The sequence below is a fragment of the Pradoshia sp. Z6_59 genome (genome assembly GCF_058267515.1).
In genome coordinates this window covers 1-40,599 of record NZ_JBZCPP010000027.1, presented here as the reverse complement: position 1 = coordinate 40,599, position 40,599 = coordinate 1, and the positions used below count along the sequence as shown (strand labels likewise).

Annotated in this window: 43 protein-coding genes, 1 rRNA gene and 2 other annotated features; all 44 genes read right to left on the bottom strand. The window is 40.1% G+C overall.

Annotation, left to right across the window (positions count from 1 at the left end; translation table 11 throughout):
• Positions 1–11: 11 nt before the first annotated feature.
• A complete protein-coding gene (gene rpmC / locus AC4D4B_RS18505) occupies positions 12–212 on the bottom strand; it encodes a 50S ribosomal protein L29 (RefSeq protein WP_066102959.1) in 201 nt (66 codons plus the stop codon).
• Complete coding sequence (rplP, locus tag AC4D4B_RS18500; RefSeq protein WP_066102961.1) at positions 202–636, bottom strand: 50S ribosomal protein L16; 435 nt, start codon at positions 634–636, stop codon at positions 202–204. The genes rpmC and rplP overlap by 11 nt, the downstream gene beginning before the upstream one ends.
• A 1-nt stretch (position 637) precedes the next feature.
• Positions 638–1,294, bottom strand: a complete 657-nt coding sequence (gene rpsC / locus AC4D4B_RS18495; RefSeq protein ID WP_066102964.1) for a 30S ribosomal protein S3 — start codon at positions 1,292–1,294, stop codon at positions 638–640.
• Between the two features lie 3 nt (positions 1,295–1,297).
• The gene (gene rplV / locus AC4D4B_RS18490; protein ID WP_066102967.1) at positions 1,298–1,639 is read right to left on the bottom strand and encodes a 50S ribosomal protein L22; all 342 of its coding nucleotides are present in this window, start codon (positions 1,637–1,639) and stop codon (positions 1,298–1,300) included.
• A gap of 20 nt (positions 1,640–1,659) precedes the next feature.
• A complete protein-coding gene (gene rpsS / locus AC4D4B_RS18485; protein WP_066102971.1) occupies positions 1,660–1,938 on the bottom strand; it encodes a 30S ribosomal protein S19 in 279 nt (92 codons plus the stop codon).
• A gap of 60 nt (positions 1,939–1,998) precedes the next feature.
• A complete protein-coding gene (gene rplB / locus AC4D4B_RS18480; protein ID WP_066102974.1) occupies positions 1,999–2,829 on the bottom strand; it encodes a 50S ribosomal protein L2 in 831 nt (276 codons plus the stop codon).
• A 26-nt stretch (positions 2,830–2,855) separates the two neighbouring features.
• Complete coding sequence (rplW, locus tag AC4D4B_RS18475) at positions 2,856–3,140, bottom strand: 50S ribosomal protein L23 (protein WP_066102977.1); 285 nt, start codon at positions 3,138–3,140, stop codon at positions 2,856–2,858.
• A complete protein-coding gene (gene rplD / locus AC4D4B_RS18470) occupies positions 3,140–3,766 on the bottom strand; it encodes a 50S ribosomal protein L4 (RefSeq protein WP_490997175.1) in 627 nt (208 codons plus the stop codon). Before rplD ends, rplW begins: the two co-directional genes overlap by 1 nt.
• Positions 3,767–3,792: 26 nt before the next feature.
• Positions 3,793–4,422, bottom strand: coding sequence for a 50S ribosomal protein L3 (rplC, locus tag AC4D4B_RS18465; RefSeq protein ID WP_490997174.1), 630 nt, complete (start codon positions 4,420–4,422; stop codon positions 3,793–3,795).
• Positions 4,423–4,465: 43 nt separating this feature from the next.
• Entirely contained in the window at positions 4,466–4,774 is a 309-nt protein-coding gene (rpsJ, locus tag AC4D4B_RS18460; protein WP_066102989.1) for a 30S ribosomal protein S10, read from the bottom strand.
• A 336-nt stretch (positions 4,775–5,110) separates the two neighbouring features.
• The gene (locus AC4D4B_RS18455) at positions 5,111–6,367 is read right to left on the bottom strand and encodes an efflux RND transporter periplasmic adaptor subunit (protein ID WP_491000748.1); all 1,257 of its coding nucleotides are present in this window, start codon (positions 6,365–6,367) and stop codon (positions 5,111–5,113) included.
• Positions 6,364–7,026: a hypothetical protein gene (locus AC4D4B_RS18450; RefSeq protein ID WP_491000747.1), complete on the bottom strand. Its 663-nt coding sequence runs from the start codon at positions 7,024–7,026 to the stop codon at positions 6,364–6,366. Before AC4D4B_RS18450 ends, AC4D4B_RS18455 begins: the two co-directional genes overlap by 4 nt.
• A 283-nt stretch (positions 7,027–7,309) precedes the next feature.
• On the bottom strand, positions 7,310–8,497 hold the full coding sequence (gene tuf / locus AC4D4B_RS18445) for an elongation factor Tu (protein ID WP_490997171.1): 1,188 nt from the start codon (positions 8,495–8,497) through the stop codon (positions 7,310–7,312).
• A 124-nt stretch (positions 8,498–8,621) separates the two neighbouring features.
• On the bottom strand, positions 8,622–10,700 hold the full coding sequence (fusA, locus tag AC4D4B_RS18440; protein WP_491000746.1) for an elongation factor G: 2,079 nt from the start codon (positions 10,698–10,700) through the stop codon (positions 8,622–8,624).
• 48 nt (positions 10,701–10,748) lie between these two features.
• Positions 10,749–11,219, bottom strand: coding sequence for a 30S ribosomal protein S7 (gene rpsG, locus AC4D4B_RS18435; RefSeq protein ID WP_066103004.1), 471 nt, complete (start codon positions 11,217–11,219; stop codon positions 10,749–10,751).
• Positions 11,220–11,263: 44 nt separating this feature from the next.
• Positions 11,264–11,686, bottom strand: a complete 423-nt coding sequence (gene rpsL, locus AC4D4B_RS18430; protein WP_049672552.1) for a 30S ribosomal protein S12 — start codon at positions 11,684–11,686, stop codon at positions 11,264–11,266.
• Positions 11,687–11,789: 103 nt separating this feature from the next.
• Entirely contained in the window at positions 11,790–12,038 is a 249-nt protein-coding gene (locus tag AC4D4B_RS18425; protein ID WP_066103006.1) for a 50S ribosomal protein L7ae-like protein, read from the bottom strand.
• Between the two features lie 177 nt (positions 12,039–12,215).
• Positions 12,216–15,812: a DNA-directed RNA polymerase subunit beta' gene (gene rpoC, locus AC4D4B_RS18420; RefSeq protein ID WP_490997170.1), complete on the bottom strand. Its 3,597-nt coding sequence runs from the start codon at positions 15,810–15,812 to the stop codon at positions 12,216–12,218.
• 39 nt (positions 15,813–15,851) lie between these two features.
• On the bottom strand, positions 15,852–19,415 hold the full coding sequence (gene rpoB / locus AC4D4B_RS18415; protein ID WP_066103012.1) for a DNA-directed RNA polymerase subunit beta: 3,564 nt from the start codon (positions 19,413–19,415) through the stop codon (positions 15,852–15,854).
• 249 nt (positions 19,416–19,664) lie between these two features.
• A complete protein-coding gene (locus AC4D4B_RS18410; protein WP_491000745.1) occupies positions 19,665–20,273 on the bottom strand; it encodes a class I SAM-dependent methyltransferase in 609 nt (202 codons plus the stop codon).
• Positions 20,274–20,400: 127 nt separating this feature from the next.
• Positions 20,401–20,763: a 50S ribosomal protein L7/L12 gene (rplL, locus tag AC4D4B_RS18405; RefSeq protein ID WP_066103019.1), complete on the bottom strand. Its 363-nt coding sequence runs from the start codon at positions 20,761–20,763 to the stop codon at positions 20,401–20,403.
• 60 nt (positions 20,764–20,823) lie between these two features.
• Entirely contained in the window at positions 20,824–21,330 is a 507-nt protein-coding gene (rplJ, locus tag AC4D4B_RS18400) for a 50S ribosomal protein L10 (RefSeq protein WP_066103022.1), read from the bottom strand.
• 30 nt (positions 21,331–21,360) lie between these two features.
• Positions 21,361–21,506 (bottom strand) — a sequence feature (ribosomal protein L10 leader region).
• 61 nt (positions 21,507–21,567) lie between these two features.
• Positions 21,568–22,257 (bottom strand): 50S ribosomal protein L1, encoded by a 690-nt coding sequence (gene rplA, locus AC4D4B_RS18395; protein ID WP_066103025.1) that lies wholly within the window; start codon positions 22,255–22,257, stop codon positions 21,568–21,570.
• 93 nt (positions 22,258–22,350) lie between these two features.
• Positions 22,351–22,776: a 50S ribosomal protein L11 gene (rplK, locus tag AC4D4B_RS18390; protein WP_066103028.1), complete on the bottom strand. Its 426-nt coding sequence runs from the start codon at positions 22,774–22,776 to the stop codon at positions 22,351–22,353.
• Positions 22,777–22,954: 178 nt separating this feature from the next.
• A complete protein-coding gene (nusG, locus tag AC4D4B_RS18385; protein WP_066103031.1) occupies positions 22,955–23,488 on the bottom strand; it encodes a transcription termination/antitermination protein NusG in 534 nt (177 codons plus the stop codon).
• A gap of 219 nt (positions 23,489–23,707) precedes the next feature.
• Positions 23,708–23,890, bottom strand: a complete 183-nt coding sequence (gene secE, locus AC4D4B_RS18380) for a preprotein translocase subunit SecE (protein ID WP_490997168.1) — start codon at positions 23,888–23,890, stop codon at positions 23,708–23,710.
• Positions 23,891–23,933: 43 nt separating this feature from the next.
• Positions 23,934–24,086, bottom strand: coding sequence for a 50S ribosomal protein L33 (gene rpmG, locus AC4D4B_RS18375; RefSeq protein WP_077248002.1), 153 nt, complete (start codon positions 24,084–24,086; stop codon positions 23,934–23,936).
• 104 nt (positions 24,087–24,190) lie between these two features.
• Positions 24,191–24,808: an RNA polymerase sporulation sigma factor SigH gene (gene sigH / locus AC4D4B_RS18370; RefSeq protein WP_066103081.1), complete on the bottom strand. Its 618-nt coding sequence runs from the start codon at positions 24,806–24,808 to the stop codon at positions 24,191–24,193.
• A gap of 90 nt (positions 24,809–24,898) precedes the next feature.
• Complete coding sequence (locus AC4D4B_RS18365; protein WP_066103038.1) at positions 24,899–25,411, bottom strand: NYN domain-containing protein; 513 nt, start codon at positions 25,409–25,411, stop codon at positions 24,899–24,901.
• A 2-nt stretch (positions 25,412–25,413) separates the two neighbouring features.
• Positions 25,414–26,157 carry a 23S rRNA (guanosine(2251)-2'-O)-methyltransferase RlmB gene (gene rlmB / locus AC4D4B_RS18360; protein WP_066103041.1) on the bottom strand — a complete coding sequence of 248 codons (744 nt, stop codon included), beginning with the start codon at positions 26,155–26,157 and terminating at the stop codon, positions 25,414–25,416.
• Complete coding sequence (locus AC4D4B_RS18355; protein ID WP_490997167.1) at positions 26,154–26,573, bottom strand: Mini-ribonuclease 3; 420 nt, start codon at positions 26,571–26,573, stop codon at positions 26,154–26,156. The genes rlmB and AC4D4B_RS18355 overlap by 4 nt, the downstream gene beginning before the upstream one ends.
• A gap of 5 nt (positions 26,574–26,578) precedes the next feature.
• Positions 26,579–27,976, bottom strand: coding sequence for a cysteine--tRNA ligase (gene cysS, locus AC4D4B_RS18350; RefSeq protein ID WP_490997166.1), 1,398 nt, complete (start codon positions 27,974–27,976; stop codon positions 26,579–26,581).
• Positions 27,957–28,622 carry a serine O-acetyltransferase gene (cysE, locus tag AC4D4B_RS18345; RefSeq protein ID WP_490997165.1) on the bottom strand — a complete coding sequence of 222 codons (666 nt, stop codon included), beginning with the start codon at positions 28,620–28,622 and terminating at the stop codon, positions 27,957–27,959. The genes cysS and cysE overlap by 20 nt, the downstream gene beginning before the upstream one ends.
• 166 nt (positions 28,623–28,788) lie before the next feature.
• Positions 28,789–29,029, bottom strand: a binding site (T-box leader).
• 42 nt (positions 29,030–29,071) lie between these two features.
• On the bottom strand, positions 29,072–30,529 hold the full coding sequence (gene gltX, locus AC4D4B_RS18340; RefSeq protein WP_490997164.1) for a glutamate--tRNA ligase: 1,458 nt from the start codon (positions 30,527–30,529) through the stop codon (positions 29,072–29,074).
• 80 nt (positions 30,530–30,609) lie between these two features.
• Positions 30,610–31,086 (bottom strand): 2-C-methyl-D-erythritol 2,4-cyclodiphosphate synthase, encoded by a 477-nt coding sequence (ispF, locus tag AC4D4B_RS18335; RefSeq protein WP_490997163.1) that lies wholly within the window; start codon positions 31,084–31,086, stop codon positions 30,610–30,612.
• Complete coding sequence (gene ispD / locus AC4D4B_RS18330) at positions 31,079–31,780, bottom strand: 2-C-methyl-D-erythritol 4-phosphate cytidylyltransferase (RefSeq protein WP_490997162.1); 702 nt, start codon at positions 31,778–31,780, stop codon at positions 31,079–31,081. The genes ispF and ispD overlap by 8 nt, the downstream gene beginning before the upstream one ends.
• A gap of 32 nt (positions 31,781–31,812) precedes the next feature.
• The gene (locus tag AC4D4B_RS18325) at positions 31,813–32,907 is read right to left on the bottom strand and encodes a PIN/TRAM domain-containing protein (protein WP_490997161.1); all 1,095 of its coding nucleotides are present in this window, start codon (positions 32,905–32,907) and stop codon (positions 31,813–31,815) included.
• 191 nt (positions 32,908–33,098) lie between these two features.
• Positions 33,099–34,169 carry a DNA integrity scanning diadenylate cyclase DisA gene (gene disA / locus AC4D4B_RS18320; protein WP_490997160.1) on the bottom strand — a complete coding sequence of 357 codons (1,071 nt, stop codon included), beginning with the start codon at positions 34,167–34,169 and terminating at the stop codon, positions 33,099–33,101.
• Between the two features lie 4 nt (positions 34,170–34,173).
• The gene (gene radA, locus AC4D4B_RS18315; protein WP_490997159.1) at positions 34,174–35,553 is read right to left on the bottom strand and encodes a DNA repair protein RadA; all 1,380 of its coding nucleotides are present in this window, start codon (positions 35,551–35,553) and stop codon (positions 34,174–34,176) included.
• Positions 35,554–35,722: 169 nt separating this feature from the next.
• Positions 35,723–38,164, bottom strand: a complete 2,442-nt coding sequence (gene clpC / locus AC4D4B_RS18310; RefSeq protein ID WP_491000744.1) for an ATP-dependent protease ATP-binding subunit ClpC — start codon at positions 38,162–38,164, stop codon at positions 35,723–35,725.
• A gap of 12 nt (positions 38,165–38,176) precedes the next feature.
• Positions 38,177–39,256 carry a protein-arginine kinase McsB gene (gene mcsB / locus AC4D4B_RS18305; protein ID WP_491000743.1) on the bottom strand — a complete coding sequence of 360 codons (1,080 nt, stop codon included), beginning with the start codon at positions 39,254–39,256 and terminating at the stop codon, positions 38,177–38,179.
• Positions 39,253–39,786: a protein-arginine kinase activator protein McsA gene (gene mcsA, locus AC4D4B_RS18300; RefSeq protein ID WP_490997311.1), complete on the bottom strand. Its 534-nt coding sequence runs from the start codon at positions 39,784–39,786 to the stop codon at positions 39,253–39,255. The genes mcsB and mcsA overlap by 4 nt, the downstream gene beginning before the upstream one ends.
• A 24-nt stretch (positions 39,787–39,810) precedes the next feature.
• The gene (locus AC4D4B_RS18295) at positions 39,811–40,272 is read right to left on the bottom strand and encodes a CtsR family transcriptional regulator (RefSeq protein ID WP_066103078.1); all 462 of its coding nucleotides are present in this window, start codon (positions 40,270–40,272) and stop codon (positions 39,811–39,813) included.
• 251 nt (positions 40,273–40,523) lie between these two features.
• Positions 40,524–40,599, bottom strand: a 5S ribosomal RNA gene (rrf, locus tag AC4D4B_RS18290); the annotation flags it as partial.

Below are 40,599 nucleotides of genomic sequence, written 5' to 3'. Positions count from 1 at the left end.
TCCTCTCATTATCAATTGTTTACGTTGAGCTCTCTTTCACGCACAACTGTTTTCATACGTGCAATCGCTTTGCGAACTTCACGAATACGTGCAGGGTTTTCTAATTGTCCTGTAGCAAGCTGGAAGCGAAGGTTAAAAAGCTCTTCTTTAAGTGCTTTAAGTTTTTGTTCTATTTCGGCAGTGGTTAAATCACGGATCTCATTAGATTTCATTTGCTTCACCACCAATTTCTTCACGTTTTACAAACTTACATTTTACTGGAAGTTTGTGAGCTGCAAGACGAAGGGCTTCACGTGCTACCTCTTCAGATACTCCAGCGATTTCGAACATAATTTTACCAGGTTTTACTACTGCTACCCAACCTTCAGGTGCCCCTTTACCGGAACCCATACGTACTTCTAAAGGTTTTGCAGTGTATGGTTTGTGAGGGAAAATTTTAATCCAAACTTTACCGCCACGTTTCATATAACGAGTCATTGCGATACGAGCTGCTTCGATTTGACGGTTTGTGATCCAAGAAGCTTCAAGAGCTTGAAGACCGTATTCGCCGAATGCTACTTCAGTACCGCCTTTTGCACGGCCTCTCATCTTTCCGCGGTGTTCACGGCGATGTTTTACGCGTTTAGGCAATAACATATTATTTTCCTCCTTCCACAGACTTCTTCTTGGTAGGAAGGACTTCTCCACGATAGATCCATACTTTTACTCCAAGCTTTCCGTAAGTAGTGTCCGCTTCTGCTGTAGCATAGTCGATGTCAGCGCGAAGAGTATGAAGTGGAACAGTTCCTTCACTGTAGTGTTCAGCACGAGCGATATCAGCTCCACCTAAACGTCCAGATACTTGAGTTTTGATACCTTTTGCACCAGCGCGCATTGCACGTTGGATAGTTTGTTTTTGTGCACGACGGAAAGATACACGGTTTTCTAATTGACGCGCGATATTTTCCGCTACTAATTTAGCGTCCAAATCAGCTCTCTTGATTTCAATGATGTTGATATGAACACGTTTTTCAGTTAATTGATTAAGTGCTTTACGAAGCGCTTCAACTTCTGTACCACCTTTACCGATAACCATTCCAGGTTTTGCAGTGTGGATAGAAATGTTCACGCGGTTTGCAGCACGTTCGATTTCGATTTTAGAAACAGATGCATCGTGAAGACGTTTCATAATGTACTCACGTACTTTAATGTCTTCATGCAAAAGTTTAGCGTAGTCCTTTTCTGCGAACCATTTGGATTCCCAATCACGGATGATCCCGATACGCATACCGACCGGATTTACCTTTTGACCCACGGATTATCCCTCCTTCTTTTCTGATACAACGATTGTGATGTGGCTTGTGCGTTTGTTAATCGCGCTTGCACGACCCATTGCACGTGGACGGAAACGTTTAAGTGTTGGTCCTTCGTTAGCATAGGCTTCAGAAATGACAAGCGAGTTAACGTCCATATCGTAGTTGTGTTCTGCGTTTGCAACAGCAGATTTTAATACTTTTTCGATAACAGGGGAAGCTGCTTTCGGAGTTAAGTTAAGAATAGCAACTGCTTCGCCTACTTGCTTACCTCGGATTAGATCTAATACTAAACGAGCTTTACGAGGAGCAATACGAACTGTTCTAGCAACAGCTTTTGCTTGCATATTTATGCCCTCCTCTCTGATTAACGTCTTGTTTTCTTATCGTCTCCGGCATGACCTTTGTAAGCGCGAGTTGGTGCGAATTCACCGAACTTGTGGCCTACCATGTCTTCCGTTACATAAACTGGTACGTGTTTGCGTCCATCGTATACAGCAACTGTGTGTCCGATGAATTGTGGGAAGATTGTAGAACGTCTTGACCAAGTTTTGATAACTTGTTTCTTGTCAGCTTCATTCAATGCTTCAACCTTCTTGATGAGATGATCGTCAACAAATGGTCCTTTTTTTAGGCTGCGACCCATGTTTGTGCCTCCCTTCGTGATTGCTCTACGGTTCTACACGCGAACCGTAGTACAACCGCGTTATTTTTTACGACGACGAACAATAAATTTGTCTGATTTGTTTTTCTTTTTACGAGTCTTGAATCCAAGAGCTGGTTTGCCCCAAGGAGTCATTGGAGACTTACGTCCGATAGGTGCTCTACCTTCACCACCACCGTGTGGGTGATCTACTGGGTTCATTACAGAACCACGTACAGTAGGGCGTTTACCTAACCAACGAGAACGTCCCGCTTTACCGATGTTGATAAGTTCGTGTTGCTCGTTACCAACTTGACCGATTGTTGCACGGCAAGTAGCAAGAATCATACGAACCTCTCCGGAATTAAGACGTACTAGTACGTAGCGTCCTTCTTTACCTAGTACTTGAGCAGAAGTACCTGCGGAACGAACTAATTGTCCTCCCTTACCAGGTTTCAACTCGATATTGTGGATAACAGTACCCACTGGGATATTAATTAATGGAAGAGCATTACCTACTTTGATATCCGCTTCTGGTCCAGACATGATTTCCATGCCCACCACCAAGTTTTTCGGAGCAAGAATGTAACGTTTTTCTCCATCAACATAATTGATTAGTGCAATGTTAGCAGAACGGTTTGGATCGTACTCGATAGTAGCAACGCGTCCTGGAATGCCATCTTTATCACGTTTGAAATCAATGATACGGTATTGGCGCTTGTGACCGCCACCTTGATGACGAACAGTTAACTTACCTTGGTTGTTACGGCCACCTTTTCTGTGTAAAGGTGCTAATAATGATTTTTCCGGTTGATCCGTTGTAATTTCAGCGAAATCGGAAACAGTCATTCCGCGACGACCATTACTGGTAGGTTTATACTTTTTAATCGCCATGTTGTGTCCCTCCTTTTCTTTAAAAATTATGCTTCAAAGAATTCGATTTCTTTGCTATCAGCAGTTAGTTTAACAATCGCTTTACGGCGTTTGTTTGTATATCCAGCATGTTTACCCATGCGTTTGAATTTACCTTTGTAGTTCATAACGTTAACTTTTTCAACTTTAACTTCAAAGATTTCTTCAACAGCATCTTTGATTTGAGTTTTATTAGCTCTTACGTCAACTTCAAAAGTATATTTTTTATCGGCCATGATGTCAGCTGAGCTTTCAGTAATGACGGGGCGCTTAATAATATCACGTGCTTCCATTATCCAAGCACCTCCTCTATTTTTTCAACAGCTGTTTTAGTCATGATTAACTTCTCATGTCCTACAACATCCAATACGTTAATAGCGTTAGCTTCAACGATTGTTACTCCCGGAATGTTACGGCCGGAAAGCGCAACGTTTTCGTCTACATCCGCAGTTACGATCAACGCTTTTTTGTTTTCAGTATTCAAGCCTTTTAATACAGCTGTGAATTCTTTAGTTTTTGGTGCTTCAAAAGTTAAAGCATCAAGAACGATTACGTTTTCTTCGTTCACTTTAGCGGAAAGTACAGATTTAATAGCTAAACGACGTACTTTCTTAGGAAGTTTGTAAGAGTAGCTTCTTGGTGTTGGTCCGAATACCACACCACCACCACGCCATTGTGGGGAACGGATAGAACCTTGACGAGCACGTCCAGTTCCTTTTTGACGCCATGGTTTACGGCCGCCGCCTCTTACTTCAGAACGATTTTTAACTTTATGATTTCCTTGGCGCAAAGACGCTCTTTGCATAAGGATTGCTTCAGTTACAACACTCTCATTTGGTTCAATACCAAATACTGATTCGTTAAGCTCTATATCGCCTACTTGAGAACCAGCTTGGTTTAAAAGAGCAATTTTCGGCATTGCGATTTTCCTCCTTTCTCGATAGATTAGTTCGCTTTAACCGCACTTTTGATTTTTAGTAAAGCTTTTTTAGGTCCAGGAACGTTACCTTTGATAAGGATTACGTTACGTTCTGCATCAACCTTAACGATTTCAAGGTTTTGTACAGTGATTTGAGTTCCACCCATACGTCCAGCAAGTTTTTTGCCTTTGAATACGCGGTTTGGAGCAACTGGTCCCATTGAACCAGGACGACGATGGTAACGAGATCCGTGAGACATTGGACCACGAGATTGGTTGTGACGTTTAATTGGTCCTTGGAAACCTTTACCTTTTGAGATTCCTGTTACATCAACGATTTCGCCTTCAGCGAAAAGATCTACCTTGACTTCTTGACCTACCTCATAGTTATTGAGGTCTGCATCGCGAATTTCGCGAGCGAAGCGCTTAGGAGCAGTGTTCGCTTTAGCAGCGTGCCCTTGTTGTGGTTTGTTGTAAAGCATTTCACGAAGATCTTCGTAGCCTAGTTGGATAGCTTCGTAGCCATCGTTTTCAGCAGTTTTCTTTTGAAGAACTACGTTTGGTACTGCTTCAACAACTGTTACCGGGATAAGTTCACCGTTCTCAGCAAATACTTGAGTCATACCGATTTTTCTACCTAAGATTCCTTTGGTCATGAGTCACACCTCCTAGTGTTTTCTTTTTATTTTTATGAAACGATTATAATTTGATTTCGATATCTACGCCAGATGGTAAATCTAAACGCATTAGTGAATCTACAGTTTGTGGTGTAGGATTTACAATGTCGATTAGACGTTTGTGCGTGCGCATTTCGAACTGCTCACGAGAATCTTTGTATTTATGAACCGCACGTAGGATCGTGTACACGTTTTTCTCAGTCGGAAGTGGAATCGGACCGGAAACAGCTGCACCAGAACGTTTTGCAGTTTCTACAATTTTCTCAGCAGATTGATCAAGAATTCTGTGATCATATGCTTTTAAACGAATGCGAATCTTTTGTTTTGCCATTATTTTCCCTCCTTTATCGCCTATTTTGTAATAGACATTCTCCGTGGAAATCTCCTTACACACGCGCCATGGCAAAGCGGCCGGGTGTGTCAGCAACCTTCCACATCATCGCAATGAAAAGACCAACATTGTCTATTATACATTATACTTTCTGGGTATGCAACAGTTAAAAATAATTTCTTCTATCACACGAATATTAGTATACAATCTCACTTCTACTTTTTCAAGTTATCGTTCTTCTTTCCATTAATATACTAGCTTTCTCTCTCATACATAACAAAAAGAGGAAAGTATGCACCTTCCCCTCTCTCATCACTTATCATATTTATCTCATAATCATTGTATGATACCTCTTGCTACTAACCATAACTTTTCTTCCACATTAAATTGTTTATACGTCTTCTTATATACATAATCGAAGTCAACGGACTTTATGTACCTAGTATCCCCATTTATGCTAGCATCGGCTAAAGGTAGTATACGTTGTTTTTCTTTGAGCCCCTTAGTCACGGCCACTTTATCACCAAATACTAATCCAGCCTTAATCTTCTTTTGTTTTAGCTCACCCTTTTCAAGAAGTACCACATGATTACCTGCCAGGCTTTTCTTTGGTAAGACAACTACATTGTTAAGCTCCTTCAATGTGATAGCGGCAGCTACATGGGATCCGATTAATAACTGACTCTCTGCAGCCTCTTCTGATGATTCACTTGGATCTTCTGGCTGAACCGATATATTATAGAAGCTTTTATCATTCTTATCATTTTTACTAAACGGAATATCACTTATTTTTATTACTTTGCCTTTAATCAATCCCGAATCCAAATGTTTCGGTTTAATCATAACTTCCTGATCAAATTTTATTCGCTGGATATCATCTTCGCCAACTAATACATTCACCACTATAGAGGCTTGATTCATAATAGTTAGTAACGGATTATCTGCTGTCCTGCTAAAGTCATTTCTTTGCACGATAGTTCCATCAATTTTACTTTCTATTGTAATTTGATCTTCAGCACTGTTGGCCATATCTATCTGTGTTTGATTTTCCTCTATTTGCAGCTCAGTCATCTTAATTTCATATTCTATGTTTTTTATCTCATACTCCAATATACGTGTGTTATCTAAATCTGGTTCCGCCTTCTCATCATCGTTGTCGGCAGTTTGTAAGCTGTTATACTCTTCGACCTCCGACTGAAGCAAGGAAATATCCTCATTCAATTTTTCTATTTTCATAGAAAGGCGTTTGTTAGCTTCTTCTAATCCAGTTATGACATCGCTACTATCAGTATTAGTTAAATAACTTAGCAATGGTGTACCTACTTGGACCTGCTGACCCTCTTCAACCAAGATTTCATCGAGCATCCCCCTTGGTTCTTCATAAAAGACCTTATATATTTCAGATGGCTCAGCCTCCCCTTCAGTTTGAAGTGTTTCTTTTAATGTACCTTTTTTGGTGGTATGAGGATCTGTAATAAGGACTGTCCGATCAATTTTATCTATTTTGTAAATAATAATGCTATTTGTAAGTATAAATAAGAGAACGGCTAATGACACAAGAGACCATTTTTTCTTCCCAAGGCTAGAATTCATATAATCACCTTCATGACTCTAAATAATGTATCCGTTGCCCCATCCAGCACTATAAATAAAATCCAGGATAAAGATACAGTTATAATCACTCTCTTTTTACTATAATCAAGTGACTTGTGGAAAATTCGATATTGAAGATAGCCTGCCAACAGTATAAATATCGTAATGTTTGCAGCTAATTCCACCCAAAAGATCTGTGGTGTAAGCATTTGTGTAATGACTCCTAGACTAAAGGGAGATGAATGTTCAGGAACCCTTAGTAGCAGCATACATATTAGTTCCATTGTCTTCGCTACGAGCATCACCATTAAAGGTATAAGCTGATGTTTCCACACTCTTCGAAAAGAGAGGTCCTCAAAAACGATCCAAAATAGCACTGTAAAATATAATGTGAACAACAACGGATATAAGAGACCAGCAGCTAGTTTACCAATAAAGTATAAAAACTTGGTCGTTTCCCATCTGGCTTCTTTTAGAGTCTCCATATACACAGACAAGTTTTCACTGCCCAAACCTAGATATCCATAGGCACCAAACAAGACCATACTATAGAGAAGTAATCCACCAAACAAAAGTATGTATTGAGTTTTTGTCATTACGCCTCTCAACTCGATGTTTGTTTCTCGAGGGTGAAGCATAGATTTTAACGTTCCTATCATCCTTTGCCCCCCAATAAAAAATTCGCATATATCTATTGTATCTGATTTTTTACATCGTAGGAAGTTTATGGATGTTATTTAGTTTCGATTTTTTGTCAGTAATTAGCAGGATATTGTAAACAAGGGAGTATGAGAGGATGTATTATTTTTTGTTAGCGGAGAGTTGCTGATTATAAAGTTCTAAATGAACGAACGGTGTAGTGTAAACCAATTCTGCAATTTTTGCGGGACATAAACATAAAAAAACAGGCGGTTGTACACCCGCCTGTTTTAATAAGTAAAATTATTCTTGAATGCTAGCAACTACACCTGCGCCTACTGTACGTCCGCCTTCACGAATAGAGAACTTAGTTCCTTCTTCGATCGCAACAGGAGCGATAAGTTCAACAGACATTTCGATGTTGTCTCCAGGCATAACCATTTCAGTTCCTTCTGGAAGGTTTACAACACCAGTTACGTCAGTTGTACGGAAGTAGAATTGTGGACGGTAGTTAGAGAAGAATGGAGTGTGACGTCCGCCTTCTTCTTTAGACAATACGTAAACTTCAGCTTTGAATTTAGTGTGTGGGTTGATAGTACCTGGTTTAGCAAGTACTTGTCCACGTTGGATTTCTTCACGTGCTACACCACGAAGAAGAGCTCCAATGTTGTCACCAGCTTCAGCGTAATCAAGAAGCTTACGGAACATTTCTACACCAGTAACAGTTGTAGATTTTGGTTCTTCAGCAAGACCGATGATTTCAATAACGTCACCAACTTTAACTTGACCACGTTCAACACGGCCAGTTGCAACTGTACCACGACCAGTGATAGAGAATACGTCCTCTACTGGCATCATGAATGGTTTTTCAGTGTCACGAGTTGGAGTTGGGATGTACTCGTCAACTGCAGTCATAAGCTCGTTGATTTTTTCTTCCCACTCAGCTTCGCCTTCAAGAGCTTTAAGAGCAGAACCTTTGATTACTGGGATATCATCGCCAGGGAATTCGTATTCAGAAAGAAGGTCACGAATTTCCATTTCAACTAGTTCAAGAAGTTCTTCATCATCAACCATGTCACATTTGTTCATGAATACAACAAGGTAAGGTACACCTACTTGACGAGAAAGAAGGATGTGCTCACGAGTTTGTGGCATTGGGCCGTCAGCAGCAGATACTACTAAGATACCGCCGTCCATTTGTGCTGCACCAGTGATCATGTTTTTAACATAGTCAGCATGTCCTGGGCAGTCAACGTGTGCATAGTGACGAGTTTCAGTTTCATACTCAACGTGTGCAGTAGAGATTGTGATACCACGTTCTCTTTCTTCTGGAGCACCATCGATTTGGTCGTAAGCGCGAGCTTCAGCTCCACCTACTTTTGCAAGTACAGAAGTGATTGCAGCTGTTAAAGTTGTTTTACCATGGTCAACGTGACCGATTGTTCCGATATTAACGTGTGGTTTAGAACGATCAAATTTAGCTTTTGCCATTTTAGGAATTTCCTCCTTTAATATAAGAAAATTGGTTTTTTTATACTATGTGCCAAGACAGTTGACAATGTCTTCTATCTTGGCTTACATAAGTAGTTATACTTTAATAAAGAATGAAAATCAATTATTCACCTTTATTTTTTTTGATAATCTCTTCAGCGATGCTCTTAGGAACTTCTTCGTAATGATCGAAAGTCATAGAGAATACGCCGCGTCCTTGAGTGTTGGAACGCAATGTTGTTGCGTAACCGAACATTTCAGATAGAGGTACCATAGCACGTACAACTTGTGCGTTACCGCGTGCTTCCATACCTTCTACACGTCCACGACGAGCTGTGATATTACCCATGATGTCACCCATGTACTCTTCAGGGATAACAACTTCAACGCTCATCATTGGCTCAAGGATAACTGGATTACATTTTTTCGCTGCATTTTTAAGAGCTAAAGATGCTGCTACTTTAAATGCCATCTCAGAGGAGTCTACGTCATGGTAAGAACCATCAAATAGTTTTGCTTTAATATCGATTAATGGGTAGCCAGCAAGCACACCGCGGTCAAGAGCGTCTTCTAGACCAGCTTGTACAGCAGGAACGTATTCACGTGGTACTACACCACCAACGATAGCATTTTCGAATTCGAAGCCTTTACCTTCTTCGTTAGGTGAGAATTCGATCCAAACGTGACCGTATTGTCCACGTCCACCGGATTGACGAGCAAATTTACCCTCAACCTGTGCAGGTGTACGGAAAGTCTCACGGTAAGCAACCTGAGGTGCACCAACATTAGCTTCTACTTTGAATTCACGACGCATACGGTCTACAAGAATATCTAAGTGAAGCTCACCCATACCTTCGATAATCGTTTGACCAGTTTCTTGGTCAGTATGAGCGCGGAAAGTTGGATCTTCCTCTTGAAGCTTTTGAAGAGCAGTAGACATTTTGTCTTGGTCTGCTTTAGATTTAGGTTCAATTGAAAGAGAGATAACTGGCTCAGGGAATTCCATGGATTCCAAGATAACCAGGTTCTTTTCTTCACATAGAGTATCTCCAGTTGTAGTATCTTTTAGACCTACAGCAGCGGCGATATCCCCAGCGTATACTTCTGAGATCTCTTGACGGGAATTCGCATGCATTTGCAGGATACGTCCTACACGCTCACGTTTTCCTTTAGTAGAGTTTTGTACGTATGAACCGGAGCTCAAAGTACCAGAGTATACACGGAAGAATGTTAATTTACCAACATAAGGGTCAGTCATAACTTTGAAAGCAAGCGCAGAGAATGGCTCGCTGTCATCAGCATGACGTTCAACTTCTTCATCTGTATCCGGTAGAATACCTTTGATTGCAGGTACGTCTAATGGAGATGGAAGGTAGTCGATTACAGCGTCTAGCATTAACTGAACACCTTTGTTTTTGAATGCAGAACCACAGATAACTGGGTAGAATTCAACGTTTACAGTACCTTTACGGATAGCTGCTTTCAATTCCTCTTTAGTGATTTCTTCACCGCCAAGGTATTTTTCCATTAATTCTTCGTCAAGTTCTGCTACTGCCTCAACTAATTTCTCACGGTATTCTTCTGCTATTGCCATGTGCTCTTCAGGAATTTCACGAACTTCGATATCAGTACCAAGGTCGTTACCATAGAATACTGCGTTCATTTCCACTAGGTCAATGATTGCTTCGAAGTCATCTTCAGCACCGATTGGTATCTGAATTGGGTGTGCATTCGCTTGAAGGCGTTCATGCAAAGTTTTTACGGAGTATAAGAAATCCGCACCGATTTTGTCCATTTTGTTAACAAAAACAACACGTGGTACTCCGTAAGTTGTAGCTTGGCGCCAAACTGTTTCAGTTTGTGGTTCAACACCGGATTGTGCATCTAGTACTGCTACCGCACCATCTAGTACACGAAGGGAACGTTCAACTTCAACTGTGAAGTCTACGTGTCCTGGTGTGTCGATGATATTTACGCGGTGTTCTTTCCATGCTGCTGTTGTTGCAGCAGATGTGATCGTGATTCCACGCTCTTGTTCTTGCTCCATCCAGTCCATTTGTGATGCACCTTCATGAGTTTCTCCAATTTTGTGGATACGACCTGTGTAGTAAAGAACGCGCTCAGTAGTCGTCGTTTTACCAGCATCGATATGAGCCATGATACCAATATTACGAGTTTTTTCTAAGGAGAACTCTCTAGCCATTGGGTCTTTCTCCTTCCTTGTGAATATAGATTTTTAGTATTTTTGATTTTACCAACGATAGTGAGCGAAAGCTTTGTTAGCTTCAGCCATTTTATGTGTATCTTCGCGTTTCTTAACAGAAGCGCCAGTGTTATTAGCTGCATCCATGATTTCGTTAGCTAAACGCTCTTCCATAGTTTTTTCACCACGAAGACGAGCATAGTTTACTAACCAACGAAGTCCTAGAGTAGTACGTCTGTCAGGGCGAACCTCAACTGGTACTTGGTAGTTAGCTCCACCTACACGGCGTGCTCTAACTTCTAGAACTGGCATGATATTTTTTAAAGCTTGATCGAAAACTTCCATTGGATCATTACCAGTACGCTCTCTTACGATATCAAAAGAAGCATAAAGGATTTTTTGGGAAGTCCCTCTTTTTCCATCGATCATCATTTTGTTGATCAATTTTGTTACAAGCTTGGAATTATATATCGGATCAGGTAATACATCTCTTTTTGAAACAGGTCCTTTACGAGGCATATTTTGTTCCTCCTTTCAAAGAAGTAATTATTTTTGGTTGATAATTATTTTTTAGCTGCTTTAGGTTTTTTCGTACCGTATTTAGAACGACCTTGCATACGGTTGTTAACGCCTGCAGTATCAAGTGCGCCACGCACGATGTGGTAACGTACCCCTGGAAGGTCTTTTACACGTCCTCCACGGATTAATACAACACTGTGCTCTTGCAAGTTGTGGCCGATACCAGGAATGTAAGCAGTAACCTCGATTCCATTAGTCAAACGTACACGCGCATATTTACGTAACGCGGAGTTTGGTTTCTTTGGAGTCATTGTACCAACACGAGTACATACCCCACGTTTTTGTGGAGATGATACGTTTGTTTGGGATTTCTTGAAGCTATTGTAACCTTTATTCAAAGCTGGAGACTTTGATTTTTCTTCTTTAGATTTACGTGGCTTACGTACCAATTGGTTAATAGTTGGCATGATGTTTCCTCCCTTCAAAATTGGTTCCCCTAGTCCCACACATCCAGGTGGTTCATAAAAGGGTAAAAACAAAGTTTTTGCATCAACTGCAAAAACAGTTTTTCTATTTCATAATGACAACAGCTGCTGCTCCAACATCTATTTTGCATGCTTTTCCGAGCAACCTCATCGAGTCTACATAATCGATTGGAACGGAATACTCTTTAGCAGCATCAATTACTTTTGATGTGATTGTTGAATCAGCATCAAGAGCAATAATAACTGTTTCGGCATTTCCTGTTCGGAGAGCTTTCACTGTTTGTTTCGTCCCTATTATCAGGTTCTTTGCCTGAGATACTTTTTCATAAGACATCATTAATATCCTCCAAAGTAACAGGTTAATAGGAGCACCTTTGCTATAGTACCATTTATAAAACATAAATGTCAACAATCGCACGAAAAAAATTAATTTGTTACCCTTATTTACTTTATATATATACAGAAGATTAGCCGGATTGATCATCCGGCTACCTCTTCTGATGTAGATTGATTACTCAGCTGGAACCGTTTCTTCTTTCTGTTCAGTTAGAACCGGAACAGCTTTACGGTAACGATGCATACCTGTACCAGCAGGTATTAACTTACCGATAATAACGTTCTCTTTAAGTCCAAGCAATTCATCGCGTTTTCCTTTAATCGCTGCATCTGTAAGAACACGAGTAGTTTCCTGGAAGGATGCGGCGGACAGGAAGGAATCCGTTTCAAGAGATGCTTTTGTAATACCAAGCAATAGCGGGCGTCCAGTAGCTGGATTTTTACCTTGAAGCAACGCATCATGGTTTGCTTTTGTGAACTGATGAATATCCAGTAATGTTCCTGGCAATACATCGGTTTCTCCAGCATCGATAACACGAATTTTCTTAAGCATTTGACGAACCATAACCTCTACGTGTTTATCGCCAATTTCTACCCCTTGCATACGGTATACTTTTTGCACTTCTTTTAACAGGTATTCCTGTACTGTACGTACATTTGTAACTTTAAGAAGTTCTTTTGGATCAATAGATCCTTCTGTAAGCTCCTGACCAGGAACAACAGTGTCATTTACATTCACTTTCAAGCGTGCAGAATACGGAGCTGTATAAGAACGGCTTTCCACTGCACCTTGGATTGTAATTTCCTGTTGTTTGTCACGGACTTCGTTAATCGCTGTAACCGTACCTTCGATTTCAGCAATAACTGCCTGCCCTTTAGGGTTACGTGCTTCAAACAACTCCTGAATACGCGGAAGACCTTGTGTAATATCGTCTCCGGCAACCCCACCTGTATGGAAAGTACGCATTGTCAACTGTGTACCAGGTTCACCGATGGATTGAGCAGCAATGATTCCGACTGCTTCACCAACTTCAACCTCTTGACCAGTTGCAAGGTTACGTCCGTAACATTTCTTACATACACCATGGCGAGTGTTACATGTAAACGCAGAGCGAATTGTAACTTCTTCAATACCAAGTTCTTCAATTTTTTGAGCAAGATCTTCAGTGAAGATTTCGTTCTCATTAATCAGAACTTCGCCTGTTTCAGGGTGTTTAACTTTCTTCCTTGCATAACGTCCTACCAGACGTTCTTCAAGGCTTTCGATCGTTTCTGTACCATCTTTCAAAGCTCTTACTTCTAAGCCGCGGTCTGTTCCACAGTCATCTTCTCTAACGATAACATCCTGTGCAACATCAACCAGACGTCTTGTTAAGTAACCGGAATCGGCTGTTTTCAGTGCTGTATCGGCAAGACCTTTACGCGCACCGTGAGTGGAGATGAAGTACTCCAATACCGTTAAGCCTTCACGGAAACTTGATTTGATTGGGAGCTCAATAATACGACCAGCCGGGTTGGCCATCAATCCACGCATACCCGCAAGCTGCGTAAAGTTAGATGCGTTACCACGGGCTCCGGAATCACTCATCATAAAGATTGGATTCAAGTGATGTAAGGATGCCATTAGCTTACTTTGGATATCATCCTTCGCTTCACTCCAAATTGAGATAACACGGTCATAACGTTCTTCTTCTGTGATTAAACCACGTCTGAATTGTTTCATGACACTGTCTACTTTACCTTGAGCTTTTTCAAGAATTTCTTGTTTTTCAGGTAAAACGACGATATCTGCAACCCCTACAGTAATACCTGCACGAGTCGAATATTTAAATCCTAAATCCTTCATGCGGTCAAGCATTTTGGATGTTTCAGTTATTTTAAAACGTTTAAAGACTTCAGCAATAATGTTACCAAGAATTTTCTTCTTAAATGGTTGGATTCTTTCGCGATTCGCCAAGATCTCCTTCACATTTGCTCCCTTTTCAACAAAATATTTCTCTGGTGTTTTTTCTTCCAGATTGGATCTTGTTGGTTCGTTAATATAAGGGAAAGTTTCAGGAAGAATTTCATTGAATATCAATTTACCAACAGTAGTAAGCAATAATTGCTTATTCTGTTCTTCCGTAAACGTTTCGTTATTTAAAGAACTAGCATGTACAGCTACACGAGTGTGTAAGTGAACATATCCGTTTTGATAGGCAAGTACTGCTTCATTAGTGTCGTTGAAGATCATACCTTCTCCAACTGCACCTGGTCTTTCCATTGTCAGATAATAGTTACCAAGAACCATATCCTGGGATGGAGTTACAACCGGTTTACCATCCTTAGGGTTAAGGATGTTTTGTGCAGCTAGCATCAATAGACGGGCTTCCGCTTGTGCTTCTGCAGATAAAGGTACGTGAACAGCCATTTGGTCACCGTCAAAGTCAGCGTTATAAGCTGTACATACTAACGGGTGAAGTCGAATAGCTCTACCTTCAACTAATGTTGGTTCGAACGCCTGGATTCCTAGACGGTGAAGTGTTGGGGCACGGTTTAATAATACCGGGTGCTCCTTAATTACTTCTTCAAGCACATCCCAAATATCAGGAGAATGTCTTTCGATCTTTCTCTTAGCTGATTTGATGTTATGAGCCAATCCTTTTTCAACAAGTTCTTTCATTACGAAAGGCTTGAATAGTTCGATTGCCATTTCCTTCGGCAAACCACATTGGTACATTTTCAAGTTTGGTCCTACAACGATAACGGAACGACCAGAGTAGTCAACACGTTTACCTAGTAAGTTTTGACGGAAACGTCCTTGTTTACCTTTAAGCATATGAGACAAAGACTTAAGCGGACGGTTACCAGGTCCTGTTACAGGACGGCCACGTCGACCGTTATCAATCAATGCGTCAACTGCTTCCTGAAGCATACGCTTTTCATTTTGAACAATGATGCTTGGAGCACCTAAATCAAGCAGACGTTTCAAACGATTGTTACGGTTGATTACTCTGCGATACAGGTCATTCAAGTCAGATGTTGCAAAACGACCACCATCCAATTGAACCATTGGACGAAGTTCAGGAGGAATAACCGGAAGTACATCCAGAATCATCCAAGAAGGTTCGTTACCTGAATGACGGAATGCTTCCAATACTTCAAGACGTTTAATCGCACGTGTGCGGCGTTGTCCCTGAGCTGTTTTAAGCTCTTCTTTCAAGGATTCTACCTCTTTGTTAAGATCGATATCCTGAAGAAGCTTTTTAATGGATTCTGCACCCATCCCAGCTTGGAACTTGTTGCCGTATTTATCACGGTATGCACGGTATTCTTTCTCAGAAAGAAGCTGCTTTCTCTCTAAAGCAGTATCTCCTGCTTCTGTAACAACGTAAGAAGCAAAATAAATTACTTCTTCCAAGGCACGCGGAGACATGTCAAGTAAAAGACCCATACGGCTTGGAATTCCTTTAAAGTACCAAATATGAGAAACCGGAGCAGCCAATTCAATATGGCCCATACGCTCACGTCTCACTTTAGCTCTAGTTACTTCAACACCACAACGGTCACAAACTACACCTTTGTAGCGTACTCTTTTATATTTACCGCAGTGGCATTCCCAGTCCTTTGTAGGACCGAAAATGCGCTCACAGAACAACCCATCTTTTTCAGGTTTAAGTGTACGGTAGTTTATAGTTTCTGGCTTTTTCACTTCTCCGAAAGACCAAGAGCGAATCTTATCCGGTGAAGCAAGGCCTATTTTCATATATTCAAAATTGTTTACATCCAACAAGGGGCCTACCTCCCTTTCCGTATCCCAATATCACTAAGGTTACTCGATTGTACCAACTGTTTCTGATTCGGGACTTTTCACATCAGGATCTATGGTTAATGTATCTGCTTGGTGAATATCGTCATCATCTTCCAGATCACGCATTTCAATTTCTTTATCATCACCAGAAAGAATCTTAACATCCATACCTAAACTTTGAAGTTCCTTGATTAAAACCTTGAAAGATTCCGGAACGCCCGGTTCAGGTACATTGTCACCTTTTACAATTGCTTCATAAGTTTTCACACGACCAACAACATCATCAGATTTAACTGTAAGGATTTCTTGAAGTGTGTATGCAGCACCATATGCTTCAAGCGCCCATACCTCCATCTCACCAAAACGCTGACCACCGAATTGAGCTTTACCACCCAATGGCTGTTGCGTAACAAGTGAGTAAGGTCCTGTTGAACGGGCATGAAGTTTATCATCAACCATGTGTGCCAGTTTGATCATATACATGACACCAACGGAAACACGGTTATCAAATGGTTCTCCAGTTCTGCCGTCATAAAGAATTGTTTTCGCATCGCGAGACATACCAGCCTCTTCGATTGTATCCCAAACATCTTCTTCACGAGCACCGTCAAATACAGGAGTTGCCACATGGATTCCAAGCTGTCTTGCAGCCATACCTAAGTGCAATTCCAATACCTGACCGATATTCATACGTGATGGTACCCCTAATGGGTTCAACATGATATCGACAGGTGTTCCATCCGGAAGGAAAGGCATATCTTCTTCAGGTAAAATTCGGGAGATAACCCCTTTGTTACCGTGACGACCGGCCATTTTATCTCCTTCATGGATTTTACGTTTCTGAACGATGTATACACGTACCAACTGGTTTACACCTGGTGGCAGTTCATCACCGTCTTCACGTGTAAAGACTTTAACATCATGGACAATACCTCCGCCGCCATGCGGTACACGGAGAGATGTGTCACGAACTTCACGAGCCTTCTCACCAAAGATTGCATGTAACAATCTTTCTTCAGCAGTCAGCTCCGTAACCCCTTTAGGAGTTACCTTACCAACTAGAAGGTCACCGTCTTTAACTTCGGCACCGATGCGAATGATTCCACGGTCATCCAAATTGCGCAGGGCATCTTCCCCAACATTTGGAATGTCACGTGTAATTTCTTCCGGTCCAAGTTTAGTATCACGAGCTTCAGATTCATATTCTTCAATATGAATAGAAGTATATACATCGTCTTTTACAAGACGTTCACTCATAATGATGGCATCCTCATAGTTATAACCATCCCATGTCATGAAGGCAACAAGTACGTTTTGGCCTAATGCCAATTCGCCAAGCTCCATGGATGGACCATCTGCAAGGATTTCTCCTTTAACAACACGGTCACCCGATTTGACGATCGGACGTTGGTTATAACATGTTCCTTGGTTAGAACGGATGAATTTAAGGGTACGGTATTTATCAAGATTACCTTTTACCTCTTCACCATCTACTTCACTAACACGTCTTACCCAGATTTCTCTGGCTTCCACGTGTTCTACGATTCCATCGTGCTTACAAATAACAGCAGCACCGGAATCTTTACCTGATACATATTCCATACCTGTACCAACAATTGGAGCCTGCGGACGAATAAGCGGAACCGCTTGACGTTGCATGTTCGCTCCCATAAGGGCACGGTTGGAGTCATCGTTTTCAAGGAACGGGATACAAGCTGTTGCAGCCGATACAACCTGTTTAGGTGATACGTCCATATAGTCAACGCGATCACGTTTAACAACTGTATTTTCACCACGGAAACGAGCCACAACTTCCTCGTTCATAAATCCACCATCTTCAGTTAGCGGGGCATTTGCCTGTGCCACTACATAAAGATCCTCTTCATCAGCAGTCAAGTAATCCATTCGATCAGTTACTTTGCCTGTCGCAGGGTCTACCCTTCTATATGGCGTTTCAATGAAACCGTATGGGTTTACTTTTGCGAATGTAGATAATGAGTTAATCAAACCAATGTTTGGTCCCTCAGGTGTTTCAATTGGGCACATACGTCCATAGTGGGAATAGTGAACGTCACGAACTTCCATTCCGGCACGTTCCCTTGTTAAACCACCAGGTCCAAGTGCAGACAATCTCCGTTTATGTGTCAATTCAGCAAGTGGATTTGTTTGATCCATAAACTGAGACAACTGGGAGCTTCCAAAGAATTCTTTAATAGAAGCAATAACCGGGCGAATGTTAATAAGCTGCTGCGGTGTAATCGTGTTTGTATCCTGGATGGACATTCTCTCACGAACCACACGCTCCATACGGGATAAACCAATTCTGAATTGGTTTTGCAATAGCTCACCAACTGAACGCAGACGTCGGTTACCTAAATGATCGATATCATCTGTGTCGCCAACACCATGCAGTAAGTTAAAGAAGTAACTGATAGTAGATACAATATCAGCAGGTGTAATGTTTTTAACTTTCTTTTCTACATAAGCATTGCCGATAACGTTAATTACCTTTTCACCTTCAGCATCGCTCGGTGCATAGATTTTAACATTTTGAACCAGTACATCTTCTTCTACGACTCCCCCAACAGGGTTGTACGTTTTGAAGCCAATCCCATTTTCTAAGTAAGGGATGATTTTATCGAGAGTACGGCGATCCAACAAAGTATCTTTTTCAACTAAGATTTCTCCTGTTTCAGGGTCCACCAAAGTTTCAGCTACTTTTTGGTTGAAAAGACGATTTTTTATATGAAGTTTCTTGTTAATTTTATAGCGTCCTACATTTGCCAAATCATATCTCTTCGGATCAAAGAAACGTGAAACAAGCAAACTCTTCGCATTTTCGACCGTAGGCGGTTCACCTGGGCGAAGACGCTCATAGATTTCAAGCAAAGCTTTTTCTGTACTTTCAGTATTATCTTTTTCCAATGTGTTACGGATGTACTCGTTATCACCGATTAGATCGATGATTTCTTGATCAGAGCCGAATCCAAGAGCACGCAAAAGAACCGTTACCGGCAACTTCCTTGTACGATCGATTCTTACGTAAACTACATCTTTCGCGTCAGTTTCATATTCCAACCATGCTCCGCGGTTTGGAATTACGGTAGCCGTGAATCCACGCTTTCCGTTTTTGTCAACCTTCCCGCTGTAGTATACACTCGGGGATCGTACTAATTGGGATACGATAACACGTTCGGCACCGTTTATAACAAACGTTCCCGTTTCCGTCATGAGAGGGAAATCACCCATAAAGACATCTTGGTCTTTAACTTCTCCCGTCTCTTTGTTTACAAGTCTTACTTTAACCCGTAATGGGGCGGAGTAGGTTACATCCCGCTCCTTAGATTCTTCCACAGGATATTTCGGGTCTCCAAGGCTATAATCGATAAACTCAAGAGACAGATTTCCTGTAAAATCCTCGATAGGGGAAATGTCCTGGAACATTTCTCTTAAGCCCTCATCAAGAAACCATTGATAGGAAGAGGTTTGAATTTCAATTAAATTCGGTAATTCGAGCACTTCGCTAATGCGCGCATAGCTCCGGCGTTGGCGATGTCGTCCATACTGAACAAGTTGACCTGTCAACTGATTCACCCCTCAAATAAAGCGTTTATGATAGAATTTATATTCTATCAGCCATATACAAGCTGATAGAACAAAAAAGAAAAAGGGTTTCAATCTGAAAACCTCAATTTCAAAAACGCATAGTATTGGTTTATTTTTTCCATATTTTCCAGAACATATACACATTTATTTGTTTCTTTACCAAAATGTGCAGGGTGTCCCAAATTATATATATGCATTTTTTAATATTAACATAGGCATATTGTCAAGTCAAACTTTTTTAGACTTCAAAATATAGTACCCTTTTTTCTTTATAATGACCTCGACGTTTCCAAAAACATCTTCCATTTTAGCCATTGCGGATGGAGCTCCCTGTTTCTTTTGAATGACAATCCACAACTCGCCGCCATCCTGTAAAACACTCTTACTTCTTTCAAGTATTTCATGTACCACTTTTTTTCCGGCTCTGATGGGCGGGTTCGAAACAACCGCTGCAAACTCAGTTTCCGTAACATTTTGATAAACAGTACTCTCATAAATCTTAACATTTTTGATCTCATTGATTCGAGCATTTTCCCCTGACAAATGGAGAGCTCTTTCATTCACATCTACCATATGAATTGTTCTGTCAGAAAAAGAATCAGCCAAAGATAAACCTATCGGGCCATAACCGCAGCCGACATCAATGATTGGCTGTTTGCCGGAAGCCTCAGGTTCCACGAAGGCCTCTATTAACAATCTTGAACCAAAATCAACCTCACGTTTAGAAAAAACACCAGCATCTGTTTTAAAACGAAATGTCTTCCCTCTTAAAGTATAGCTCCATTCATCAGGATTACTATCAACCTGAGGATTGCGGGAATAATAATGATCTGACAACCCAGATCCCTCCTGACCAATTGCATTTCGGATCGTTTTAACGAAAACCTAAATTCCAACTTTTATTTCTAAAGTCAGAAAAAGCCCGCTGTATTTGCAGCGAGCCTTTTCATATGAGTGTGTAAAATTACTTAACTTCTACACCAGCGCCAACTTCTTCAAGTTTAGCTTTGATTTCTTCAGCTTCGTCTTTAGAAACGCCTTCTTTGATAGCTTTAGGAGTGTTATCAACAACTTCTTTAGCTTCTTTAAGACCAAGGCCAGTGATTTCACGTACTACTTTGATAACTTTGATTTTTTGATCTCCAGCGCTAGCTAGAACAACATCAAATTCAGTTTTTTCAGCTGCAGCTTCTCCGCCAGCAGCACCAACCATAGCTACAGGAGCAGCTGCAGTTACGCCAAATTCTTCTTCAATTGCTTTTACAAGATCGTTAAGTTCTAAAACAGTCATATTTTTAACTGCTTCAATGATTTGTTCTTTAGTCATTATAAGTTCCTCCTTAGTTTTTAATAAATCGTTGTATACGTATTTCTAATCAAGAAGCAATTAAGCTCCTTGTTCTTCTTTTTGTTCTGCCACTGCTTTTGTAGCAAGTGCCAAGTTGCGGATAGGTGCTTGAAGCACGCTGAGCAACATAGAAAGCAAACCTTCGCGAGATGGAAGTTCTGCAAGAGCTTTAACTTCTTCAACAGTTGCAACGTTTCCTTCGATTACACCTGCTTTAATTTCTAGAGCTTCGTGTTTTTTAGCGAAGTCGTTCAAGATTTTAGCCGGAGCTACAACGTCCTCAGTACTGAATGCAATCGCATTTGGTCCAGTAAGAGCTTCGTTAAGGTCAGAAAGTTCAACTTGATCAGCAGCACGGCGAGTCATGGAGTTTTTGTAAACTTTGAACTCGATGCCAGCTTCACGTAATTGTTTACGAAGTTCTGTAACTTCAGCAACGTTTAAACCACGGTAGTCAACAACAACTGTGGATACACTGTCTTTCAGTTTACCAGCGATTTCATCAACAATTTGTTTCTTTGCATTAACATTATTCGCATTGCTCATATTAACACCTCCTGTAGAATGTTACCATTCACACCCGTAAAAAAACCTCCATATCATGACAGACATGGAGGTACGATGATAGTCCGAACAAAATAGTTCTATTATGATCGAATACCTCGGCAGGAAATTAAGCTTTAACCAGCACCTGCTGTCTATGGCATAAATGTTAAATTTATTTATAACAACATTTGTAATTATATTAAATAAATACCCTGTTGTCAAATTTTATTTTTTAGCTTAGAAAGAAGAAGGATCTACCTTGATTCCAGGTCCCATAGTTGTAGTCACTGCTACATTCTTCATGTAAGTTCCTTTAGCTGCTGCTGGCTTCGCTTTTTGAAGAGTTTCAAAAATTGTAGTGAAGTTTTCAACTAGCTTGCTATCTTCAAAGGAAACTTTTCCGATAGGAACATGAATGTTACCTGCTTTATCAACGCGGTATTCTACTTTACCAGCTTTGATTTCATTGATTGCTTTTTCAACATCAAATGTAACAGTTCCTGTTTTAGGGTTTGGCATTAAACCTTTAGGTCCTAATACACGACCTAATTTACCAACTTCACCCATCATATCAGGTGTTGCTACGATAACATCAAAGTCAAACCAACCTTGTTGGATTTTGTTGATGTAGTCAGTATCTCCAACATAATCAGCACCTGCAGCTTCAGCTTCTTTAAGCTTTTCACCTTTAGCAAATACTAATACACGTTGTGTTTTACCAGTACCGTTTGGAAGTACAACCGCTCCACGGATTTGTTGATCAGCTTTCTTAGGATCAACTCCAAGACGGAATGCTACTTCTACAGTTGCATCAAATTTAGTGAAGCTTGTTTTCTTCGCTAATTCAATTGCTTCTGTTACGGAATAAGCTTTTGTACGATCGATAAGCTGAATAGCTTCAGCGTATTTTTTAGTTTTCTTAGCCATTATTATATCCTCCTAATATTGTGGTTTTAACGGAATTGACCTCCCACGAAAAAGGTTGCGAAGTACCGTACATTCGCAACCTCCATACAACAATTAGTCTTCGATGACAATTCCCATACTGCGTGCAGTACCTTCTACCATACGCATAGCTGATTCAACACTTGCTGCATTTAAGTCAGGCATTTTGGATTCAGCGATTTCACGTACTTTGTCACGCTTAACTGTTGCCACTTTATTACGGTTTGGTTCACCAGAACCAGACTCAATTCCTGCTGCTTTCTTAAGAAGAACAGCCGCTGGAGGAGTTTTTGTAATAAAAGTGAAAGAACGGTCTTCAAATACTGTGATTTCAACAGGAATGATTAGACCTGCTTGTTCTGCTGTACGAGCATTAAACTCTTTACAGAAACCCATGATGTTAACACCTGCTTGACCCAATGCTGGACCAACCGGTGGAGCTGGATTAGCTTTAGCTGCAGGAATCTGCAATTTCACGATTTTAATTACTTTTTTAGCCACGAGACACACCTCCTTATCGTCCGTGATGTGGTAATTGGGCTTTGCCCTCCCACTCAAATATACAATCATTCTTTATTTCACTCATAAAGAATTTACCATTAGTTCAGGTCTCTGTCTTGAGACATACTGACCCTAGAAATATTATCACTTTTTAATATGAAAGGCAAGTTTTTCAGGATTATAATTTTTCCACCTGGTCAAAATCCAATTCAACCGGGGTATCGCGGCCAAACATATTAACAAGAACTTTCAGTTTACCCTTAGCCTTGTCCAACTCTTCTATTGTACCAGCAAATTCAGCGAAAGGACCTTCCTTAACTTTAACTGAATCACCAATAAACAAATCGATTTCAATTCTTTTTTCGTCCATACCCATTCTTTTCAGAATCACTGCTGCTTCTTCAGGCATTAAAGCAACCGGCTTGGAGCCTGATCCAGTTGAACCTACAAACCCAGTTACGCCTGGTGTATTGCGGACAACATACCAAGAATCGTCTGTCATAACAATTTCCACGAGTACATATCCTGGAAATACTTTTTTCTTAACTACTTTCTTTTTACCATTTTTGAAATCAGTCTCTTCTTCTTCCGGAACAATGACACGGAAGATTTTATCTTGCATACCCATTGATTCTACACGTTTTTCTAAGTTTGCTTTAACTTTATTTTCATATCCGGAATACGTATGAACAACATACCAATTTTTCTCCATATTCTATTAGGACTAAACGTCCTTCCCTCCTTGCAAACAGTGATATTCAAATATATCTTGTCAGCTGTTATTTTTTAATTTTTGCGCAAATTTTAAATCCAGCAGATTAATGCTCTGTATCGAATCTATTTTTTAGACAAATTAAAAAACCCGTTTCCGGGCTTTCAAGTCTTTTCTTATGCTAGTTTTCATTATACCATGTTTTATGTCGTTTATTCACTATTTAAGAATGACACGAATAAGTTCGGATAGCCCTAGATCAACAACCGCAAAAAACACTGCCATAATGATGACCGTTGATAATACAGTTATCGTATAGGTTGTAAGCTCTTTTTTCTTAGGCCAGCTTACCTTTTTCATTTCTCGAGAAACGCCTCGGAAGAATTCTAGAATGCGTCGCATTAATTTGAAACCTCCAGCCAATACAGTTTTACAATCCTAGTCATTAGATTGTTTGTTTATGAGGTGTGTGCGTATTACAAGTTTTACAAAATTTATTAAGCTCCAGCCGCACCTTTTCTTGGTTAGACTGGTTATGATTCGTTGAATAATTCCTTGAACCGCATTTTGTACATGCGATGATAACTTTTTTATTCATAAAATGCACCTTTATCTTAATTAAGAAGTCCACTACAAATTTATCATGTAGGAAATTGTCTGTCAATAAGCGGGGTAAAGATATAACCCTATGAATATACTAAATTAACGGACTTCTAGATACCTCTCCAATTTACGCTTCACTCTTTGCAATGCATTATCAATTGATTTGACATGCCTATCCAATTCCTCTGATATCTCTTGATAGGATTGTCCATCTAAGTACAGAGACAGGACTTTTCGTTCCAGATCACTTAGCAGCTCGCTCATTTTAAGCTCAATATAATCAAATTCTTCTTGATTAATAATTAATTCCTCTGGATCCATGACTTTAACACCTGTTATAACATCCATCAATGTACGATCTGATTCTTCATCATAGATAGGCTTGTCCAAAGAAACATAGGAATTGAGCGGTATATGTTTCTGCCTTGTCGCAGTTTTAATAGCCGTAATAATTTGCCTGGTAATACAAAGCTCGGCAAACGCTTTAAAGGATGTAAGCTTGTCCTCCTTATAATCTCGGATAGCTTTGAATAAACCAATCATACCTTCCTGTACAATATCTTCTTTATCTGCACCTATTAAAAAATAAGTTCTCGCTTTAGCCCTTACAAAGTTTCTGTATTTGTGGATCAAAAAATCCAGGGCCCCGCTGTCCCCTTGATGAACCCGGTCGACTAGCAGTTCATCTTCCATATGACCATAATCATCATCCAGCATTACCCCGATAGAAATTGCCACACCGATCCCTCCGTAAGATACCAAAGATAGCAATATTATACAGTAAGCGTTTTTATAGCGTCAATGCCCTCACAGATTTCCTCTTCTCCATTTTTCGAACATTTCCGACACTTCTCGACTTAACGGGATCCTTGATACAGGCTGTTCATCCTTTGTTTGCACGACCTTTTTTTCAATCTCTTTTTCTACATATTCCATCTCCTGCAACAGTTCACGGGCAGATTTCCGATAAGCCCCCTGCGCAAAGATGGTTCGCTGCTCCGTGTAATCTGATGTCGCAACATACACACGAGTATTTATTTTTATTAATTTAGAAGCCAGCCTTTCGATACATTCATCAGCTGTTTCATTTTCCTTTGTAAAAATAACATCAACTTTTGAATTTCTATACTTTTTCTCCATTCCCTGTACGAAGTAAGCATCAAATACTATTATGACCCGGTGTCCGGAAAAACCTTGAAACTCAGCCATCATTTCAATTAAACGGTCTCTAGCGGCAGCAAGGTCCTGATCGCGCAGCTTGCGCAAATCAGGCCATGCTCCTATGATATTATAGCCATCTACCACCAGTATGGTTTCCATCTTTATCCCTCTAGCGGATATCGCTTTCGATATACTTCATACATCAGCAAGCTGGCCGCCACACTTGCATTGAGAGAGGTAACATGCCCCACCATTGGCAAGTGATATAAGAAATCGCATTTTTCTTTAATTACTCGGCTGATTCCTTTCCCTTCACTACCAATCACAATTCCAAGAGGCATCGTTCCATCCATCAACCGATAATCCTGGCTTCCCTTCGCATCTGTACCAGCAATCCATACACCGCGTTCCTTTAAATCTTCTATCGTGCGTGATAAATTCGTTACGCGTGCAACCGGGATATGTTCAATTGCCCCAGTCGATGATTTAGCAACTGTAGCTGTTAACCCAACCGCTCTCCGCTTCGGAATAATGATACCATGAACACCGGATGCATCAGCTGTCCTTAAGATAGAACCCAGATTGTGCGGATCCTCTAATTCATCAAGCAATAGAATGAACGGGTCTTCCTGTCTCGATTCCGCCAGCTTAAACATGTCATCAATTTCTGCATATTGATAGGCAGCCACCTGAGCAATAACTCCTTGGTGATTCCCCTCAATCATTTGATCCAGTTTTTTCTTTGGTGCTGTTTGTATCATAATCTTATTTTCTTTTGCAACCGCGATTACCTGCTGAATCTGCCCTTTCGTGGCTCCTTCTGCAATCCAAATCTTATGGATATCGCGTTTTGACCGCAATGCTTCCAAGACGGTATTACGTCCCATAATTAAATCATCGCTCATCTCTGCACTTCACTCCTCTCTTTAAATTGAATCGCCAACTCTATAATTTCATCAAGACGTTCCTGATTCTTGTTCCCATATAGATAACCAATTAATGCTTCAAAAGCTGTACTGTATCGATATGTTTGCACATCTGTATTTTTGGGGATTGTGCCTGACTTAGCATTCCTCCCTCGGCGTATAACAGCTTCTTCCTCTTCGGTCAGAAGATGCTCGTTTAATAAATAATGTACAACTGCACTCTGTGATTTGGCAGATACATACTTAGTCGCTTCTTTATGAAGCCTGTTTGGTTTTACTTGTCCAATAGATAGCAGATGATGGCGGATATATACTTCATATACCGCATCTCCAATATAGGCCAGGGCCAAACTTCCCAAAGCCGTTACATCTAATTTCTTTAAGTCCTCAAGCATTCTTTTTATCCCCGTTTCCAGCGTGTACCTTGGGCAGTATCTTCCAAAATAATATTCATTGCTTTTAGCTCATCTCTAATCTCGTCAGAGCGAGTAAAGTTACGTTCTTTTCTTGCCCGATTACGTTCTTCAATTAATTTTTCTACCATAGCATCAAGCGATTGTTCAACTTCAAGCTGAATACCCAGTACATCAAATAAAATGCGAAACTCATTCAAAAATGCTTCAATAACCGCATCAGAGGTCACTTTTTCCAACAGATAATAATTACCTTGCCTTGATAATTCAAACAATACCGAAATAGCATTTGCAGTATTGAAATCATCATCCATTGCTTCTTCAAACATTCCATGCAATTCTCCGATTTTCTCGAACCATTCCGCATCGTTATGAGTAATATTCGTGCTTGCCGTTTGGCGGTGTTTTAAGTTTTCGTAAGTAGTTCGCAAGCGGTCCAATGAAATCTTCGTGGACTCTAATAACTCTTCACTGTAATTAATTGGATTTCTGTAATGGACGGACAGGATAAAGAATCTTAATACTGCCGGATCATGATGCTTAATAATATCATGTACCATTACAAAATTACCGAGAGATTTAGACATTTTTTCATTATCAATATTAATATAGCCATTATGCATCCAATAATTTGCGAATGGCTTTTCGGTTAAAGCTTCTGTCTGTGCAATTTCATTTTCATGGTGAGGGAATGCTAAATCCTGACCTCCAGCATGAATATCAATCGTATCACCTAAGTATTTTTTAGCCATCGCAGAGCATTCGATATGCCAACCCGGTCTTCCTTTGCCCCATGGGCTATCCCAAGAAATTTCACCATCTTTAGCCGCTTTCCACAAAGTGAAATCAAGTGCATCCTGCTTCCGTTCATCTACTTCTATTCTCGCGCCTACCCGCAGCTCATCTATGGACTGGTGCGAAAGCTTTCCATAATCTTTAAAATCTCTTGTACGGTAGTACACATCCCCACTGGATTCATAAGCCATTCCTTTATCTATTAGAGCCTGAATAAATTCAATGATTAAATCCATGTTTTCCATTACCCTTGGATGCACATCCGCCTTTTTGCATCCAAGTGCCCCTACATCCTCAAAATAAGCTTTAATAAACCGGTCAGCTGTAGCCGGTACTTCTTCTCCCAGTTCACGAGCTGCTTTGATTAACTTATCATCCACATCTGTAAAATTAGAAACAAATTTTACATCATAGCCTTTATATTGTAAGTAATTGCGGACCGTATCAAATACGATCGCCGGCCTTGCATTCCCTATATGAATATAGTTGTATACAGTCGGACCGCATACATACATCTTAACCTTTCCCTCTTCAATTGGCTGAAAGGTTTCCTTTTTTCTTGTCAGTGTATTATAAATTTGAACGCTCACGTTTATTTAACTCCTTTCGCAATTCCATTAACTCTTTCTTTAATATATCAATTTCCTGTTCCATTCGATTGCAATGATCTTCTACAGGGTCAGGAAGGTCCCGATGATTTAAATCTTGTTTTAATCGTACGCCGTCTTTGATAACTACCTTACCGGGAATGCCGACTACCGTTGAGTTGGCAGGGACATTTTTTAAAACCACTGAACCCGCTCCAACCTTCGAGTTTTCCCCTATGACGATGGAGCCGAGCACTTTAGCCCCCGTTGCAATCAATACATTATCCTCAATTGTTGGATGACGTTTGCCTGACTCTTTACCTGTACCTCCAAGTGTAACCCCCTGGTATACAGTCACATTATCACCAATCTCGCAAGTTTCTCCAATAACGACACCCATGCCATGATCAATAAAAAAGCGCCTGCCGATTGTCGCTCCCGGATGTATCTCTATACCGGTTAAAAATCGGCTAAACTGGGAAATGACCCTGGCAATAAATTTGAAATTTCTCTTATAAAAAAAATGAGCAATTCGATGATTCCAGATAGCATGTAAACCTGAATATGTCAGGATGATTTCAATTGTCGATCTTGCTGCAGGATCCTGTTCAAATATAACATCTATATCTTCTTTTAACCGTTTCCACATGATGTTACCCCTCCTTAAACGCATAAAAGCAAAAACATTCTCTATCTAGAGATGTACTTTACGAAAGATGGGAACACGGTAACTTCCTCCCTAAAGATCGTATAATAAACATCCTGTTTCTATACCACCGGCCATTTTTTGCATAAAAAAAGCGCCCTGTCCAAAAGACAGAGACGCTTATAAGCGCGGTTCCACTCTGTTTGAGCTTAAGTATCGAGCTCCAACTTTCCCCTTTATAACGACAATGGGTATGCCGCCTTCCTCTACTGACCTTATTATCAGACGTTCAAAGAAGGGCTCAGGGGTGCATTCAGATTAAGAGAGGTTATAACCATTTCCAGCCAATGATGGTTATTCTCTAATAAACATCTTCTTTAATCCTACTTATCCCCATTCATCACTTTAAGTATAAATGTTTAATTATACTATATTATATTACAGTTAAAATGTTAACGTAAAAGTTCTTCTATTTGAGAAATCACTCGATCACGGCCGAAAAGCTCGATTGCTTTTGGCAGATCAGGACCATGAGCTTGTCCAGTAACCGCTACACGGATAGGCATAAATAATTTTTTGCCTTTATGACCTGTTTCTTTTTGCACTCGTTTAATTGCTGCCTTAATCTCACTGTCAACAAATTCAGGCATACTCTTTACTTCTTCAAGGAAGGCCTTCAATACCTCAGGAACCTGTTCTTCCCCCAGTATTTCCTTCGCTTCATCATTATAAACAATCTCTTTCTTAAAGAAGATGTTTGATAGGTCCACGATTTCTGCTCCGTAGCTCATTTGATCCTGATATAAAGCTATAAGCTTTTGTACCCAATGATGTTCTTCCTCAGACATTTCAGTTGGTACAAGACCCGCTTCCTGTAAATGAGGCAACGCCAATTCAAGCACTCGTTCCGTATCAACCTTTTTCATGTATTGATTATTCATCCACGTAAGCTTTTGTTTATCAAACAAAGCTGGTGATTTAGATAATCGGTCTGCATCAAAGATTGAAATAAACTCTTCCTTCGAGAAGATTTCTTCTTCGCCGCTTGGAGACCATCCCAAAAGCGCAATAAAATTAAATAGAGCCTCAGGCAAATAGCCAAGTTCTTCATATTGCTCGATAAACTGGATAATAGATTCATCACGCTTACTTAATTTTTTACGGCTTTCATTTACAATCAATGTCATATGGCCAAAAACAGGGGGCTCCCATCCAAAGGCTTCATAGACCATCAGTTGCTTAGGTGTATTGGTAATATGGTCATCTCCACGAAGTACATGAGATATTTCCATCAAATGGTCATCAATTGCTACTGCAAAGTTATACGTAGGAATTCCATCTTTTTTGATAATGACAAAGTCTCCGATGCCATCAGATTCAAACGACACATCACCTTTAACCATATCATTGAATGTATATACTTTACCTTTTGGAACAACAAAGCGAATGCTTGGTTTTCTGCCTTCTGCTTCGAGCCTTGCATGGTCTTCTTCTGTCAGATGGCGACATTTACCCGAATAAGCCGGAGTTTCATTACGTTCCATCTGTTCCGCACGTTCTTGTTCTAGTTCTTCTTCTGTGCAATAGCATTTATAAGCCATATCTCTTTTAATAAGATCACGATAATATTCCTCATAAATATGAGTACGTTCAGATTGGCGATAAGGTCCATATGCACCTGGTACATCGACACTTTCATCCCAATCCATGCCCAGCCATTTCAAATACTTTAATTGGCTTTCTTCTCCACCGGCAATATTTCTTTTTTGGTCTGTATCTTCAATCCTTATAACAAAGCTGCCACCCTGGCTGCGTGCAAATAAATAGTTAAATAAAGCTGTTCTGGCATTACCGATATGAAGATGTCCAGTCGGACTTGGAGCGTACCGAACACGTATACTGCTAGTCATTAGTATTTCCTCCCAAATGATAAAGTACCTAAGTAGGATTCATTTTACCACTATTTTAATCTTGTTTAAAACCACCAGTTTTATTCTTTTATTAAAAGAACCGTAGCTTGAGCCGCTATACCCTCACCTCTGCCCGGAAATCCGAGCTTTTCAGTTGTAGTAGCTTTTACGTTTACTTGTTCCATGTCACCTTCAAGTAGACCGGCGATCACTTCACGCATTTGGTCAATATAAGGGCGCATTTTTGGCCGCTCTGCAATAATTGTGCAATCAATATTGCCCAGTTTATATCCCTTTTGCTTCACAAGTTCCCATACATGAGTTAAAAGCTTTTTAGAATCGGCATCTTTAAAAGCCGGGTCAGTATCCGGAAAATGCTTGCCGATATCTCCCTCTGCCACAGCTCCCAGACATGCATCTGCTACAGTATGAAGCAGAACATCCGCATCAGAATGTCCAAGCAATCCTTTTTCATGAGGAATTGTGATACCCCCAATAATCAGTGGTCGTCCTTCTACTAGTTGATGTACATCAAAACCTTGTCCTATTCTAAACATGGCGGTCTCCTTTTACGTTTTTCTCCAGAATCGCTTCTGCAAAATATAGATCCTCTGGTGTGGTGATTTTAATATTATCGTAATTCCCTTCTGTTATGGCTACCCTCTTCCCGATTTGCTCAACTAGACTCGCATCATCTGTTCCAAGGTAATTTGCGGCAGCCGCTGCCTCATGTGCCTCTTTTAATAGGGACACACGAAAAGCTTGCGGGGTTTGGATTGCCCACAAGCTTGATCGATCGATTGTTTTCTCTACCATAGTATCTCTGACTTGTTTAATCGTATCCTTAACAGGTACAGCTAACACGCTTGCACCGAACTCTTTTGCATCAGCAATTAAGTTCCTTAACATTGAATGATTAATAAACGGTCTGGCTCCATCATGCACGAGGACGATTTCTGCCTCGTCACTTAAGGCTTCCAACCCATTGCTGACACTATATTGCCGCTCACTGCCGCCGTTTATCAATACAACAGGAATCGGTAGTGATAATGTTTTGATCAGCCTATCAAATTCTTCTTTTTCAGCGGGATTGATTGGCAAAATAATTTGTTTACAACACTTATCAGTGCCGAACACAGACAAGGTATGTGCGATAATCGGGCTGTTTTTCAGTTCAATCCAAAGCTTATTTTTACTTGCCTTCATTCTCTTTCCTTGCCCAGCTGCAGGGATAATCACTTCATAGTCCATCTTCTACTCCTAATCATTCAAAGCTATTTCTTTTATAATGCTTTTTCCATTAATTTTGGTTTCGCAAATATCATACGTCCAGCCGAAGTCTGTAAAACGGATGTAACAATGACCTCAATCTTCTTGCCGATATAATTTCGGCCTTCTTCTACCACAATCATCGTTCCATCATCGAGATAAGCTACACCCTGATTTTGCTCTTTCCCATCTTTTATAACCTGTACGAGCATTTCTTCACCTGGAATAACAACCGGTTTAACCGCATTTGCTAAATCATTAATATTTAACACCTGGACATTTTGAAATTCACAAACTTTATTCAAATTGAAGTCATTGGTCACAACAATTCCGTCTAATACCTTGGCTAATTTGACGAGCTTACTATCTACTTCCTGTATATCTTCAAAGTCACCTTCATACATCTCGACTTCAATTGGAAGTTCTTTTTGGATTTTATTGAGGATATCCAATCCTCTTCTTCCCCTTGTTCTTTTCAAAGCATCGGAAGAATCAGCAATATGCTGCAATTCACCAAGCACAAATTGTGGGATAACAATAGGTCCTTCCAAAAAGCCAGTTTTACAAATATCTGCTATACGTCCATCGATAATCACACTTGTATCGAGAACTTTCCTTTTTATATTGGATGGAGCTGTTTCTGTATCGCCATCTTGTTCTGTACCCTTTTTCTTTGTTTTAACCGAGTTAGTCACAAGATTGGTTAGCTCATCCCGTTTTTTAAATCCTACCTGGAAGCCTAAATAACCAAATATTAACGTTAAGAGAATTGGAGCGACTGTGTTAATGATCGGTACCTGAATTGAATTCAGCGGAAGACCAATAAGGAAGGCCAATAGAAGGCCAAGTAGGAGCCCCAAACTTCCAAATATAATATCCGTGATGGGAGCAATAATTAATTGTTCTTCCACCCATTTAATGAAATGTACTACATGATCAACCATCCAGAAAGTAATGATATAAAAAATAATTGCACCTGCGAAACCAGTAAAAATAGGATTAGTAATAAATGAATTATCTGTAATTAATGAAAATAAATCTGGCAATACGATGATTCCTACGGCTCCTCCTACGATTAAGAAACACAGTTGTATAATTCTTTTTAACATTCTTTCACCTCCCATTAATAATTATAAACGAGGACTTTCATCCTTTAATAGTTTTTACCCATTAATTAACTTGATGTAAAGAAGATGTAACTACACTGTAACAAAAAGCATATATCAGCCTTTTTTATGCATTATCTATTATTATAACCTGATTATACGTCAAACAGATGTCAGGACTTCCATATTTTATCTTATAAGCTGTGCTGCCCAATTTCTGTTTTTATATGTCTCAGCCCATGGTGGATTTTTTTAGCTCTTACTTCTCCTATACCCTCTACGTCATCCAAATCCGCTACGCTTGCATTCAACAAATTAGATAGCTTCCCAAACCTCTTTACGAGATTATGAATGATACTGAAGGGCAGCCTAGGTATCTTATGAAGCGCACGATACCCACAGGGTGAGACGATTTGTTCCATCGGTACAAACCCTGTATATCCAAGTGTTTTCATAATAGCTGTGTCCTCAACAGATTCTGAATAGGATAAATCAACAAATGCCTGAAAAACCTGTTCTGGCTTAAGGCCCTCCGGATCAATAGTGTAATCCTTTAAAACAAGCATTACTTCCTGTTCCACCACATGCAGCATTTCATGTAATTGCAAACGCAGCAGCCTTCCTTCAACACCTAATTCATTCATATAAATCAAAAGCTCGGTTTTAATTCTCATAACCATTATAAGCCTCTGCATTACATATAGAATATCCGCATATGTTACCATCTCTTCAAATTCAAGCTTACTTAAATTATGAATACTTTCCTGCAAAACAGACCGATACCGTTCAAGCGTTTGCATCGCTTGATTAGCCTTTGTTAATATCACAGACAATTCTCTCAGTACGTATCGAAAGTTGCCTTGATAAAGAGTAATGATATTTCTCCGTTGAGAAATAGCTATTACCAACGCCTTCGTCTCTTTAGCAATTCTCTCGGCTGTTCGGTGTCTCATTCCGGTCTCCATTGAAGGTATCGTTTTATCCGGTACAAGATGGGCATTCGCAAGCATAATGGTCTCCACTTTCTCATTAAGGATAATGGCTCCATCCATTTTAGCTAATTCATATAGATAGCTGGGTGAAAAAGGGCAGCCGATTTTAAATCCTCCATCTACAAGGGATTTAACTTTATCGTTATATCCAACCACAATTAATCCACCCGTATTGGCACGCAAAACATTATCTAATCCCTCTCTAAAGGGGGTGCCTGGGGATACCAATTGAATGATTTGCGCCTTGGCTTTTTCTGCTGCCTTTTTATCCATTAACTTAACCCCCTAATGCATATTTTAAAGCTTCGCTTACCGAATTGACACCAATCACTTTGATTTCTGATGGAGGTCTCCAGCCGCCCAAGTTATTGGCAGGCACGATAATACGCTCAAATCCAAGCTTTGCTGCTTCCTTTACTCTTTGTTCAATACGCGATACCCTTCTAACTTCACCGGTTAATCCAACTTCACCAACAATGCAATCCGTTGCTCTAGTAGGTACATCTCTAAAGCCTGAAGCTATACTGACTATTACGGCCAAATCTACAGCAGGCTCACCCAGCTTTACTCCACCAGTGACCTTTAAATATGCATCTTGGTTTTGAAGTAAGAGACCTACTCTTTTCTCCAGCACAGCCATTAACAAAGAGACACGGTTATGGTCAATTCCTGTTGCCATCCTTCTTGGATTAGGAAAAATAGATGGAGAAATGAGGGCTTGTATCTCTACAAGTATGGGCCGTGTTCCTTCCATCGAAGCTACGACTGTTGAACCAGCTGCACCCTGAGAACGTTCTTCGAGGAATATCTCCGAAGGATTCAAAACTTCCTCCAGTCCTTCTTCCTTCATTTCAAAAATACCCATTTCATTTGTAGAACCAAATCTGTTTTTGACTGCCCTTAGAATGCGGAAAGTATGATGACGTTCCCCTTCAAAATAGAGTACAGTATCCACCATATGTTCCAATAGTCTCGGTCCGGCAATATTACCTTCTTTTGTAACATGGCCAACAATAAATATTGCAATTCCCTTTGTCTTAGCCAATCTCATTAATTCAGCTGTACATTCACGAACCTGTGATACACTGCCTGGAGCAGATGTTACATCAGGATGGAACACCGTTTGAATAGAGTCGATTATGACGAAATTAGGGTTCATTTCATTGATAGCTTGTTCAATCATCCCCATATCTGTTTCAGAATAAACATAGAGATGGTCTGAAGATACACCCAGCCTAACAGCCCTTAATTTTGTTTGCTTCACTGATTCTTCACCAGATATGTACAAAACATCATAATTATTATTCGCTAGCTGGGATGAAACTTGCAGCAATAAAGTGGATTTTCCAATTCCCGGATCTCCACCTATCAATAACAAGGATCCTGGTACAATTCCTCCACCCAAAACACGATTGAGTTCATTTGAATCTGTCAAAACGCGTGGTTCCTGCTCCGTACCTATGGAAGTAATCGATGTAGGTTTCGCCATTGATTGATCCGAATGGGTAAAAGCTGTACGTCTCTGATTTTTATTAGCTGTTATTTCAATTTCCTCTGTCATGGTATTCCATTCATTACAGCCAGGGCATTTCCCCATCCATTTCGCTGATTCGTAACCACAACTTTGGCAGATAAATTTCGTTTTCTTTTTTGCCATATTTCTTTTAATCCTCTCCGGGGAATAAATTAACTAATTATATACTTACTCTTTTATTTTACGGATTATATCGCTATTCTTATTCTTATTATTTGTCATTATAAAGTATTTATAGCTATCTGTAAGGAAAGGGCACAACCCTATGGCAGTGCCCTCAAACCACTATTTGTTACTTACCAGCTATTACTTCATCCCCTGTTTTGGCAGTAAACTCACCATCAACCACATCGATAGTAATTTTTTTACCTTTTTCAATCTTTCCTTTCAACAGTTGTTCTGATAAGAAGTCTTCAACATGTTTTTGAATAGATCTTCTCAAAGGACGTGCTCCATAATCAGGATCATAGCCTTCTTCTACAATTTTTTCTTTTGCTGCTTCCGTCAACTTAAGATTAATTTCCTGCTCAGCTAAGCGTTTGATTAACTGGTCACCCAGCAGCGTAACAATTGATTTCAAATGCTCTTTTTCCAGAGAGTGGAACACAATAATCTCATCAATTCTGTTTAGGAATTCCGGACGGAAAGCGCGTTTTAATTCTTCCATGACCTGGCCTTTCATATCTTTATAATCCTGGCCTTGATCCTGCATATTGAACCCAACATATCGATTCTTTTTCAAACTATGAGCTCCGACATTGGAAGTCATAATCAAGATTGTATTACGGAAATCTACTGTCCTGCCCTTTGAATCCGTCAGACGTCCATCTTCTAATACCTGTAACAGGATATTAAAGACATCCGGGTGCGCTTTTTCAATTTCATCAAGGAGCACTACGGAATATGGCTTACGGCGAACCTTTTCTGTCAATTGTCCGCCTTCCTCATATCCAACATACCCTGGAGGTGATCCAACAAGGCGGGATGTTGAATGTTTCTCCATATATTCAGACATATCTATTCTAATCATTGCATCTTCATCGCCAAACATTGACTCAGCCAGTGCTCTTGCCAATTCTGTTTTACCAACCCCTGTAGGGCCAAGGAAGATAAATGACCCGATTGGACGTTTAGGGTCTTTTAGTCCGGCTCTTGCTCTGCGCACAGCTTTAGATATAGCTATAACCGCTTCTTCCTGACCAATGACACGGTTATGGAGAATCTCCTCCATGTTTAGAAGCTTATCAGATTCAGTTTGCGCAAGCTTCGTAACCGGTATACCAGTCCAGCTCGATACAACGTGCGCAATATCTTCTACAGTAACTTCGCTGTTTTCTTTCCCTTGTTTCTCTTTCCAATCACGTTTTGTATTCTCAAGTTCTTCACGTAATTTTTGCTCGATATCACGCAATGATGCCGCTTTTTCAAATTCCTGACTTTGAACAGCCGCATCCTTCTCTTTTCGTGCCTCTTCCAGGCGCACTTCAAGCTCCTTTAAATTAGGCGGCGTGGTGTAGGAACGAAGTCTTACCTTGGAACCTGATTCATCGATCAGGTCAATTGCCTTATCTGGTAGGAACCGATCTGAGATATACCGATCAGATAACTTAACTGCAGCATCGATTGCTTCATCTGTGATTGATACCCTGTGATGTGCCTCATAGCGATCGCGCAAGCCTTTAAGTATTTGGATAGATTCCTCAATTGTTGGCTCATCCACCTGAATAGGCTGAAAGCGTCTTTCCAAAGCTGCATCTTTTTCAATATATTTTCGATATTCATCGAGGGTTGTAGCCCCGATACATTGCAATTCCCCTCTAGCCAATGAAGGTTTTAGAATATTGGAGGCATCAATCGCCCCTTCTGCTCCACCTGCACCAATTAAGGTATGGAGTTCATCAATAAATAGAATAATATTACCCGCAGCACGAATTTCGTCCATTACTTTTTTGAGGCGATCTTCAAATTCACCGCGATATTTCGTACCGGCAACTACTGTACCCATATCAAGCGTCATAACTCTTTTATCTCGAAGAATCTCAGGGACTTCATTATTAACGATTTGTTGGGCGAGCCCTTCTGCAATCGCTGTTTTACCGACTCCCGGTTCACCAATAAGCACAGGATTATTTTTAGTACGACGACTTAATACCTCAATAACCCGTTGTATTTCTTTATTTCGCCCTATAACTGGATCCAGGCTGCCTTCTCTGGCAATCACAGTCAGATCACGGGCAAGGCTATCTAAGGTAGGCGTGCTTGCTGCAGAAGCTGATCCTCCCTGATGAATACCTGCTTCATTGCTGCCTAAGAGCTGTAATACCTGTTGTCTTGCTTTATTTAAGCTTACACCCAGATTATTCAGAACACGGGCTGCTACACCTTCGCCTTCACGAATTAACCCTAATAAGACATGTTCAGTACCCACATAAGAATGTCCCAGCTTTCTCGCTTCATCCATAGACAATTCAATGACTTTTTTAGCACGAGGAGTATAATGAATAGTTTGTACAGTCTCAGATCCCTTACCAATCAGGTTCTCAACCTCTTCCTGAATTTTTTCAGGACTTAACCCAAGAGCATAGAGAGCTTTAGCAGCTATTCCATCCCCTTCTCTCACTAAACCAAGCAAGATATGTTCAGTGCCAATATTATTATGCCCAAGCCTAATTGCCTCTTCCTGTGCAAGTGCCAATACTTTTTGTGCTCTTTCTGTGAATCGACCAAACATCATTATGTGTTCCTCCTATTCATCTTGTGTTTTATCTTCCATCAATAATCGATCCCTGATTAAAGTAGCCCTGCGAATATCCCTGTTTTTTGAATTCAACTCTCCTCCTGCATATCGCTGAAGGAATCCAGGCTGAGTAACAATCATTAATTCATTTAATATATGTTTAGATATATTAGGAATGTAACCTAAATCAATACCTAATCTAACATCTGATAAACATTTTGCCGCTTCCTTGGATTCAATGATTCTGGCATGAGACAGTATACCAAGTGAACGGAAAACCCTATCTTCCAATTGTATGTTTGATGATTGTACTAATGTGTCCCTTGCTGCTTTTTCCTGCATAATAATCTGTTCCACTACACTGGTTAAATCATCAACGATGTCTTCCTCGGTCTTTCCGAGCGTCATTTGATTGGATATTTGGAATATATTCCCCAGTGCCTCACTGCCCTCACCATAGATACCGCGCACAACCAATCCCAATTGATTAATAGCAGATACTACTCTGTCTATCTGTCTTGTTAATACAATGCCCGGTAAATGAACCATGACAGATGCTCTTAACCCAGTTCCAACATTCGTGGGACAACTCGTTAGATATCCAATTTTTTCATCGAATGCATAGTCTAATTCACTCTCTACCCAATCATCAATTCGGCTAGCTACTTCGAGAGCCCCAGAAATTTGCAGTCCAGGGAATAGACATTGAATCCGGATATGATCTTCTTCATTAACCATTATGCTGACTTCTTCATTTTCTGAAATTAGACAGGCTCCTACATCTTTATGTTTTGCCAACAGTGGGCTTATTAAATGCTTTTCTACCAGTACTTGCTTATCTAATGGATTTAGATCTATCATTTTTACCATTTCCAAGTGTCCTAAACCTGAAAGATACTGACCGCCAATACGATCTTCAACTTTTTTTAGTAATCTTTTGGCTTCATCTTGTGAAAAAACAATCGGAAAGGCAACATTTTTTACGTTTCTGGCTAATCGGACTCTTGAGCTCAATACAATATCTGATTCTGGTCCTTCCTGGTTCATCCATGAGCTGATGGCATTTTCCATAAAGTGTTCAATTGTCATTTTTGTTCGCCCCCTTCTTGAGAGGCTTCAATTTCCTTCTCTAATGAACGAATCTGATCCCTGACTTCTGCTGCCTTCTCAAATTCCTCTGCCTCTACATAACCATTGATTTGAGCTTTTAAATCATTTATTTGCTTTCTTATATGTAAAGTTCCGCCAGCACGTTTAGGAATTTTGCCGTTATGATGAACATTCCCTCCATGCAGTTTTCTTAAAATAGATTCTAAATATGGATTGAATGTCTTATAGCACTCCGAACATCCAAATCTACCGATATTAACAAATTCACGATATGTTAACCCACAATGGGGACATGTCAGTTGATCTTCATTACTAAAGGAGGATTTAGAGTTGGTAGATTTCATACCTAATCCCATATTTAATAAACCTGCTAACAGATTATTGAATGAAAAGAAATCGCCTTTTTCATCAGCACAATATTCACAAAGGTTTACTTCCGTTTGTTTACCGTTAACGATTTTTGTAACCTTCATCGTAGCGGGTCTTTCGTTACATTCCTGACAAAGCATTGTTTTCACCCTCCCCGTAGCAACTCATTTATACCTTAATGTCATAAACATCGCCTTTAAGATTCTCGCACGCAATTCATCTCGTTCAGGTAAATCATAATGGAGTACAGAACGGTCCATTACACTCAACATGATTTTTGCTTCTCGAGAAGATATAACTTCTTCCTCAACTAATCTGCCAATCAAATCCTCAGAATTACTTTGCGAGATACGCTGTCCAACCAAATTACTGATTTGTTCAATTAAATGTGCTCTGTCATGGGACTGCACCCGCATTATACGAATATAACCCCCGCCACCCCGTTTACTTTCTACCAGATAACCTCTTTCGATCGTAAAACGTGTATTGATCACATAATTAATTTGAGAGGGAACGCATTGGAACTTATCAGCAATTTCGCTTCTTTTTATCTCTACCAATTCTTTCTCGCTTATATCGAGAACGCTCTTCAAATAATTTTCAATAATATCGGAAATATTTTTCATATAGGCTCCCCCTCTCACCGTTTTGACTTTGACTATATTTGACTATAATTATACAAAAGCATCCTCAATTTGGCAATCATTATACTTTATTCTCAGCTATTATATGTATACTGCACAATTGACTTTTTATAAAAACCAATACTTCAATTCTACCCAAATTTCCTTTTTTAAAACCCTGAAACCTTCTTATAAAAAGGATCTTTTTTCCTTAAAATACAAAAAAACCAGTTCAATTTGAACTGGTTTTGGCTGCCCGGCAACGTCCTACTCTCACAGGGACTCGCGTCCCAACTACCATCGGCGCTGAAGAGCTTAACTTCCGTGTTC

Bases quoted from the DNA above. Each gene is read 5' to 3' on its own strand.
- rpmC (WP_066102959.1), bottom strand. From the start codon at position 212: ATGAAATCTAATGAGATCCGTGATTTAACCACTGCCGAAATAGAACAA.
- rplP (WP_066102961.1), bottom strand. From the start codon at position 636: ATGTTATTGCCTAAACGCGTAAAACATCGCCGTGAACACCGCGGAAAG.
- rplV (WP_066102967.1), bottom strand. From the start codon at position 1,639: ATGCAAGCAAAAGCTGTTGCTAGAACAGTTCGTATTGCTCCTCGTAAA.
- rpsS (WP_066102971.1), bottom strand. From the start codon at position 1,938: ATGGGTCGCAGCCTAAAAAAAGGACCATTTGTTGACGATCATCTCATC.
- rplB (WP_066102974.1), bottom strand. From the start codon at position 2,829: ATGGCGATTAAAAAGTATAAACCTACCAGTAATGGTCGTCGCGGAATG.
- rplW (WP_066102977.1), bottom strand. From the start codon at position 3,140: ATGGAAGCACGTGATATTATTAAGCGCCCCGTCATTACTGAAAGCTCA.
- rplD (WP_490997175.1), bottom strand. From the start codon at position 3,766: ATGCCGAAAATTGCTCTTTTAAACCAAGCTGGTTCTCAAGTAGGCGAT.
- rplC (WP_490997174.1), bottom strand. From the start codon at position 4,422: ATGACCAAAGGAATCTTAGGTAGAAAAATCGGTATGACTCAAGTATTT.
- rpsJ (WP_066102989.1), bottom strand. From the start codon at position 4,774: ATGGCAAAACAAAAGATTCGCATTCGTTTAAAAGCATATGATCACAGA.
- AC4D4B_RS18455 (WP_491000748.1), bottom strand. From the start codon at position 6,367: ATGAATTCTAGCCTTGGGAAGAAAAAATGGTCTCTTGTGTCATTAGCC.
- AC4D4B_RS18450 (WP_491000747.1), bottom strand. From the start codon at position 7,026: ATGATAGGAACGTTAAAATCTATGCTTCACCCTCGAGAAACAAACATC.
- tuf (WP_490997171.1), bottom strand. From the start codon at position 8,497: ATGGCAAAAGCTAAATTTGATCGTTCTAAACCACACGTTAATATCGGA.
- fusA (WP_491000746.1), bottom strand. From the start codon at position 10,700: ATGGCTAGAGAGTTCTCCTTAGAAAAAACTCGTAATATTGGTATCATG.
- rpsG (WP_066103004.1), bottom strand. From the start codon at position 11,219: ATGCCTCGTAAAGGACCTGTTTCAAAAAGAGATGTATTACCTGATCCG.
- rpsL (WP_049672552.1), bottom strand. From the start codon at position 11,686: ATGCCAACTATTAACCAATTGGTACGTAAGCCACGTAAATCTAAAGAA.
- AC4D4B_RS18425 (WP_066103006.1), bottom strand. From the start codon at position 12,038: ATGTCTTATGAAAAAGTATCTCAGGCAAAGAACCTGATAATAGGGACG.
- rplL (WP_066103019.1), bottom strand. From the start codon at position 20,763: ATGACTAAAGAACAAATCATTGAAGCAGTTAAAAATATGACTGTTTTA.
- rplJ (WP_066103022.1), bottom strand. From the start codon at position 21,330: ATGAGCAATGCGAATAATGTTAATGCAAAGAAACAAATTGTTGATGAA.
- rplA (WP_066103025.1), bottom strand. From the start codon at position 22,257: ATGGCTAAGAAAACTAAAAAATACGCTGAAGCTATTCAGCTTATCGAT.
- nusG (WP_066103031.1), bottom strand. From the start codon at position 23,488: ATGGAGAAAAATTGGTATGTTGTTCATACGTATTCCGGATATGAAAAT.
- secE (WP_490997168.1), bottom strand. From the start codon at position 23,890: ATGCGACGCATTCTAGAATTCTTCCGAGGCGTTTCTCGAGAAATGAAA.
- rpmG (WP_077248002.1), bottom strand. From the start codon at position 24,086: ATGAATAAAAAAGTTATCATCGCATGTACAAAATGCGGTTCAAGGAAT.
- sigH (WP_066103081.1), bottom strand. From the start codon at position 24,808: ATGCTGGATGATGATTATGGTCATATGGAAGATGAACTGCTAGTCGAC.
- AC4D4B_RS18365 (WP_066103038.1), bottom strand. From the start codon at position 25,411: ATGGAAACCATACTGGTGGTAGATGGCTATAATATCATAGGAGCATGG.
- rlmB (WP_066103041.1), bottom strand. From the start codon at position 26,157: ATGAGCGATGATTTAATTATGGGACGTAATACCGTCTTGGAAGCATTG.
- AC4D4B_RS18355 (WP_490997167.1), bottom strand. From the start codon at position 26,573: ATGCTTGAGGACTTAAAGAAATTAGATGTAACGGCTTTGGGAAGTTTG.
- cysE (WP_490997165.1), bottom strand. From the start codon at position 28,622: ATGTGGAAACGGTTAAAAGAAGATATAGATGTTATATTTGAACAGGAT.
- gltX (WP_490997164.1), bottom strand. From the start codon at position 30,529: ATGACTAGCAGTATACGTGTTCGGTACGCTCCAAGTCCGACTGGACAT.
- ispF (WP_490997163.1), bottom strand. From the start codon at position 31,086: ATGTTTAGAATAGGACAAGGTTTTGATGTACATCAACTAGTAGAAGGA.
- ispD (WP_490997162.1), bottom strand. From the start codon at position 31,780: ATGGACTATGAAGTGATTATCCCTGCAGCTGGGCAAGGAAAGAGAATG.
- AC4D4B_RS18325 (WP_490997161.1), bottom strand. From the start codon at position 32,907: ATGTTAAAAAGAATTATACAACTGTGTTTCTTAATCGTAGGAGGAGCC.
- disA (WP_490997160.1), bottom strand. From the start codon at position 34,169: ATGGATAAAAAGGCAGCAGAAAAAGCCAAGGCGCAAATCATTCAATTG.
- radA (WP_490997159.1), bottom strand. From the start codon at position 35,553: ATGGCAAAAAAGAAAACGAAATTTATCTGCCAAAGTTGTGGTTACGAA.
- clpC (WP_491000744.1), bottom strand. From the start codon at position 38,164: ATGATGTTTGGTCGATTCACAGAAAGAGCACAAAAAGTATTGGCACTT.
- mcsB (WP_491000743.1), bottom strand. From the start codon at position 39,256: ATGACAATTGAACACTTTATGGAAAATGCCATCAGCTCATGGATGAAC.
- mcsA (WP_490997311.1), bottom strand. From the start codon at position 39,786: ATGCTTTGTCAGGAATGTAACGAAAGACCCGCTACGATGAAGGTTACA.
- AC4D4B_RS18295 (WP_066103078.1), bottom strand. From the start codon at position 40,272: ATGAAAAATATTTCCGATATTATTGAAAATTATTTGAAGAGCGTTCTC.